Consider the following 56648-nt stretch of genomic DNA (forward strand, 5'->3'; position numbering starts at 1 on the left):
TGTACTCCTGCCAGAACATGCCTTTCAATTCGGCGGCGGTGACTTCGCGGCCCAGTTTGTCCACCAAATCGTTGGCGATGGGGCCGAAGTCGCGCTGCATGTCTTTGGGCAGTTCGATGCCGAATTCGCTTTCCAGCAGGTAGGCGACGCCGCCCTTGCCGCTCTGCGAATTCACGCGAATGACTTCGCGGTATTCGCGGCCGATGTCGTTGGGATCGATGGTGAGGTAAGGCACGTCCCACATGGTCTTGTGCTCTTCGTAGCCGGTGAGTCCCTTCTTGATCGCATCCTGATGGCTACCGCTGAAGGCGGTGAAGACGAGCTCGCCGCTGTAAGGATGGCGCGGCGCGACGGTCATACCGGTGGTGCGTTCATACATGTGGATGAGGCCGCTCATGTCGCTGAAGTCCAGGCCGGGCGCGATGCCGTGCATGTAGAGATTCATGGCGACTTGCACGACGTCCAGATTGCCAGTGCGCTCGCCATTGCCAAACAGGGTGCCTTCCACGCGGTCGGCTCCTGCAAGCAGGCCCATCTCGGTAGCGGCGGTGCCGGTGCCACGGTCGTTGTGGGTGTGCAGGCTGATGATCAGGCTGTCGCGGTTTTTGATGTTCGTGCAGATCCATTCGATCTGGTCGGCATACACGTTGGGCATGGCCACCTCGACGGTGTCGGGCAGGTTAAGGATCATCTTGTTCTCCGGCGTCGGCTGCCACACGTCCATGACGGCTTCGCTGATCTCCTTGGCGAATTCGACTTCGGTGGCGCTGAAGCTTTCGGGTGAGTACTGCAAGGTCACCTGCGTGCCACCTTCCGTGAGACGGTGGAGGCGGTCCTTGATCATCTGCGCGCCTTTGACGGCCACGGCGATGATCTCTTCCTTGGTCTTGCCAAACACGTATTTCCGCTGCGCAGGAGACGTGGAATTGTACATGTGGATGACGACCTTCTTGGCACCCAAAAGCGACTCGACGGTCTTCTCGATCAAATCCTCACGCGCCTGCACCAGGCACTGGATCGTCACATCGTCAGGGATGCGGTTCTCCTCGATGAGGCGGCGGTTGAAGCTGAACTCGGTGTTGGAGGCAGAGGGGAAGCCGACCTCGATTTCCTTGAAGCCGCATTTCACCAGAGCATCGAACATTTCGAGCTTCTGGGAGACATTCATCGGCACGGCGAGCGCCTGATTGCCGTCGCGCAGATCGACGCTGCACCACATGGGTGCGTGGGTCAGATGGCGTGAGGGCCATTGACGATTGGGGATGCTGATCAGCGGGAAGGGCTGATACTTGGAAGAAGGGTCTTTTAACATGACGAGACAAATGGGGACAGGATTAACAAGATTTCAGAATGGCACAGGATTTTCCTGATCTGAGAAACTGCCGTGACGTGACGGCAAGGGGCATGACGAGGAAACACGGGCCGCCTACCCTTGCGTAAGTCGCAGGGAGAGGAGAAGGAGAGCCGTGGCGGTGGTGGTCATGGACAGTTGGAAGAAAGCAGAGATGGGGTGACTAGTCAAGAGAGTCAAGGCTTCGCCGTCATGGTGGTCAAGATTGTGAAGAAGGTGGTCGCATGGCGATTTGACGACACTTGACCTCTTGACTGCGCAGCCCTTGACCTCTTGACTGCTCACCCTCCCTATGACCCAATTCCGCCCCTGCATTGATCTCCACGATGGCCGCGTAAAGCAGATTGTCGGCTCTTCGTTGCGTGATGATGGGACGGGACTGAAGACGAACTTTGTGAGCGATCGAGATGCAGCGTGGTATGGCGAGCTGTATCGGCGCGATGGGCTGACGGGCGGGCATGTGATCCTGCTGGGGAAGGGGAACGAGGACGCGGCGAAGGCGGCGACGGGGGCATTTCCGGGTGGCTTGCAGGTCGGGGGCGGGATTCGCTCGTGCAATGCGGCGGAGTATCTGGAGGCCGGAGCCAGCCATGTGATCGTGACAAGCTACCTGTTTGAAACGGATGGCACTTTCAATCAGACACGGCTCGATAAGATGGTGGCTGCGGCGGGCAAGGAGCGGCTGGTGATTGATCTGAGCTGCAAGGCGACGGCGACGGGCTGGACGGTGGCGATGAACCGCTGGCAAACGCTGACGACGCTGGATGTGACGCCGGAGTCGCTGCGCTTTCTTGCGGGACATTGTGCGGAGTTTTTGATCCATGCCGTGGATGTGGAGGGGAAGTGCGAGGGGATTGATGAGGCGCTGGTGAGTTTTCTCGGCGAGCACTCGCCGCTGCCGATGACCTATGCAGGTGGCATCCGGCACTTGGATGATTTGAAGCGTATTGATGAACTGAGCCATGGCCGTGTGGATGGCACGGTGGGTAGTGCGCTGGATTTGTTTGGCGGCACGGGGGCGAAGTATGCGGAGCTGGTGGCGTGGAACGGGCGCAGAAGTAGCGCCATCGATTCAGCCTAGTTCTACATTGTTAAGCGTCTTGGGCGAGGCGGAGCAGTCCTTGTTCCACAGGAACAAGGCTACTTTGCTGCGCTGAGACGTCAGCCGAAAGCAACCTGCCTGACGATCAAGTCTAACAATGTAGAACTAGTATCCCTTCATCATTTCTTTCCGCCCATCATTGAAAAGCTGGAGGCCTTGGGCACCGGCGGCGCGGATTTTCTTGGCGCGTTCTTCGTAGTGTTCGCGGGTGAGGAGGGTGTGGGGAATGGGCTTCAGCTTGCCTTCGGCGATGAGTTTGTCTTCCTCGGCCGTGGTGTCGTGGCCTTTGACGGTGGCTTCTTCGCTAAAGTACACGGCGCAACCGCTGCCCTGAGCCATCTTCACAAATGGGGCGATGTCGAAGTCGTAGCCGCCGAGGCCATACTGACCGACGACGAGGTAGTCGAGCATGCCTTCCTTTAGCCAGGTTTGGATGTCGCAGCCCCAGGTGGGATACTTCTGCCAGTCGATGCGGACGGAGAGGCCGAGGTGCCTGCCTTTGCGTTTGCCGGCTTCATCCAAAAGCTTGCGGACGTCGCGGACAAAGAGGTTCATCATTTCATAGCGCAGCGGAACCCAGCGCGGATCATCCTGGGAAACAGTGCTGGCTTCCACGCCGTATTTCGCTTTGAAGGCATCGCTCATTGGCTTCTCGAAACCGAAGAAGGTGGGGTGCCGCTGGAAGTCGAGATTGATGCCGTCGATGTCCTGCTCGACCACTTCGCGCAGGATGCCGAGCTTGAACTCGCGCACTTCGGGGAAGGCGTAGGATTGATGCGCGCCCTCTTTGCCCTTGGCATCCAAAGTGCGGAGCTCGGGGTGCTGCCACCAGAAGGTGCTGTTGGCAAATTTCGGGAAGGTGCCGCCCCAGGTGTTCGCTGCGTAGTCGCCATTCATGCGGAGTGCGGCGTAGCAGGAGATGCCGGCCTCGTGACAGGCGGCGGTGACGATGGCGAGGGTGTTCTCTCCGGCATCGGCCATGCGCTGCACGGTGTCGTGCGCGAGCTTGTCTCCACGGCGGGGGAACTCCTTCATGCCTGTGCCGTAAAAGTTCCGTGACCTTGGAGGGATAATTGGTGCGGCTGCCCGCGACGACACACCACTCCAGCACGGCGATCTGCGTGTCTTTGTAGAAGTGCATCGACTTCTTCAAATCTTCCGCGCCTTTGTATCGGCCGCTGTAGAAAGAGCTAAAGCCGTCGTCATACGCGACAAGAGTCAGGTCGCCCCCGCGTGGCTTGGGCGGCTCGGCGGCAAGGAGCGTGGCGCTGAACAGGCAGAGGGCGGGAAGGAGGAAGCGGGGCATGGGAAATGAACGCAGTTGATGACGCATTCGTTGCGAATTGTGCGCCTGACGACGCTTCAATTAAGACGGGGACTCCCGTCCGCCAAGAAAACGGTTGAAGCAGCGGGAGTGCCCGCTTCACTTCATGCACACATGAAAATCATCCGCTACACCGACTCGCTGGGAAACATTGCGCATGCGGCATTGCAGGCGGATGGCACGGCGCTGCTCATCGAGGGAGACATCTTGGGTGAGCACCGCGTGACTGACCGCAAGGCGGAGGAGACCAAGCTGCTCGCGCCGGTGCAGCCGTTTGCGATTGTGTGCATCGGGCTGAACTACAAGAAGCATGCGGAAGAGACGAAGGCAGAGATCCCAAAGCATCCCGTGGTGTTCATGAAACTGCCGAATGTGGTGCAGCATCCAGGAGAGCCGATCCTGCTGCCGACTCATCTCAAGAGCGACAAGGTCGATTACGAAGCCGAACTGGCGGTGGTCATTGGCAAGAAGGCGAAGAATGTGAGCAAGGCGGATGCGTTGAATTATGTGCTGGGCTACACCTGCGCGAATGATGTGAGCGCGCGTGACTGGCAGAAGCACGGCGGTGGAGGTCAATGGTGCCGTGGCAAGTCGTTTGATACTTTCTGCCCGCTTGGCCCGGTGCTGGTGACAGCGGACGAGATCCCGAATCCGAACAGCCTTGCGATCAAGACGATGCTCAATGGAGAGACGATGCAGGAGTGGAACACGGACGACATGATCTTTGATGTGCCGACGCTGATCGAGTTTCTGAGCGGCAGCACCACGCTGATGCCTGGCACTGTGATCCTCACCGGCACGCCCCATGGCGTGGGCGCGGCGCGCACGCCTCCGGTGTTTATGAAGGATGGAGATACGGTGAGCGTGGAGATCGCGCAGATCGGGACGCTGACGAATCCGGTGCGGAATGAGGCGTGAGCAAAGTAGTTCAGAGCTTTAGCTCGCTCCGGGTCTGGGGACGCGGGGCCACACGAACACCTTCATTTCAGGCCATGGAATTTTTCGGCTGAGCTTTAAAAGCCATCTGGATACAGCACGACAGCGGGACCGATCATTTCTGCTTGGCGGGCAACATCATCGCAACGACTACTCAAACAACTGTTTCCCGTGTTTCAATTTTCCCATGCCCGCTGAACCGAGCCTCGACGATCTGCGTCGCTACGCGTTGGCGCGCACCCTGTTCACGCCGACCACGCTGCTGGGTGCCATCCAGCGCTTGGGTTTTGTGCAGGCGGACCCGATCCGCGCTCCGGCACGGGCGCAGGACCTTACTCTGCGCCACCGCGTCAAGGACTACCGCGTGGGCGATCTGGAGCGCCGGTATGAGAGTCTTGCAATCGACGAGGACTGCCTGATCAACTATGGTTTCCTTCCACGCGAGCACCTGGCGCTGATGCATCCGCGCCAAGCTGCCCGGCATTGGGATGCCGAGAACGAGCGCAAGGCCGCCGACATTCTGGCCTTCGTGCATGAGCGCGGCGCAGTCCATCCCCGCGAGGTCGAAGCGCACTTTGCCCACGGGCGCGTCAAGAATTACTGGGGCGGTTCGAGCAACGCCAGCACGCACCTGCTCGACGGCATGCACTATCGCGGCCTGTTGAGGGTGAGGCGGCGCGACAGCGGCACCCGCGTCTATGAGGCCGTGGCGCATCCACCCTTGGATGACAGCCCTGAGGGAGGCGCACGGCGTGCGGCCGCATTGATCGACCTGGTGGTGCGCAAGTATGCGCCCCTGCCTGCCGCCAGCCTGACCTACTTGGTACGGCTGCTCGGCTATGGCGCGCCGCATCTGGCGGCCCAGAAGCAGGCAGCACTTCGGCTGGCACGTGAGCAACTGGCCAGTTGTCGCCTCGACGGAACGATCTGGTACTGGCCCGCCGACGAGAAGCCGCGCTCGCGCCGCCATACAGTGGACGAACGGCTGCGCTTGCTCGCCCCCTTCGATCCCGTGGTCTGGGACCGTCGCCGCTTCGAGCTGCTGTGGGGGTGGAGGTACAAGTTCGAGGCCTACACGCCGCCAGCAAAGCGTCAGTTCGGCTACTACGCGCTACCGATGCTCTGGCGCGGGCATGTCATCGGCTGGGCCAACGTATCCGCACGGGAGGGTCGGCTGGAGTCGGTCTTTGGCTATGCGGCGGGATCGGCACCGGGCGGCGCGGCGTTCCGAAGCGCGCTGGACGAAGAGCTGCAGCGCATGGAGCAGTTCTTTGCCGCACGCTGATCCAATCTAGGGCGGCGAGCGTGATTCTCACTCTTCCCGCCAAAGTACTCGCGAGCTTTGGCCCGCTCCGGGCGTGGGAAAGATGGGCCACATGGACACCCTCATTTTGGCCAAGGATTTTGTTGGCAGAGGATGCAGAATCCGGAAGTCCGGAATTCTGAGGTCTGGTTTCAGATTTTTGCCATTCCTTTGATCTCCATTCCCTTGCCATAAAACAACTGCTCCGCCTGCCCCTGGCAAAGCACGGATGAACTTGAGTTTGCGCTGGGAGAGGGGCGTTGCGTTTGCCAGAACGAGCTAAAGCTCATGAGTACTTTTTTCAGCAGTCCTGCGCTTTTTCCAGTTCGCTGATGAGCATTTCGTAGCGGCGCTGGGGGCAGCATTCTTCGAGGAGGGCGCGGAGGGCGGCTTTTTTCCGCACGAAGTGAAAGGCGATGATGTCGCAGACGGCTTCGGCTTCGTCCATTTCTTCAAGTTCCTGCCGCATTTGATGCATGCTGGCGCAACTGTCATCGGTGGGCGCTGGCAGCAACTCAAGCGCGCGTGATTTCAAAAGGCGCAAGGCTTTAGTGGGCGCATGCTGGGTGAGCACGGGCTCCACACGGGCGATGCGGAAGGGCTTCACCTGATCCCAACCGGTGATGCGTACGCGGCAGACGCCGTAGAGCATGACCTGTGAGGTGCCGTCGGGATTTTTGACCGAGGCACGGATGAGCCCCGCCGTGGTGACTGGCAGCACGTCATTACCGCCGTCGGAAACGCCGACGCAGAACATGCGGTCAGTTTGCAGCGCGTGGTCCAGCATGCGGCGGTAGCGGTCTTCAAAGATGAAGAGCGGCAGATGGCAGCCGGGGAAGTGGTAGCAGTCGTCCAGCACTATTACCGGCAGGCTTTGAGGGAGCATAAAGCCTTTGGCCGAGAATGTTTTTGAGGAGATGTCCATGAGTCAGGTGACACGGGGGATACGTGCCCATGCGTCCGATGGTTCCTTGTTTCCTGCGCAACGCCAATGAATCGTTCGGAAGGACAAAGTACTTACGAACTTTAGCGCGTTCTGGGAGGTGCGCTGCGCTCCAGAATCCGGAGCGAGCTAAAGCTCACGAGTACATTCCTAAATCATTCAAAGCGGAAGGAGAACACGTCGGCATCCTTGAGAACCCAGCGCAGACGCACGGGCTTGCCGGCCAGAGCGGAGACATCGCTGCCGGCCTTCCAGGCGATGACGCGGTCGATGTCGTCGTAGGAGATCGCCTTGCAGTCGTCCAAGGTGAAGCCGGGCAGGGGCTTGCCGTCGGCGTCTTGAATTTCGACTGCCACAGAGCCAGCGGCACCGGTGGACAGATTCAGGTGCAGCGCCTTCCCGGTGAAGGTGAAGGGCTGGGTGGTCATCTCACCGCCTGCGTAGTCGGCGTGCAGCGAGGCGAAGCCGTCGAGGCGCAGGGTGTAGCGCTGCAGCAGCGCGGTGGACTGGCCGTAGTGGCGCTCCACGTAGAGGGACATCTCCGACTTGCCGGTTTGTACCACACCGCAGGCAGGGTAGTTGCTGCGGCTGGTCCAGTTGCGGAAGTGCAGGCCGGGACGCACGAAGCCTTCCATGAAGGTGCGGTTGTAGGCGGTTGTGCCGGCGCGGCTGGTCATCAGCACGGCTTCGGAGGTATCCTGAATCAGGGCAGGGTAGGCCTTGGTGTCTTCGGCGAGGTATTTCTTCGCCTGCTCATCCAGCACGTCCGTCTTGGGCATGAAGCGGGCAGCGGTGGAGATGTAGAGGTGCGGGGCGTTGAAGTACGGATTCGTCTGGCTGATGTAAATGTGATCCACCAGCGGCTGATCGCTGGTCATTTGTATGGCGTCGGTCCAGGTGAGGAAATCTTTGCTGGTGGCGCGGCTGACCCAGCGCACGCCTTTGGGCTTCCAGGTCTTTTCATCAATGCCGCCGCCGGTGAAGACGCGGAAGTAGGCGACGTAGCACTGCTCCGCTTCGGACCAGAAAGAGACGTTCTGTGAGTCAAACGCGCCTTTGGTGATCACCGCCGCGTCCTGCATTTTTTGCCAATGCAGCCCATCCGCCGAGACGAAGGCGCTGAGACCACCGTACTTGCCGCCGAGACCTGCGAGGGCCTTGTAGCGCTGCTCTTTGGGCACACCGGGACGGCGGTCGATGAATGGGGCGAAGTTGTGCGTGTAGGGTGCCAGATTGGCCAGCATGACGTTGTTGTCCTTGCTGCCGTTGATCTCGTGCAGGCCCAGCTTGGGCTTTACCCAATTTTTGCCATCGGCAGATTCGGCGTAGCAGGTGACTTCGCCGCTGGTGCCGTCTTTAAAGCCCGCATTGCCACGGTAGTACATCTGGAATTTCTTCGCCTCGTCATTGTGGATAACGGTGATGTACGCGCTGAAGCGGCCCTCCCAAGGCTGGTCAAATTTCACCGCGATGCCCGCCTCTTCGGGAGGGTGCAGTCGCAGCGTGGTGCCCTGCATCTGGTCGATAAGCAGCTTGTCCACGAAAAGCTCACGACGAGAGCCGATGGCGGTGACTTCAGCGGACGCGATGCCGGTGAAGAGGGCAAGGAAGGGCAGGAGAGAGCGGAGCATGCTTTCTCATACAGGCGGCGGTGTGGGGATGTTGCAGGGTAACAAAGTACTTATGAGCTTTAGCTCATTCTGGGAGGTACGGAACTTTCCAGAACGAAGTAAAGTTCTAAACTACTTTCCTCAGAGGCTCTTCAAATACGCTACGATGTCGCTGATGGCCTGCGGGGTGAGGCCGAGTTGCTGGGGCTGGTACATGAGGGAGCGGGTCATCTTCGTGATGCTGACGATGCGCTCTTTCGGCACGGTCTGCACGAGGCCGCCCATGCACTTGATCATGACGGGATCGCCGCTGGAAAGGATCATGCCGCTGATGGTGAGGCCGTCCTTCGTTTTGATCTCGCTGCCTTCAAAGCCATGGGAGATGTCGGCGGAGGGATGGGCGATGGCTTGAGCAATGACCTCGGTGGGCTGCTGCTTGCCGAAGGTGCTGAGGTCGGGGCCATATTCGACGCCCATGTTGCCGACCTTGTGGCAGGTAAAGCACACGGCGATGGCGGCCTGACCGCGTTTGGCATCGCCGGGGAGCTGGGCGATCTCCGCACCTGTGGGGAGCTTCGGCGCGTCTTTGATTTCAGGGGGCATCTCAATGGCGATGAGTTTCACCTTGGCTGGATCATACAGGCCGAGCGCTTTCATGCCGCCTTCCACATCGTAGGACTGCCAGTCGTTGCCTTTGCGATTGAGCAGCCACCACTTGGCGAGTTCCTTCATGGGAAAGTCCTTGGTGTTGGCGAGTTCGATCATCGCGCCTGCAGCTTCGCGGCTTTTCACAAAGGCGAGTCCGGTGAGCATGAGCTTGCGCTGCTCTTCGGTGAGTGCGGTATCGAGGGCACGGGTCTTGAAGGCCTCCACCGCAGCGGCGGGGTGCAGACGCCAGGCAATCCATGCCTGGGCCTCGGTCCATGCGGCAGGCTTGTCCTTGATGACGGCGGCATAGAGTTCGGCTTCCTTGCCTTCAGCACCAAGGCCGAGGGCTTCGAGGTAGGCGCGGTCTTTGCCATCAAACTGCTCAGCGAGTTTCACCAGCAGCGGCAGGCTTTGAGCAGCGGGAACTTCACGCAAAGAAAGAGCGACTTCGCGGCGCACGGCAGCGGAGGAATCGGCGGCCATTTTTGCGACCAAGCTTGGCCTATCATTCATATAGAAACGAATCAGAATGAAACTACGCAGCGCGCGATAAGCCACCACTCGCTGCTCTTCGTCTTTGGAATCCAGCCAGGGCTTCACCTGCTCCACGCCTTCTAGACCCATCTGCGCGAGCAGCCATGCAGCACGCGCGGCGATGTAGGCGCTGTCGTCTTTGAGCAAGGCGGCGACGGCAGGCACGGCTTTTGCGCCCTGGGCTTTGAGTGCGGTGAATCCATTGTAGCGCACGTTTGGCGCAGGGCTTTTCAGCGCGGCGATCTGGCCTTCCGTGGTGTCGAGCTTGAGCGCAGGAACATTGGAAGCAAAACCCTTCGGTGCGATGCGGTAGATCGTGCCGGTGTAGCGATCATCCAGCGTGCCGTGGCCACCCACGCGGGCGTCGAACCAATCAGCCACGTAGATCGCGCCATCGGGACCGACGGTGACATCGCTGGGGCGGAAGCGGGTTTTGAGTTCACCCGTGGGCTTGCCGCCGAGGAAGTCGGAACCGGCGAATTCCTTCTCCTTGTTGGAGGTGAGGAAATCAAAGCGCTCCATTTTCCAGCCTGCGCCATCGAGCTTGGGCAGATAGCCGAAGACGACGTTCTTGCCAGCTTCACAAGCGAGGAGGAGGCCGTTCCATTTGGCATCCAGAGCGCCGTTTTCATAGAAGGCCACGCCGGTGGGAGAGCCGCCGCCATAGACATCGCCAGCGGGCATGGTGCCGGGATCTTCCTGCCGCCACTCGGCAGTGGGGGTATCCTGTCCGGGGCGTTTGTCGGCACCCCAGGAACGCAGGCCGTCAGCGGAGGCAAAGCCCGCATTGCCGCCTTCCATCACGGGGGAGACGCGGCAGGCGGGCGGGTCGTCGTTGTCGCTTTGGAAGATGTCACCGAATGAGGTGATGGTCTGCTCGTAGCTGTTGCGGTAGTTGTGGCCGATGATGGTGACGTTGCTGCCGTCCGGGTTCATGCGGGCGGTGAAGCCGCCGATCCACACATGGCCGTCGTCGCTCTTCTGTCCGGCGATGTCCTGCATCATGTAGGGACTGCCCATGCGGAAGGTCTTGCCAGAGTGGTCGGTGAATTTCGCGCCGGTGTTGCCTTGATTCCAATACCACTGGCCATCGGGTCCGGCGGTGACGCTGTGCAGGCTGTGGTCGTGCTGGCGGCCGCCGAAGCCGGTGAGCAGCACGTCGCGCTTGTCCACGGTGGGATCAAATTTGCCGTCGCCATTCACGTCGGTGTAAACGAGCAGATCGGGGGGCTGGGAGACGACGATCTTGTTGCCGAGAACGGCGACACCCAGAGGCGCCGCGAGGGCGGATTCCTGGACAAACACGGTACTTTTATCCGCGCGGCCTGAGCCGGTGGTGTCTTCGAGCACGACGACGCGGTCGCCCTCCGGCCTGCGGCTGCCTTTGCTGCGGTAGTTCACGCCTTCCGCCACCCAGAGACGGCCCTGGGCATCGAAGTCGATGTTGGTGGGATTGAACAAGGCGGGCGAGCTGGCCCAGACGGTCACTTCGAGACCTTCGGGGACGTTGAACATATCCGCAGGCACCGTGGTCTTGCCGTCGTCCACGATGGGAGGCGCAGGCTTGGGCGCATTGGGAGGTGTTTCGGTATAGACCTGAAATTTGACCGAGGCATTGCTGGCCTTGCCGCCGCGCTCCATGCCGCCGTCGTCAATGGCCGCCTGTGCGGTGAAGCCCACCACGTCCTTCGGTAGATCATAGACGATCACTGAGCGTGCATGCGTGCCGATACCCTTGGCATAGGTCTTGCCTCCCACCAGCAGGGAACCGCCCATGGCTGATTTCCCAACGCGTGTACCGCCCGTGCCTTGGCTGGCGGCTTTCCATGGCAGTTGGGTCAGATCCTTGGTAGAGCCGTCGGCCATGATGAGCTTGGGCTCCAGCCAGTCCGCCCAGTCACAGCTGATTCCATCCTCATCCGAGACGACGAGGTACAATTCCTTCGCGCCTTTGAGTGAGGCGTCCACCTTGACCAAGCGCGCGGTGCTTGCGGTGGTGAGCTTCGGGCTTTCGAAGACAGGGCTGGCAGCGACAGCGCATGAGGCGGAAGCGAGCAGCGCGAGGAGGATCAGGTGGCGGGGCGTCATGGGTGAGAAAGTAGTCGTGAGCTTTAGCTCGTTCTGTACGAAGTCGTCCAGAGCTTTCGCTCATCCTTCGCAGTCGAGTGCCACAAACCGGATCAGCTGGTTTTGGGAAGGAAGTGAGCTTCCAGAGAGAGCTAAAGCTCTCGAGTACTTTTCCAGAGCGAGTTGAAGCTCTGGACTACTTTGCCGAATCTCTCAACGACTTTGGCTTGTGGCGCGGAAAACATTCTCCACATTCAGAGCATGAAATCCCTCCTGCTTTTTCTGACCGCTGCAATGCTTTCATCCTGCCAGACCACCTCCGAGGAGTACCACGTGGGAAGCGTGGCCGAAGCGAAAGCGTTTGCGCGGAGAGCGGTGGAGGTGGGCTACATTCACGCGGGAGGAGAGACGGCGCTGGTCGCGGAGAAGTCCGTGGGCAGGCCGCTGGAGGGCAAGTGGAGCCCGCAAAAAGTCGATGCCTTTCTGAATCAGTATGCGGCGGAACATCCACGCCTGATGGAGATCAACAAGGCGGCCACCACAGGGAAGATCAATGAAAAGGAGCGCGTGATTCTGGTGAACGTGCTGCGCGGTCAGGAGGAACGGCTGGCCGAAGCCCAAAATGCCGAGGCGCAGGTTGCGGCGGACAATCTCAATCAATCGGCCGCCATGTTGAACCAGACCTCATCCTACCGTCAGAATTCGGCGCTCATGCAGTCCACGCCCCAGTCCGGGTACTCCGGCTATGGGACGGGATTTGGCGGCAGAAGTTTCTGAGGATTTCTAGCGCGAAGAGCTGTTGTGCTGCCCTTGGCCCAGGAGGGCACGAGGCCTAAACGCATGCGCTCCATGCCGACCTCATCGGCCTCCATGGTCAGCACGTCCGCGTCATCCGTGGAGCGGATGTTGTGGATCACCTGCGCCTCTGACTTCTTGCCGCCCCAAAGCGCTTCTGCCTCACGTTTTCGGCGGTCGATTTGAAGTTGTTGCAAGAAAACCCGCAGTCTCAGGTATATCCTGCGTGAAGCAGTCGGAACACGTTCCATATATGGCACAGCGCCATTCCAAAAAAATGCCTGAACCGGTTGTCGAAGCACCGGCGCTGGATCGTGGGCTGGCGGTCTTGGAGGCGCTGGATGCACAACCTGCGGGCATGACGCTGACTGAGATCAGCACGGCCATCGGCGGACCGAAGAACTCCACTTCGCGCCTGATTTCAACGCTCATCGCACGGGAGTATGTGGTGCGGGATGATTCGACGATGTGCTTTCGGCTGACGGGAAAGCTGCTGCGACTGGGACAGCCGCAGGTGGCGGATGTGAGCCTGGTGGAGTGCTCGCTGGACGCGATGCGGGCGCTGCGGGATGCCGTGGGCGAGACGGTGCAGATCGGCATTCCGATTGGGGACGAGGGTGTCATCATCGAGAAGATCGAGAGCACGCAGGCGTTGCGCATCGGCGTGAACATCGGCTTGCGCTTCCCACTGCACAGCAATGCCCCCGGGAAGGTGCTGCTGGCTTTTCGCCATCCGAAGGAGCGCGAACGCACGATCAACCGGATCAAGCTGGAGCGGTTCACGGATCGGACGATCACGGACAAGGCGACGCTGCGTGCGGATTGTGAACGCGTGATGAAACAAGGCTATGCGACCGACTGGGGCGAGGCGGATGAGGGCATCCATTGCGTAGCAGCACCCATTCGGGACCGGCTCAATGCGCTCATGGCGACGCTCTGGGTATCAGGCATCGCCGGGCGGATGCCGAAGAGCACCTTCACAGCCGTGGCGGCCGAGGTGATGAAAGCGGCAGGCGAGATCGAAAGGAGGCTTCGTGCATGAAACGGACTCTCCCCGTTGTGATCCTCTTCGCGGCATCGTTAGCGCACGCGGATGATTTATTTACTTCCAAAATCGAGCCCCTGCTGAAGCAGCGATGCTACGAGTGTCATTCGCACGAGAAGAAGATGAAGGCCGGTCTGACGCTCGATTCGAGATCAGGCTGGGAGGAAGGTGGTGACTCGGGGCCGGCCATCGTCGTGGGAAAGCCGGAGGAGAGTTTGCTCATCAAAATGGTGCGCTGGTCGGATGATGATCATCAGATGCCGCCGAAGGAAAAGCTGTCGTCGGCGGAGATCGCATTGCTGGAAGCTTGGGTGAAGCAAGGTGCGCCCGATCCGCGCGTGATCGTGAAGACGCGGCCGAATGCCACCGACTGGTGGTCGCTGAAACCCCTGGTGAAACCGAAGCTGCCGGACGTCGCTGATGTGGGGCACCCTGTGGATCGCTTCATCCGGGCGCGGCTCGCGGAGCGGAAGCTCACTCCTTCACCCGCAGCGGATCGCCGCACGCTCATTCGCCGGGTGTTCTACGATCTGCACGGATTGCCGCCGTCACTCGCCGAGGTGGAGGCGTTTGAAAAGGACAGCGATACGCAGGCTTACGAGCACCTGGTAGATCGGCTGCTCGCGTCACCGCGCCATGGCGAGCGCTGGGCGCGGCACTGGCTGGATACGATCCACTTCGCTGAGACGCACGGGTGTGGCCACGATCTGCCACGGGATCATGCGTGGCGGTATCGTGACTATGTCATCGAATCGTTGAACAACGACAAGCCGTGGTCGCGGTTCGTGCGCGAACAGCTTGCCGCCGACCGCCTGTTCCCCGAAGAGCCGCGTCTCATCGCCGCGCTCGGGTTTCTCGGCGCGGGCGTGTTTGACCACAGTGCCTTTCAGACGGCACCGATGAACTTCGACTACCTCGACCGTGATGATTTGGTGACGCAGACGATGGCGGCCTTCACCAGCACCACGGCGAACTGTGCCCGCTGCCACGCCCATAAGTTTGATCCAATCACGCAGGACGACTACTACGCACTGCAAGCGGTCTTCGCAGGCATCATCGAGGGCGATATTCCATTTGATGAAGACACGAACGTCGCGCAGCAGCGGAAGCGCTGGCAGTCGCTGCTCATGGCGGCCGAGGCACAGGACAAGGCCGTGCTGCTCACTGCGGAAAATGGGGCGCTCGTCGCCGATTGGGAGAAGCATCAGGGGCCTGCGGTGAAATGGACCACGCTCGGATACGAGAGCTTCATCAGCACCGAGGGCGCGACGCTTTCGCACAGCGGCGAGGTCATCATTTCCAGCGGCGCAAAGCCGGAGAAAGATACGTATGTCATCACGGCCTCAGCACCGCTTGCGAGCATCACCGCACTGCGACTTGACGTCATTGCGGACAAGTCATTGCCCAAAGACGGTCCAGGCAGGCAGGACAACGGCAATCTCACGGTGAGTGAGTTTGAGGCGCAGGTCTTCGATGCCGGAGCAGCCGCCCCGGTGAAGCTGAAATTCTCGCGAGCGACCGCAGACTTCAATCAAGCGAGCTACGCGGCCCCTGCGGCGATTGATGGCAATCCGACCACGGGCTGGGGCATCCATCCGGCGGTGGGACAGTCGCATCACGCGGTGTTCGAGCTGGCTGCGGCGCTCACCTTAAAGGCAGGCGCGAAGCTCACCATCTCGCTGAAGCAGCTCGCCCCGCAGGCGCATCTCGTGGGTCGCTTCAAGCTCTCGGCAACCGATGAGCCGGCAGCGCGTGCTTCCGCGATGCCTGCGCTCGCTTCCGCCGCACTCACCACTCCTGCCGACAAGCGCAGCGAGCCGCAACGGCTCGCACTCGCCGCCCATGCCCTGCGCCTTCGCGCCCTTGATGAAATGCAAAAGATGCCCGCGCCAGCGTTTGTCTATGCCGCAGGCAGGAAGGCGGATGTGCTGCTCGCCGTCAGCAAAGGAACGCCGACGACGGTGGCCAAACCCAAGGTCGTGCATAAGTTGAAGCGCGGCGAGTTCGACAAGCCAATAGGTGACGCCGAAAGCGGCGCGCTGAGTGCGGTGACGGCGTTGCCCGCGCAATTCACCAAGGCTCACGTCGGTGATGAATCCGAGCGTCGTGCCGCGCTCGCAGATTGGATCGCCGATGAAAAGAACCCGCTGACCTGGCGCAGCATCGCAAACCGCGTGTGGCAATATCATTTCGGTCGCGGCATCTGCGATACGCCGAGCGATTTCGGACGCATGGGCGGCGTGCCCTCGCATCCCGAACTGCTCGACTGGCTCGCGTGCGAACTACGCGACAGCGGCGGCTCCTTGAAGCATCTGCATCGCCTCATCGTCACCAGTGCCGCGTATCGCCAGAGCAGCGAGCACCGCGAGGATGCGGCGAAGCTCGACAGCGACAACCGTCTGCTCTGGCGCATGAACCGCCTGCGCCTCGACGCCGACAGCTACCGCGACTTCGTCCTCGCTGCAGCAGACAGGCTCGACCTCATCGTCGGTGGCCCCAGTGAGCGGCAGTTCATCACCGGCCCGGCTGTGCAGCTCACGCCCACGCTCGACTATGCCGCCTACGACTGGTCCGCGCTGCCAAAGCATCGCCGCAGCATCTACCGCTTCGTGTGGCGCGGCGTGCCTGACCCTTTCATGGACACGCTCGACTTTCCCGACCTCGGCCTGCTCGCCCCGAGCCGCAGCTTCTCCGCGTCCTCGCTGCAATCCCTCGCGCTCTACAACAACAGCTTCGTCCTGCACTTCAGCGGCGAGCTTGGGAAACAATTCACCACACCCGCAAATGCCGTGCGCCGCATCCTGCTGCGTGATGCGACGGCGGATGAACTCCGCGACTTCACTGCGTATGCTCAGAAGAACGGCCTCGCCGCGCTCTGCCGCGTGCTCATCAACAGCAACGAGTTCCTGTTTGTGAATTAAATCCACCCGATCCCATGAATCCAACCCCATCCCGCCTTCCCATCCTGCGTTTGGCTATGGCAGCCTGCGCCATGGCAGCCCTCAGTACCACCGCCGTTGCCGATGATTCGGTTCTTTGGGATTTGTCGCAAAATGACATTGTGCCCGCGCTGCGGTCGGGAGACGCCGAGAAGGTGGACGGCGTGGTCAAGTTGCGGGATGGCGCGAGCTTCGCCGTGCCTGCGGAGGCATTTCCCGATCAAGCCAATTTCACCGTCCAGGTCACACTTTCACTCGATGCACTGGTGCAGGATGCGGTCTTCACCGCGATGCGAAAGCAGAGCGAGCAGGACGACGGCTTTTCCTTTTTCTTCAACTACCGCGACAACCCGTATTACGCACGACAGGTCAACTCCGTGGTGAACGGCATCTTGATGACCGGAGGCTCCCTGAACGGACGGAAGGAGCCGCAGATGAACACGCCCTACACCCTCACCATGGCGGTCCGCAAGGGACTGGCGACGTTCTACATCGACGACATTCCCTGCAAGACCTGCTTCATGAACCTCATCCCGAACGCCGAACCGATGTGGATTGGCCGCAACGGGAACCCGAAGGCCAAGACCATGCCCGTGACGATTCGCGGCGTGAAAGTGTTCGGCTCATCCTTCAACTATGTCTCGAAGCGCGAGTCCAAGCCGGAGTTCCCACGCGGCGCGGTCGCGGGCAAAGGCTGGGCGCTCGACGTTCCCAAACTTGACCATCCCGAATGGCCGAAAGTTCTCATTTACGGAGACTCCATCTCGATGGGCTACAGCGGCTCCTTCATCCCGGAGATGTTGAAGCAAAAGATTTATGTATTCCACTGCGTCCACTTCGTCGGCGGTGACGTGCCCGTGGAGGCCCTCACTGAGATGGCCGGGCGTTACAAGTTTGACGTGGTCATCTTCAACAACGGCCTCCACTCGCTGAGCTGGACGCCCGACAAGGTCTCCGACGACGTCGTTTTGGAGCGGATGCGCAAGCTGACACGCTGCTTCAAGCTGGGCGCACCCCAGGCAAAGATCTATTACCTCTTCACCACTCCCCACACCGCCGCCCGGCCTGCGCCGGACCAACCGGTCGCCAGTCTGGGAGACAAGAACGATGTCGTCATCCGGCTCAACACACTCTCCAGTCAGGTGATGAAAGAGGAAGGCATCGATATGATCGACAGCTATTCCCTCCTGGGTTCCCACCTTGAACTGGCGGCCGGCGACAATTATCACTGGCAAGGAGCGGCCTACCAGCTGCTCAGCCAGGAACTCGGCAAGCGGGTGATGTCCGCGCTGGAAGTGCCTGCCAACGCAACCAAAGGCAAAGCGCTTCGCTAAAGCCTCCACCCCGGCACCCCATGAGCCCCCCTCCGCTTCACGCCCGGCGCGACTTTCTCACTGGCATCAGCAGCGGATTCGCGGGAGTCGCGTTGTCGCAACTGCTCGCGCGCGATGCCTCCGCCAGCGTCCCGGTGCCGAGACCGGAATTCAATGGCGGCATTCATCATCCGGCAAAAGTGAAGCGCGTCATCCAGCTCTTCATGAATGGCGGAGCGAGCCCGATGGACCTCTGGGATTACAAACCGATGCTGACGAAACAGCACGGGCAGAAGCTCGGCTCCAAAGTGAAGGTCGAAGGCGCGACCGGCATGCAGGGACCGCTGATGAAGAGCCCGTTCGAGTTCAAGCAGCACGGTCAATGCGGACGCTGGGCGAGCAGCCTGTTTCCTGAGCAGGCGAAGCTTGTGGACGAAATGGCATTTCTCATGGCGATGCAGGGCCGCTCGAATGTGCATGGCCAGAGCGCCTACCTCATGAACAACGGCTTCCTTCTGCCCGGCTTCCCCTGCATGGGCGCATGGATTTCGTATGCGCTGGGAAATCTCACCGACAACCTTCCCACCTTCATCGTGCTGCCCGATGCTCGCGGCCTGCCTTACAACGGGCGCGGTTGTTTCACCTCAGGATTCCTGCCTGCGGTGCATCAGGGCACCGTGATCAAAGCAGGCGCGTCGCAACCCATTCCTGACCTCTTTGCCAGCGACAAGTTCGCATTCGCCACTCACCAGGCGGATGGCGACGGCCTCGCCTTGCTGAACCAGATGAACCACGCGCACGCCACGCAGCATCCGGGCGATTCGCGACTCGATGCCCGCGTCGCGGGCTACCAACTCGCCGCGAAGCTTCAGCTCAGCGCGCCAGAAGCCTTCGACGTCATGCGCGAACCCGAATCCGCACGCCGGGCCTACTGTCTCGACAGCGCAGACAAAGCCACCGCTGACTTCGGCAAGCGCTGCCTGCTCGCCACGCGTCTCATCGAGCGCGGCGTGCGTTTTGTCCAAGTCTGGAGCGGTCCCGAGGGCGCAACGAATAACTGGGACAACCACGGCAACATCCCCACACAACTCCCGCCCATGGCCGCGAGCATCGACAAGCCCATCGCCGCCCTGCTGCGCGATCTCCGCCAACGTGGCCTCGCCGAAGAAACCCTCGTCGTTTGGACCACCGAGTTCGGCCGCACGCCGTTCTCGCAAGGCTCGCTCGGACGCGATCACAACTGCGGCAGCTTCGTGAGCTGGCTCTGGGGTGCAGGCATCCAGCCCGGCACAGCCCACGGCGAGAGCGACGATTGGGGCTACCAGGCGATGCGCGACGTCACCACCGGCTACGACATGCACGCCACCATCCTTCACCTGCTCGGCATCGATCACGAAAACCTCACCCTGCGCACGAATGGTGTCGATCGTCGCCTCACCGATGTGCATGGGCATGTTGTGAAGGAAATTCTCTCTTGAAGCACCCATGCCTGCTTGCGCTTGTCAGGGTGGCACCTGGCCACGCGCGAGGATCTATCCCATAGGGGGGATTCAAGGGGCGAGACCCGGCAGCATGGGTTGGGGAGCATCTGCAGATGAGACAGGTGCGATGGGCTGATATGTTCCATGCTGTGGAACAGGTGCCGCTATCGGACGTATCACTTCGTCAGTCTTGTTGCGGGCCTGACTGGCAGCGGTGGAGACGCGATAAGCCTCCAAATGCTCGCTTTCATAGGGTTTGAGAAGACCCCGGATGTCCGCTACCGGCATGCCCGGTTGCATCCAGGCGAAAGCAGCTTCACCCTCCAAAATCAGCGGGCTGCGATCGTGGAACTTCGCCATGTAGCGCCCCGGCGGCGTGGTGACGATGCTCATGGAGGTGATGACACCGCCGCTCTCGACATCCTCCGGGCTGTGGCTTTCCCAGACATCCCAGATACCTGCCAGCAAGACCGGCGCATCGTCCGTGCGGTGGATGAAGTAGGGGCAGTTGCGATCCGGCCACTCATGCCAGCCGCGCACGGGTATGAGGCAGCGCTGGCGCAGGATGGGCCCCCGGTAGGAGGCCAGCTCAAAGATGCTCTCACAACGGGCATTGAAGGTGAGGCCAAACTTCTTCGCGACATCCTTCTTGCTGCCTTTGGCCCAGGCGGGCACGAGGCCAAAGCGCATGCGCTCCATGCCGATCTCATCAGCCTGCATGGTCAATACGTCCGCATAATCAGTGGGGCAGATGTTATGAATCACCTGCGCGTCGGCCTTCATGTCCTCGGCCTTTTTCTTTGGGCGGCATTCGATGCGCAGCTTCTTCCCCGCGAGAGAAAGCGCGGAAATTTTCGCGAACTGGTTCAGGCGGCCACACATGGGTGCAGGAATGCATACGACTGACGAAATTACCGGAACCGGCCCCAACTGGTGCGCCCGCCAGGAATCGAACCTGGATATGCGGCTTCGGAGACCACCATTCTATCCGTTGAACTACGAGCGCGTTGTTTGGGGGCGATGCTTCGCATGCACACCGGATTGCGGCAAGTCGTTTTCAGGGCGATGTGCCCTCCTTTTTTCACAGCAGCTCGTGCTTGTGGGTGCCTTCTTTGGCGGAGTTCTGAAACTTGTGCCAGCGAAAGGGCTCCACCACCTGGCCCCAAAAGGTCCTCGGCATGGCGGTTTTGATGCCGATCTTCACCGGCGGGCGGCGGTTGGTGTCGTCGTAGTAAGTGCCGAAGATGAGGTCCCAAATCATGAGATTCTCGCCGTAGTTTTTGTTGCCTTCGCGCAGGTCCATCGAGTGGTGCCAGCGGTGCAGGGCAGGGGTGTTGAAGATGTAATTGAGCCAGCCGAAGCGCATCTGGATGTTGGCGTGCGTGAGAAAGCCGATGTAGGCGGTGATGGCACCGAACCACAGCACCACGCTCTGGGGTGCACCGGCCAGCGCGAGCAGCGGGGCGGAGAAGATGGCGCTCTTGAGCGTGTCGATGATGTGGAAGCGGCCGGTGTTGAAGAACCACAGCTTTTTGGAGCTGTGATGCACCGCGTGGAACCACCACAGCGGCCCCCATTCATGGGCGATGCGGTGCGCCCAATACAGACCGAACTCGGCGATGACGAGCCCCAGCAACACCTGGAGAAACATGGGCCAGTGATTGGGCCAGTAGCCCGTGCCCATATCTCCGCCCACCACGGCGGCGAGTCCGAGCCAGGTGGCGGAAATGATGAGCAACTGCACGAAGGATTTGGTGAAGGCGGTATGCGCGAAATCCTGTGCCTCCTGCCCGTCTGAGTGCAGCCAGGCCTGCTCATGCGGAAACTTCCGCTCCAGGAAGTACAGCAGCGCCGCGAGGCTGAAGTAGGTGATGTTAAACGCCAGCGGCCCATGCCCGCTGGCAATGCCGATCCCGGTGGGGATGATGGCGGCGGTGATGATCAGGGGCCAGAGGAGGTATTCGAAAATCGTGCGGAACATGGGCAGCGTTTTACAAAGCAAGAAACGAACGCATTTCCAGTGCGGATGTGGGAATGAGTTGATGGAAAGAAGGTGAGGTAGGACAGGGTGCATTTGTCGTGCAGCTCCCGTCTTGACCCCTTGCGCCATCTCCGCGAAAGGACCGTATGAGTCGATTGATCAACCTCCTGCGCGCACGCAGGGCTGTGAAGGAAGCCCATTTCATGAGCCGTGCGGACTTGCTGCAGCTGCAGGAGCGGCGCTGGCGGGCCATGGCGCGCTATGCGCTGGAGGTGAGCCCTTTTTACCGGCGGCACCTCGCGGGCATTGATGTGGAGCGCTGCCAGATCACGGACATCCCGCCGCTGACCAAGGAACTCCTGGTGGCGAACTGGGATGAAATCGTGCCAGACAAACGGCTGCACCGCGCTGCGCTGGAGGCCTTTCTCAACGAGCCGAAAAACTGGGGCACGCTGCTGCATGGTCGCTGGATGGTCAGCATGACCTCAGGCACCACCGGCGCGGCTTTGGCGATCCCGCAGGACATTGCGGCGGTGGACTGGGGCCACGCCTGCCAGAATCTGCGCAACTCCGCCTCTCCACACAGCGCCGCCCAGCCGCCACTGCCGGTGTTTCGGCGGCGTCTCAAGGTCCTCGTTTTTGTGACGGCGTCTTCACCTTCGGTCTCTGCGGCTTTGTATGCCACGCGCCCTTGGATTGGTGCGCTGTTCAGCAGCTACCATCGCATCAACATCACCGCGCCATGGAGCGAGATCCTGGCGGAGGTGCAGCGTATCCAGCCGGATGCGATGATGGGCTATGCCTCTCTGTTTGGGCGTCTGGCGCAGGCGCAGCTCAATGGCGAAGTGGACCTCCATCTGCCCAAAGACCGGGGCCACATCTGGGCTGGAGGAGATGCAGTGACGCCCGGCATCCGCGACCTGTGTCGCAGAGCCTTCGGCATTGAGCCCTTCAGCATGTATGGCTGCGGTGAAACCCTCGGCATCGCCCGGCAGTGGCGCGGCATGGAGCACCTGCACTGCCATGACGACATGGTGGTGTTTGAGGGGGTGGACGCCGCAGATCAGCCAGTGGAGGAGGACGTTCTGTCCGATCACGCGCTGGCCACGCCACTCATCAACAAGGCGGTGCCGCTGCTGCGCTACCGCCTCAATGACCGCGTGAAATTCGGGCCGGTGGATGCCGCATGGCCGTTCAAGCGCATCGAGCAGATCCATGGCCGCAGCAACATGGCCTACGTTTTCAAAACACCTGAGCGCCGTGTGTTCATCGGGGCGCATTTCATCTTCGCCATGGAGCATCAGCGGGAGGTGGCCACCTACCAGTTCCGGCAGACAGCGCCCGATGCCGTGGAGTGCGTCTTCATCCCGCAGCCCGGTGCCGATGAAGCCCGGCTGCTGTTTGAGCTGACGGCAGCCATGCGCCACTGCCTGGAGGAGGGCGGCTGCACCGGCGTGAAATGCACCGCCCGCATCGTCCCGCAGCTCAGCCCCGATGCACGCACCGGCAAGGTGGAGCAAAACGTGCCGCTGCCAGATGAGATGGCTTGAGAGGCATCTGGCGGGGTGGCCAGACCATCGTCAAAAGCGCAGCCCTTTCACTTCTTGATTGCGCACGCACGCGCCGCGTGGTCGGATGCACTTCTGAATGAAGTCCGTCATCGCCATCGCACCCGGAGAACTCGCCATCCTCGACACACCGCAGCCGAAACCGGGGCCCTACCAGGCGCTGGTGCGCACGGAATGCGCCTGCCTGTGCAACCGCACGGACTCCGAACTCCTCGGCGGCAGCTTTCCGGGCATGGAGGACAAGTTCCCCTTTGCCCTCGGGCATGAGAGCGTCGGTATCGTGATCGAAGTGGGAGACAAGGTGAAAAACTTCCAGGTGGGTGATCGCGCCGTCGGTGGGCTGGTGTTTGATCTGCAAAAGGAAGGCGTGGATTCCGGCTGGGGCGGCTTTGGTGAGTTCACCCTGGCGAATGACCATGAGGCCATGGTGGCGGACGGCGTGGCGGATGAGGCGCACGGCTGGGTGGAGGTCTTCGAGATCCAGACCCGCGTGGATGCGGACATCCCGCCTGAGGAAGCCGTGCTGCTCTGCACCTGGCGCGAGGTGCTGGGTGCGTTCCGTGATTTCCATCTGCAACCCGGTGACGATGTGCTCATCTACGGCGCAGGGCCGGTGGGCCTGAGTTTTGTGAAACTCGGCCGCCTCTTTGGCCTCGGCTGGATCGGCATCGTGGATCGCCATGTGGACAAGCAGGCCAAGGCGCTGGCCTTTGGCGCGGATGCAGCCTTTGCACCGGGAGACCTCGAGATTGGAGAACTCTCGAAGATTCGCGGCAAGAAGCTTGATGCCGTGATTGATGCTGTCGGCCACCCGGACATCGTTCAGCAGGGGCTGCCGCTGCTGCGCCGGGGCGGCTCACACTGCATCTACGGCGTGCTCACCCATGGCGTGCTGCACATCGACAAAGCGAAGGCGGACTTCAACTTCAACCTCTTCGTGCATCAGTGGCCCACACGCCGCTATGAAAAGGAATCACAGGCCGCCCTCTGCCAGTGGATCCGCGAAGGCAGGCTCACTTCCGCCGACTTCATCACGCATCGTTTTCAGCTGGATCAGATCACCGCCGCGTTCAAGGCCGTGGCAGAGCGCAAGGTCATCAAGGCGCTGCTGGAATACGCATGAGATCCTTCGCCCAATGAACCTGCAAAACTGGCTGCGGTGGTGGATGCGCATCATCCTGCCCTTGCTAGGCTGGCGCGTGCCGGTGGCGCTGCTGCGCGGTCCGGCGCGTGGCTCAGGCCGGGAGGTGGTGCTGCTGCACGCGGGCCCCGCTTCTGTATTCATCAAGGAGCGCTTTTTTGCGCAGGAGCCCGTGGTGGAGCGCTGCGTGCGGGTGCCTGTCTGGCGGCTGCAGCGGCTGCTGGATGAGTGGCGCAGCACCGCAGATCTGGTGGCGGTGGGGATCGACCGTGTTTCTGCACGCCTGTTCCTCAGGCCGCATGATTTCGAGGTGCCTATGTGGCTTTCAAGTCTGAGCCAGGTGCCGGAGGATTTGCAGGTTTTCACACGGAATCACAAAAGCGCCCAGGCAGACATCCGGCGCGTGCGCATTAAGAATTTCGAGTGCCACCTCAGCCGGGCAGCCGAGGATCTGGACTGCTTTTATGACCGCTTTTATGTGCCCTTCATTCCCGCACGACATGGTGAAAAAGTGGCTCTCGTCCCGCGCTGGCGCATGCGGCTGATGTTCCGGATGGGCATGCTGTACTGGATCACTCAGGCCGGTGAACGGCTCAGTGGCTGCCTCGTCATAGTGAAGGGGGGGCAGTTTCGCTTGGTGGTGAACGGGATGCTGGATGGACGGCTGGAGCTGCTGCAGCACGGCGCGCTCAGCGCCATCTATGTGCATTCTATCCTGGAAGCACGAAAGCTGGGCTGCAAGGAAATCGACATGGGCGGCAGCAAGCCCTGGCTGCAGGACGGAGTGTTTCGCTACAAGAACAAATGGGCCTCAGAGCTCCGCCTCCTTGATGGCGCAGTATCGTCAAACCGCTCCGTGCTGCTGAGCTGGAACCGCATGGCGGGGCCCGTGGCGGAGTTCTTCACCCACACCTCGCTCATTCACCATGATGGGGATGGCTTCTCAGCGCTGACCGCCTTTCCCCAAGAGCACCCGCTGACAGCAGAAACCCTGCAGCAGCACCATAACCAGATCAAGGCCAAGGGCCTGCGCTGTCTGACGATCCTGCTGCCCGGAGAGGTGCCGGCAGATTTTGTATGCCCCTCCGGAGTCCGCCTGATCTCCGGAGGCACAGTCAGCGACAGCGGACCTGAAAGGCTGAAACTTTGCGGCCACCCTGACACGCCAGCGGGGCCCATGCAGGATCCGACCCAGCCCAGGCAGTCATGATGGTGCTGCTGAAAAGTCTGCTGCGCTGGGGTGCGCGCCTGCTTTTGCCCTTCATCGGCTGGTGGGTGCCCGTGCAGAGGCTGCGCGGGGTGGCGCGTGCTTCAGGGCGGGAGGTAATCCTGCTCGCTGCGGGGCAGCCACGCTGGACGGACTTCATCATCCAGCAACTGTTTGCGGCAGAGCCTCGGGTGGAAAATTGTATACATGTACCAGTGTGGTCACTGCAAAAGCATCTGGACCGCGCACAGTCTGCCGCCGATCTGACGCTCGTGGGGATTGACCGTCTCTCCGCACAGCTATTTTTGGCGCAGGACTATCTCGCGGTGCCCCCCATGGTTTCCGCCTGGTTGACCGTGCCCGAGGAGGTACGGACCTACACCCGCGCACACAGCCGGACAGACTCGGAGTTCCGGCGGGTCAAACGCCAGGGCTACACCAGCGAGCTCTCCAAGTCCGCCGCTGACTATGAACTTTTTTACGACTCCTATTACAAGCCTTACATCCGCGACAGGCATAAGGCCAAGGCGCAGGTGGCGCCACGCTGGCTGCTGCGGTGGGTGTTTCGGCGCGGTGGCATCCAATGGGTGACGCAGAACGGCGAACATGTGGCGGGGGATCTGGTGATCAAGCAGAGCAGGGACTACATCCCTGTGGTGACCGGGCTGCGGGAGGGGCGGCAGGAGCTTCTGCGTGAGGGCGCTCTGGCCGCGCTCTACGTGCATTCGCTGGAAGAAGCCCGGCACCTCGGCTGCACTCGCATCCTCCTCGGTGGCAGCAAGCCCTCACTGCATGACGGCGTGCTGCGTTACAAGGCCAAATGGCTGGACGGCCTCACCGTGCATGATGGGCACCTTTCAGCCAATCATGTCCAGTTGCTGCGCTGGCCCCGGCTGGTCAGCCCCGTAGCGGAGTTCCTCAGCCAGACAGCGCTCATTCATCACGACCAAGACGGTTTTTCTGGGCTTTGGGCCTTTCCGAGCGATCTGCCTCTGACGGCTGAAAATCTGCAGCAGCAATACCATGCGCTGAAATTGAAGGGTCTGCACCGCTTTCGTATTTTGCTTCCCGGCGATGTGCCGCCGGGTTTCACCTGCCCGCCCGAAGTGCGCTTGATCAAGCTGGCAGCGGCGGAGCAGGTCGGGGCGGGAGAGATCAAGGACCTCGGCTGACCGCGTGGTTAAGACCGAAAGCCATTTCTCAAAGCTCCCAAATATTAATCTTTATTTAGGCCTGTTTAGCTAATATTTAGCCTACGGTAAATATAAGAAAACCAGTCTTCTAAGACATGATTCAAGAGATTTCATTCCACGAAAACCGCAACACCATCGCACAGATGCGGCGTGAGGTTTACACCACTGGTTTGATTCATGAGATCGATGAATTTGACGAAGCCGCGCATCATTTTGCGCTCTTCAATACTGCCCGTGAAATCACCGGCGTGATCCGCGTGCTGCGCAATGATGAGGTGCCTAAACTGGAGCTGCAAAGCGAATCCGACGCGCAGGATCTCGTGTATCCGAAGGACGGGCTCATCATCGAAGTGTCACGCGGCTGCGCCCGGAGAAGCCTCACAGGCATGCCGCTGATGAAGCTTGCCATGGCCATGCAGGACTACGCCAAACGGCAAAAGGCCGCTCATGTCGTCACCAAATCTGGCAAGCGCCTGCTGCCTCTGTACCAAACCATGGGCTTTCGCGTGTTTGGCAAACCTTTCTACTCAGATTGGTTCGACGACCGCAGGACCGGCATGATGAGCATCCCCATCATTTACGACTTCGTCAAACCCGCGCGCGCAGCCGCTGTCGTCGTGCCTCAGGAAGAGGAAGAAGTGCTGGTCTGGTGAAGCGTTGAACGCGTCTGCCCAGCGCTGGCTGTCCTCAGCCAGCCGCCGTCGACCTGTCCTTCGTAGCTCGACGCAGGAGAGCGAAGAAGGAAGCCCATGATCTGCGATCAAGAAACAGCCTGCTAAACGGAAATGAGTTTTGCGAACCGCCATACATGGCTCTGCGGCGGACTCTGCGGTCCGGAGACCACCCACAAAAAACCGCGTGGTGCCGGAGCGCCACGCGGTTGTGATTGAACTCTCTGTATCAGTCTCAGTCGAGATCAGCAATGCGCACCGGCTTGCCGCCTTGTTCGGCGCTTTTGTCGGAGGCGAAGATGACTTCAAAGCTGCGCAATGCTTCTGGGAAGCTGGTCAGCGGCATGTCCTTGCCTTCGTCCAGAGCATCGAAGAAGGCTTGGAACTGCGTCTCGTAGGGGTGGTCGCTCACGTCACCGGAGTCGAGCATCTTCATGGAGAGCTTGCTCCAGGCGTGCTTGTCGGTGTGCAGTTTCATGGAGTGAAATTTGTCATCCAGCAGGCTGCCCTGGCTGCCGCACAGGTGGGTGTGGAAGTAGTAGGGCTGCAGGCAGTCCACCACGGCGGCGGATTTGCCGACGGCACCGTTTTTGAAGTGAATCAGCGTGACGCTGGTGGTGTCGTACTCGTAGGGCTTGAAGATCTCGCTCTGCGTCTTGGTGGAGAAGCTGGTGACGCTTTCGATTTCGCCGCCCATGACCATGAGCAGGGCATCCAGTGCATGACAGCCGGCGGTGAGCAGGGCGCTGCCGCCGTCCTTCTTGCCGGTGTTCCAGCGGAACTGACCGTACCAAGGGCCGATGCCATGGTAGTAATCGACTTCGCCGTAATGGATGCTGCCCAGCAGACCTTCGTCGATGAGCGCCTTGGTCACCTGAAACTGGTTCGAGAAGCGGCACTCAAAGCACACGCAGCCCTTCACGCCATTGGCCTTGGCCGCAGCGACGATCTCGCGCACTTCCTGCAGCGAGTTGGCCATCGGCTTTTCGAGGATGATGTGCTTCTTCGCATTCGCCGCCTTGATGGCTTGGTCGCGGTGCTGGCTAGGGTAGCTGGAGATGTCCACCACATGGATGTCTGGATTCGCCAGCATCTCGTCGAGGTTTTGGTAGCTCTTGATGGGGGTGCTGTGCTTCGCGCTCAGTTCGGCGTCGTCCAATTTGCGGGAGGAGTAGATCGCGGTGACCTGCGCCTGCTTGCTTTTGTTGATGGCTTCGATGTGAGCGCTGGCGGCCCAGCCGTATCCGATGATTCCGACGTTGTATTTCTTCATGGTGATGAGGGCATGCTCCAAAAAGGAGGCATGATTGTCAATATCAATACCCGGTACGGAAGTGTCTCTTTCGAGTCTTTTTAGGCAAGGGAAAGTACTAGCGAGCTTCAGCTCGTTCTGGACAGCGCTCTCTTCGCTGTTCAGAACGCCCGAGTGCTCTCAGCGAAAAAACAACACGCCGGCGCAAATCTCTGCGTCATCGTGCCTATGCGGTTCGAAATGGCTTGGAGAGCCTGAGACATGAGAGAGACACTCACCCTGCATTACTTGGAGCAGCAGAGACATTCGCAAGGCTTTCCGGAATGAGCTGAAGCTCATGAGTACTTTCTTGAACACAACAACAAAGCCGCGTTGTTCACGCGGCTTTGCAGAATGGTTAAGCTAGGAGAGAGCGCTTATTCAGCGTCGTCTTCAGCAGGAGCGGCTTCGCCAGCGGCGGAGACGTTCAGCTTGACGGTGGCGGTGATTTCGTGGCCAAGCTTGACGACGATTTCGAAGTTGCCGGTGCTCTTGATCGGCTTTTCCAGCACGATCATGTGACGATCCACTTCGATCTTGGACTCTTCGGAAAGAGCCTTGGCGATGTCGATGGTGGTGATGGAGCCGAAGGCCTTGCCGCCCTGACCGGTGGAAAGGGTGAGCTTGAGCTTCACCTTCTTCAGCTTGGAGGCAATCTTTTCAGCTTCGCCGACTTCCTTGGCTTCACGCTCTGCACGCACGGCCTTGAGGCGTTCGGTGTAGCGCAGGTTGCCCTTGGTGGCTTCATAAGCCTTGCCCTGGGGAAGCAGGAAATTGCGCGCAAAACCGCGCTTCACGCTGACGACGTCAGCTTCGGCTCCGAGGCCTTTGATTTGTTCTTTGAGAATAACTTGTGTGTTTGGCATGGCGACATTCCCTCGGGGAAAAAGGGGCGCGAAACTACACGCCTCCTAAGTTCTGTCAAAGACGGATTCTGGGTTCTTTTGAAAGTGTGGGTTCCATTTCAGATTCCCATGTTCGCCAGCGTCGTCGCGAGCCGGTTCATAAATACCGTCGCTTCTGGGTGCGCCGCCTCGAGTTCTCCGACCGAAGACTGCCACAGTCCTTGCGCCTGCCCAGGCTCTGCCGTGGGGGCTTCAGCCTCGGTTTGTGCCAGCAGGTCAAGCAGCTTGGTTTTCGCGGCTTCTGGCAGATCGTCCGCGTCTGCCACCAGTGTCTTGAGTTGTTCCAGTTGCTCTGTGTTCATGGGTTCCCACTCTGTCACTGGCCGCTTGTCACGACAAGAGTTTTGATGCCACAACGTCAGGCGATTTATGCGGTCAATCCACCCCGTCCTGCCACTGCCAGCAGCGCCAAAACGCTGACGCTGTCGCGGATGCGCCCATCGCGGGCCATTTGAATGGCTTCGCTGAGGGGCAGGCGCAGGACTTCGAGTTCTTCGGTGTCCTCCGGCTGCGCCGCAGTGTGCGTGAGACCCGTGGCGATAAAGATGTCGCAGACTTCGTTGCTGGTGGAATTGGAAAGCTGAATGCCGGAGAGCAGGGACACGATGGTCGCGGCGACGATACCGGTCTCCTCCTTCAACTCGCGCCGGGCCGCTTCTACCGTGGATTCACCGGCAGGACAGCCGCCTTCGGGGATTTCCCACTCATAGCGCCCATGGCAGTAGCGCCATTGGCCCACCAGCCAGGTGTAGCCTTCGGCATCCACAGGGATCACGCCGACCGCGATGTTCTTGTACTCCACCACGCCGTAAATGCCGGCTCCGCCCGTGGGTTTGATCACCTGATCCTCCCGCACCCGGATCCATGGATTGGCATAGGTCTCGCGGGAGGAAACGGTCTGCCAGGGGTTGGGGTGCTGGGGGAGTGTGGGCATTGGGGAGGGGGGGGAGCAACGTCAAGAGGTCAAGAGGTCAAGCAATGGTCAAGGCGTTCCACCAAAGCAAAATCCTACTCGTCCTCGATCAAGCCGCCACGCACCCCTTGACCACCCCTTGACCACCCCTTGACCACCCCTTGACCACCCCTTGACCTCTGCCTTAACCTCCGTCCAAAAATCACTTCACCGTCGAAAGCACCACTCCATCCGCCTCCACCTGATACTTCACGATCGCCTTCAGCACCGGCCCCAGCTTTGCATCGTTTTGATAGGGACCTAGGTAGCCGTACATCGCCATGCCTTTGACCATTTCTTCCGGCACCGTCTTGCCCGGCACGCGCACGGCGCTGACTTTGGCATCGGGCCCCAGTTCAGTCGGCACCAAGGTGAAGTCCACTTCGCCGACGAGGTAGCGCTTGGTGTCCTCCCAGAACTTGGCCGTGTTCATGGGCAGGCTGGCCTTGGTGACGATTGTCTGATGGGTCGCATCGAGAGATGTCACCCGCAGCATGTCCTTGTAGCTGCCATTGCCGCCATCCGGGGCGAGGAGGAGCAGGGCATTGAGATCCGCCACACTGAGCTTCAGCGTAGCTGGTTTGCCCTCGGTCGCTGCGGCGGCAAAGTCGGTGAGCCTCTTCTCCAGCTCAGGCACAGCCGTTACGGGAGGGAGAGTGGCGGGGGCCGTCTGCGTGATGGCCGCGATGGCCGCATCCATCGTGGTCAGCGTGTAGTAGCTCCACCAGAGGATGAAGCTGAAGACTCCGATCACGGCGGCCATGATGATGCAGCCGTAGCCGGAGTGGAACTCGCCTGTGGGGACTTTTTCGATCTTTGACATCCCTCATCTGAATGCGGCGCTGGCAAAGATCAAGCCGGTGTTCGTCCGGTGACAATGAACATCGCATCCACAGAAGTCTTGCCAAAAGGCAGGCTTTTTGCTGACATAAGATCAAATCAATCCCGAAAATTCCTTCCGGGATGATCCATCGCATACTACCACACCCTACAAATATGTTCACCCATCTGCTTCCTATGCTTCAACAAGCCAGCGAGGTTTCGTTTCAAACCTCGACAGATGCCCAAATCGGAATCGTGCCAACGATCATCGGCCTCGCGGCTCTGGTCTTCCTCATCGTTTCAGTTTGGAAGGTTTATACGAAGGCTGGAGAACCCGGCTGGGCCTGCATAGTGCCAATCTACAATGTGATCGTTTACCTCAAAATATCGGGCAAACCACTCTGGTGGATCATCTTGTTTTTCATTCCTTTTGTTAACATCATCATCGCCCTGCTGGTTTCCATCGGTCTGGCGAAAAACTTCGGCAAAGGCGGTGGATTTGGCGTCGGCATCTTTCTGCTCGGCTTCATTTTCATGCCCATCCTCGCCTTCGGCGATGCCAGGTTTGTGGGTCAGAAGAGCTAATTAAGCCTGTTTGTTGCTAAGGTGCGCGTGCGAGAGATCGCCGCGCACCTTTTTCATGGCTGCACGGGCCTGCTCAAGCTACTGCACACCCGCTTTCAACCCTTCCAGAGCTGGTCGCATCACAGCCTCCGAATACCCCGCACGCGCCAGGCGCTCGCGGGCCGCTGTTAGAATCGCCGCGGACTCACCCGCAGTGCGCGGTTGCGCGAGCCTCGCGATCATCTGCCGCCCGATTTCATCCAGGGCCGGGCGCACCGTCTGAGTGAGATCAGGCACTGACTTGGAGGCGGGCGTCCCCGGCGGGTGCTGCTGCAGCCACTCCTCCTGCACCCCTTTGGCCGCTTGCATCTGGCCATTGAAAAAGCGCCGCACGTTCTCTGCTTTCAATCCGGCCGCGACTCCCCGCTGCGTCATGGTGCGCAGCAGTTCCGCCTCGCGCACCGGGTCGAAAATGGGCAGGGCTTTGGCCTGCTTCGCCTCCGCAACGTCATCCATCCATTTCAGCCGTAGCACCATCAGCACCGGCAGGGACTTGGGCGAGCTCTTGTTCAAGGCACAACTGGACAGCAGCGATGCCAGCACCCACGTCACGAGGGAAAGAGAGACAGATTTCATCCGCCCAGATTAAGCGCTTCGTCACAAAGCCGTCCACAGCTTTAGCTCGTTCTGGCTTCTGGTGCTTGAGGAGTTTTCCAGAACGAGTTAAAGCTCAGCAGTACTCTCCGATCTTGAATCCAACTCCCCCATTAAAAATCCTCATGGCCATGTCCGGTGGCGTGGACAGCAGCGTGGCTGCGGCCGAACTCGTGCGCGCAGGGCATGACGTGTCCGGCGTGTACATGAAGAACTGGATCAACGAGGAGAACATCATCGGCCACTGCCCGTGGGAGGAGGACATCACGGATGCCGAAGCCGTGGCCAAGCAGCTAGGCATCCCGTTCCGTGTGGTCAATCTTATGACCGAATACCGAGAGAAGGTCGTGAAGTACCTGATCGAAGGCTACCAGGCCGGCATCACGCCGAACCCGGATGTGATGTGCAATCGCGAGATGAAGTTCGGCGTCCTCTGGGACTGGGCGCAGGAGCACGGCTTTGAGGCCATCGCCACCGGTCACTACGCACGGAAGCTAGATGCTGGATCCAGCATCCAGAATCTAGAAACCAGCATCCAGCATCCAGCCTCTATCCTGCGCGGCGCGGACCCGAACAAGGACCAGACCTACTTCCTGGCCATGATGCAGCCGCATCAGGTGCGTATCGCTCAGTTTCCCATCGGCCACCTGCTCAAGCCGGAGTTGCGAGATCGCGCCCGCGAGTTCGGCCTTAAAACAGCGGAAAAAAAGGACAGCCAGGGCATCTGCTTCATCGGGCAGGTGAAGATGGAGGATTTTCTGCGCACCTTCGTGGCGGACAAGCCTGGCCCCATCGTGAACTTAGGAGGGAAGGTGCTCGGTGAGCATCGCGGCCTGCACCTTTACACCCTCGGCCAGCGCAAGGGCCACGGCGTGGCCAGCCCGATTCACAAGCAGGCGTACGTCGTTGTGGCCAAGCGCCCTGCGACCAACGAACTCGTCGTCGCCATCGAGAATTCTGACACCCCGCTGCTTTGGGCGCGCAAAGCCACGCTGCACTCCATTTCCAGCACCGGCACTCCTTTGCAGGATGAGCGCCTGCTGCAGGCCCAGCCCCGCTACCGCTGCCCGGCGGGCAATGCGATCTTCCGCCCGCTCGGAGACGGCCGGGCAGAACTCGAATACTCGGAGCCGCAGCGCGCCCTCACACCGGGACAAATCTGCGCCTTGTACGACGGCGACCGCCTCCTAGGTGGCGCGGTGTTTGAAACCATCCAGCACGAGTAGCCGCGTCAGTAAAGCAGCCATTCTCGCTCCGCCAGATGAGCCCAGCGCTTCGGCAACAACCAGGGCAGAGGAGGCACCCCTTAAGTAACTAATTAACAATGATTAGAAATCACTTATCACTTAATATTCATGCAAGCCTATTTGAGTCAGCTTGTCTCTCCTAGGCACTCACATCCACCTTTCCACGCCCGCCAAGGCGCGCGGAATTCATTCCGCAGCACGCCGCAAATACCCCTGCCTCCGCTTCCACCTTTTCACCCCTTGTTCCTCCTGCCGCGGCTCTTCAAGCACCGTGCACACCTGCTCCACACGGGCGTCCAATAAGGATCGGTATGAACTCTCAGTCTGTGTTCTGTCTAGAACGCATTGCTCCTTGAGCGGTGGATAAAGGAGGCTACTCTGCGCGCCCTCTTTCCCCCCAACCCACCCATGTCCAAGTTCAACATCCTCATCGCCGGCAACAACGACCCCATTTCGAGCAAAGGCATCGACCTGCTCAAAGCGGAGCCGTCTTTCTCTGTCGAGGTGAACATGAATCTCAAGGCCGAGGACGACATGATTGAGGCCTCCCGCAACGCCCACGCCATCATCGTCCGCAGCGGAGCCAAAGTCACCGCCAAGGTGCTCGATGCAGCCCCCCACCTCAAAGTCATCGGCCGTGCCGGTGTCGGCGTGGACAACATCGACGTCCCCGTCGCCTCCAAGCGCGGCGTCGTGGTCATGAACACCCCGGGCGGCAATACCATTTCCACCGCAGAGCAGGCCTTCACCCTCATGATGGCCCTCTCCCGCAAGACCCCCCAGGCCCACGCCACCATCGTGGGCGGCAAATGGGACCGCGCGAAGTTCAAAGGCACCGAAGTGTTTGAAAAGACCCTCGTCGTCCTCGGCATGGGCCGTATCGGCGCGGAGTTCGCCAAGCGCGCCAAGGCCTTCGGCATGAACGTCGTCGCCTACGACCCCTATCTCTCCAAGAACCGCGCCGAAAGCCTCGGCGTCACCCTGTGTGAAGACCTCGACGCCGCCATCGTGCAGGCTGACTACATCACCATGCACATGCCGCTGACGCCTGACACGAAGCACATGCTCAATGCCAAGCGCCTCGCCACGCTCAAGAAAACTTGCCGCATCATCAACTGCGCCCGTGGCGGCCTCATCGACGACGCCGCACTCGCCCAGGCCCTCATCGACGGCACCATCGCCGGAGCGGCACTCGACGTCTTCGAAGTCGAGCCCCCACCCGCCGACTACCCCCTCCTCAGCGCCCCGAACACCGTCTTCACCCCGCATCTTGGTGCCTCCACCGAAGAAGCCCAGGAAAACGTCGGCATCGAAATCGCCGAAGTCATCAAGGCCCACCTTCTCCAGGGCACCGTGGTCAATGCCGTGAACATGCCGAACGTCGATCCCAAGGTGCTCGCCGAAATCGGCCCCTTCCTCAAATTCGGCGAACTCCTCGGCCGTCTCGTCTCGCAGTTTGCTCCTGCTCGCGCCAACGTCGTCCGTATCAATTACAGCGGCAAAGTCGGCGGCAGCGACACCTCGCTCATCTCCCGTGCCGTGCTCAAAGGATTTCTTGAGCGCGCCGTCGGAGCCGAACAAGTCAACTACATCAACGCCAACGGCGTCGCTGAAAACCTCGGCCTGCGCTTCACCGAGAGCCGCCTGACCGAAGCCAGCGAATTCACCGACCTCATCGAAGTCATCGCCAAGAACGACGACGAAACCGCCAGCATCTCCGGCACCTTCTTTGGCAATGAGCCCCGCATCGTCAAGATCAACAGCCACCGCGTCGAAGCCCGCCCTGAAGGCACGCTGCTCCTCATCGAGAACATCGACCGCCCCGGCATGATCGCCTCATACAGCGCCATCCTGGGTGCCAATCAGGTCAACATCGCCGACATGAGCCTCAGCCGCGACAAGGAGTCCGGCAAAGCCCTCACCCTGCTTACCCTCGACTCAACACCCGGTGCTGAAGTCATCGCCGAGTTGGAGAAGATCCAGGGCATCAGCAAGGTCCACTGCGTCGCCGTCTAAGCGCGCCGGCGAATCCTACTCGTCCCTCGATGCAGCAGCGCCGCGCCGCATCGAGGTATGATGGGCCATGCCCCACCTCGGAACTGCTTTCCAAAAGACGCTCCGCATCGCCGCATCCCCTAGGGATTGCGGTCGCTCAGTGAGGGCAGGGGACGCAGCTTACCACTTCCGACAGCCTCGGATGCCCACGCATGCTAGGAAATACCAGAAGGCGGCAAGCCGCTCATCTCACGCCGCCCCAAGCAGGAAGCTCTAGCTCCCCGAGCAAATCAGCCTCACTTTTTGGCTCCCTGGCCCTGCTCCACCTGCGGCACCCCAGACTGACCTGGCAGAACCTGCGGCCCCGAAAGTTGGGGAGGAGTCGGCAGCACCTTTCCATCCGGCCCACGATCCAGCACAAAACCACTGAAGTCCGCAGGTAACGGCAGCAATTGCCCATCCGTTGTCAGCACACGCCCTTCGGGCACCAGTTGGGCATTCACCCGCGTCATACGGCCGTTGCGAATCAAATACGCTTGATCGCGAATGGTAAAGAGTCCCTCTTTCACCGTCGGGCTGACATCCTCCACGAAGTCGGTCGGCAGTTGCAACAGCCGCCCCTCAGGTGTCAGCACCTGGCCCTCAGGTACCAGAATGGCATTCACCAAAGCGGCCCGCTTATGACGAATGAGATAGGTTTGGTCGCGATAGAACACAATGCCGTCAGGCACAATGTTCGTGTCCATGATAGTCGGAGTGACCTCCTTGGCAGGAGGGCTGGCAGTCTGCGCTGAGACAGCGCAGCACCCGGCCAAAGTTGCCGCAAGAAGGAGGAAGGGGAGGGGTTTCATCACCATCAATTCTAAAAAGAGCCCGCGACCTCCGCCATGGGGTTTCCACCCCATGGAGCCTCCTCTTCAAGAAAAGGGAGACCGCGCACCGCCTCCACCGCTGCCATTCACTTCTTCCGACTCTCATCCACATGCCCGTCGCTATAGGCCTGCGCCGCCAACGCAGCCACACTCTCGGCCAGCACTGCCTGGTTCTGCCGGCCTGTGGCGTAGGATTCGAACACCGCACGGATCTCATCGCGCACACGGCGGAAGACCTGCATCTGCTCCTCCTCCGTGCCCGTGGCGTGCGCAGGATCATCAAAGCCCCAGTGGTGCCGGTTCACTTGGCCGGGAAACATCGGGCAGGCCTGGTCCGCATTGCCACACACCGTGATCACCGTTTCGATGTCCTGATTGAGGAACTCGCTGAGGTGCTTCGAATGATGCGCCGAGATGTCGATGCCGATCTCCGCCATGGCTTTGATGCCGAGCGGATGGACGTAACCGGCGGGTTTGGAGCCGGCGCTGGCGACGATGTAGTCAGCGCCCAGAGCGCGGCGGAGAATGCCTTCGGCAAGATGGGAGCGGCAGGAGTTGCCGGTGCAGAGAATGAGGATGGTAGGTTTGTTCATGGGAGGGAGTTGTGGGGGAAAGAGGGTCATGTGTTTGCTGTCTTCACGATGGGCAGTCCGGCGAACTGCCAGGAGTGAAAGCCGCGATGCAGGTGATAGATGGACTGGAATCCGAGCGCTCGAAGCACTTCCACCGCCTTGCGCCGCCTGAATGCTCCTGCGCAATGGACCCGCACGGGCCTGGCCCTGCCCACCTCACCGAGACGTTCGCGAAAGGCATCATGGCCAAATGAGATGTTGGTCGCACGTCAAGCACGTGCAGGTCGATTTTCGTTTGAAGCAGTTCCATGACTGCACGAGGCCGCACATTGGCACGGAGCTTCGCCGGCTCTGACGTCAACAGCCGCCGGTTCCAGAGTCCTTCAAACCAGAACCACGCGAGGCTGATGGCGGCGGTTGTGAGCAGAACTGGCAGAATCATGTTCATCGCGCTGAAGTGACAGTGGCGGGATTTTCGCGGACCTGGATCGCGCCATCTTCCACGTCGAGGATGCGGTCGAAGATGTCGAGTGTGCGGAGGTCGTGGGTGACGACAAGGACACCGGCGTGGCGTTCGTGGGCGACTTTGGCGAAGAGTTCCATGACCTGGCGTCCGAGCTTGCTGTCGAGCGCCGCAGTGGGTTCGTCGGCGAGGATGAGGCTGGGATTGTTGGCGAGCGCGCGGGCGATGGCGACGCGCTGCTGCTCGCCGCCGGAAAGGGCGTCCGGGAGGTTGTTCGCGCGTGGACTGACGCCGAGATAGTCGAGAAGTTCGAGCGCGCGCTTGCGGGCCTCGCGCGGCGCGATGTCGTTGACCTCCAACGCGATCTGGACGTTTTCCAGCGCGGTGAGAAACGGGATGAGATTTGGCTTTTGAAAGACGAAGCCGAGATGCCGGCGGCGGAAGGCGCGGGCATCCACGAGGGCGCGCGGGCCGTCCATTACGGGCTTGCCGCTGATGGTGATCTGCCCGGCTGTGGGTGGATTGATCAGCGCCATGGCGGTGAGGATGGTGGACTTGCCGGAGCCGCTGGGGCCGAGCATGCCGACGATCTCACCGCGGGCGATTTGCAGCGTCGCATCGCGGATGGCAACCACCTCGGTGTGTCCACGGCCATAGACTTTGCGCAAGTGGCTGACCTCAATGGCAGGAGGCGTTTCGGAGTTGGCACTCATACGGCAAGCACGGTATTGGGTTCCACGTGCAACGCTTTCCAGATACCCAGCAGACTGGCGAGCGTGGAGATGACGACGACGATGACGCCTAGCGAAACGAGGTCTTCATTTGCGATGAGCACGAGGCGGGGGAAGTGCGGAAAGAGATACTGGCCAATCCACCAAGCGATGCCGAAGCCGCACGCACCCATGAGCAGCGCCTGCTGGAGGATGAGCCCGCCGATGACGGTGTTGCGTGCGCCGATGAGTTTGAGCAGGGCGATGTCGCGGATTTTGTCGAGCGTGAGGGTGTAGATGATGAGCGCGATGATGATGGTAGAGATGATGATGAGCAGGGTGCGAAAGAGACCGAGCTGGCGGCGTGCCTTATCCACCATGCCGGCGAGCAGCAGATCCTTTTGCTCCTGCGTGGAATAGACGGTGATGTCAGGCCAGGTGCTGAGGACCCTGCGCACGGCGGCTGCATCTGCACCGGGCTGGAGACTGACGAGCACGGCGCTGACCTGCGGCGTGGCGAGCGCGGGAATGCCCCGGTTCAAACCAGCGGCGCGGTCTAGCAGCAGAGGTTGCAGACGACCGAGATCGATGGCTTCTACACGAGCGCGGCGTGCGGCGCGTTCCAGACGCATCGCTTCACCGGGCACGTCGAACTGGATCGCCATGGCGTCGCTGATGGTAAAGAAGGCGAGGCCATCACCGCTGGAACCGACGAGGCCGCGCGTCTGGCCGACGATTTCATACACATCTTTGCCAAGTCTTATTTTCTCGCCTAGCGGCAGGTGCAGCGATTGGTCGGCGATCATTTCATAATGCGCCTGCCGCAGTGGCCGGCCAGCTACCAGCGGCACCCACTCGCCTTTGTCATCAGGCCAGGCGAGCCCTTGCACGACCATGCGCAGGAGCTTCCCCTGATGCTCGCGCTGAATGGTATGGGAGACGAAGCGGCGCGCACGTGCGACGCCCGGCACGGCCAGCACGCGATCCTCAAGATTTGCCGGAAGGCGTGAGATTTCCGCGAACGGTCCGCGCGTGCTGCCCTGCACCACCCAAAGGTCCGCGCCGACGCTATCAACGAGCAGCGTGGCCTCGTAAATGAGGCCGCGATAGATGCCGCCCATGCCCATGACGATCATGAGCAACAGCCCAACACCGAGCGTGGTGAAGGCGAAGCGGCCCGCATTGTGGCGGACATCTCTGACGGCGAGGTTCATGGCAGGGCAATGCGCTGTCCTTCCGCCAGCGGAGTTTTTTGCCGCTCAGGCGCATGGATCACGGTGACTCCGGCGTCGAGGCCTTGTGTCACGGCGACCTGTCCGCTGCCGGTCAACCCGAGCGTGATCTCCTGCCAGTGCGCGCAGTCGTTTTGGTTCACGAAAACACCCGCGCGGTCTTGTTTGCGCGCGAGGAATGCGGACGGCAGCAGCACGACATCGCCCTGGCGTCCCGTTTCAATGAAGACTTCGGCGCGCTGGCCGATGGTCCAGTTCTTCGGCATCTCGGTGACGCGCACATCGACGAGGAACTCGCGCGTCTCGCGGTCGGTCTCCCGCCCGAGTCGTGACACGGTGCCGGGATAGCTCCGGCCCGGTTCAGAGCGGAAAACGATGCGCGCCGGCTGGCCGGTGGCGAGCGCAGGCATTGCCGTCTCATCCACCCACGCGCTGACCCAGATTTCCCCGAGTGAGATGATCTGCATGAGCGATGCGCCCGGCACGAGCACTTCACCAGGATCACGATCACGGCGGATGATGAGTCCATCGTAGGGGCTGTGCACCTCGGTGAAGGCGAGCTGCTCCTGGCGGAAAAGAAGGTTCTTCTCCGCCATCAGCACCTGCGCCTGTGCTTCGGCGATGGTGGCGTTGGAGCGCTTCAAATCGGCCTCGGCCACATGCAAGGCTTCACCGGCCTTGTCTGCGTCCGATTGAGAGACCGCGCTGGTGGCAAGCAATGCGGCCAGTCGTTTCTCATCCCGCCGCGCCTGCGTCAGCACTGCCTCCGAACGGGCCAGATCCGCGCCTACACGTTCGGCGGTTTGCTTGGCAGCAGCCAGCGTTGCCTCGGCGATGGCGCACTGCTGTTTCGACTCCGCGTCGTCGAGGCGGGCGAGCAGCTGATCTTTCTTGACCATGTCGCCCTGATCCGCGAGCACCTCCAGCAAACGCTCTTGAATGCGCGCGCTTATCGTCGTCTTCACCCGCGCCTCCAACGTGCCCGTGCCCATGACCTCGGCGATGATCTCACCTTTGGCCACTTGATGCGCTATCACATTTACAGCGGCCAGTTTGATTTTATAAAAAGCCAGTCCGGCAGCAGCGGCCAGCACGAGCCAGGTGAGAATTTGACGATTCGACGGACGTTTCATGGCTGCGATGAGATGGGGTTGATTTCGGCTGCTTTCTCGTGGGCTGGTCGGTTAGCCAACGCACATGAGAGAGCGGTCTCGAGCGCCAGATGATGCATGGCCGAAGGTGCGCTCAGTGTGATTTTGAATGAGATCAAACGCAATGGGCCACCAGCTTCTGCCGGCCAGGAATGGTGTCACGGGCGATGCCATGCCAGAGGGCGAACTGGGTGGAGGCGGTGGTCATACTCGTGAGAGTATAGGTTTGGAGGAGGGCGTGAGATTTGAGGCGGCGAGTCGTGCCAAGGCCACGGGGCCCACGGGTTCCTCCGGCTGCCATGGCAGCCAGACGGTGCGGTGGGCCTGCTGAGCGACGACTTCCGTGAGGTAGCGGTGCTCGGCCTGTTCACGGCGCTGCAGCAGGGGATCGCAGGAGCCGCTGTGCAGCAGGCTTTGATTGATGACCCAGGCAAAGGGCTCGATCCGCGCGCGGCGCAGGTCCGCCTGCAAAGCGGCGGCTTCATGAACGGGGGTGGCCTCGGGCAGGGTGACGAGGAGGATGCGGGTGAAGGCGGGATCACGCAGGTGTTCGAGCAGGCGCAGGACTTCCTCCGGCTGGGTGCTGCGCGCCTGGCGCTCGAGCTCGCGCTGATAGGCCTCGCTTGCGTCCAGCAGGAGCAGCGTGTGCCCGGTGGGGGCGGTGTCCAGCACGACGAAGCGTCGGGTCCCTTGCCCCACTTCACGGGCAAAGGCGCGGAAGACGGCGATCTCTTCCGTGCAGGGAGAGAGCAGGTCTTCTTCCAGCAGCGAGCGCCCTGCTTCATCCATGTGTGCGCCTTGAGCCGCCAGCACCTCCTGCGTGTAGGCGGCGGTTTCAGCGGCGGGGTCGATCTTGCTGAGGGTCAGCCCTGGCACCTGTCCCGCCAAGGTCTGGGCCACATGGGCAGCGGGATCTGTGGTGCTGAGATGCACCGCATGCCCGCGCTGCGCGAGCATGACGGCGATGGCGGCGGCGACGGTGGTCTTGCCCACGCCGCCTTTGCCCATGGTCATGATGACGCCGTGGCCCTGCTGCTCGATGTCTGTGACGAGATCGGCGAGGCTCTGCATGGGCGGAGGTGTCCAGTCGGATTCGGGTGCAACGACGGTGCTGGATGCGGCAGCAGGGGCGGAGGCGTCGCCACTGAGCAGTACACGCAATCCGCCGACGCCAAGAATATTGATGGGGCGCAGCGGGACGATGAAGCTGGGCATGCTGGCGATGAATGCGGCCGAGGCGGTCAAGGCCGCGATGCCGCGCTGCTGCAGCGCCTGGGCGGTGACGTCCGCCGCGCAGGCGGTGGCAAAGCTGCCATTGATCACGAGGCATTGATTCCCCACGCCGATGGCGCGCAGTTCATTGGAGGTGCGCTCGGCTTCGCGCAGCGCTGCATGCTGCGGGCGGCTGACGAGCACGAGCGTCGTCGCGGATGCATCTGCCAGAGTACTGACAGTGGCGGCATAAATTTCGCGCTGCTTTTCGAGACCCGCGAGCGGGCCGAGGCAGGAGGTGCCGCTGGTGCTGGAGTCGAGGAACTGGTCCCAGGCCTTCGCCAGACTCATGAGCCGCAGGGTGTGGCCGGTGGGCGCGGTGTCAAAGATGACGTGGTCGTACTCCCGTGCCGCGTCAGGATTACCGATGAAGGCGGAGAATTCGTCAAATGCGGCGATCTCCACGGTGCAGGAGCCGGAGAGCTGCTCCTCCATGCTGCGCAGCGCCGCCGCAGGAAGCAGGCCGCGCATGGGGCCGATGAGGCGCTCGCGGTAGGCGGCGGCGGCATCGACGGGATTGATGTTGAGCGCCGAGAGGCGCGGCACGCCGGGAATGGGCGTGGGGTGATTGGTGAGCCGGGTGTCGAGCACCTCATCGAGATTGGAGGCGGGATCCGTGCTCACGAGGAGGACGCGCTTGCCTGCCTCTGCGAGGAGGAGCGCGGTGGCGCAGGAGAGCGAGGTCTTGCCCACGCCGCCTTTGCCGGTGAAAAAGAGGAAGCGGGTGGATGTGGCGGCAGAGGGCTGGTAGAGCGGCAGGTTCATACAGCGGCCCCCTCTTCGCCGAGTGCGGCGATGAACCATGCGGGGCGCTCCGCCTTCGTGGGGTAGCGGCCCTGGAGATGCAGCTCGCCATCCCAGAAGATGAGCGGCAGGGCCTCGGTGCCGTCTTTTTCCAGGCTCGCTTTCACGGCTGGATTTTCGGCGAAGGCCATGGGCTGCTGCCCGAGATTGAAGCGTTCGATTTTCACCTGATGCTGACTCAACTGCGAGAGCATGGCGGCGAAGTTCACGAGATCGGGATCAATGTCGGTGCCGCAGATGCCGGTGGAGCAGCACATGGGCGGATCATAAACTTGGATGCTTTTCATGGTGTGGTGTATTGTGGTGATACGTTGGTGATACGCTGGTTCAATGATCAAACTGAGCCCGGGGCGCACCGGCCGCCGCAGCAGCCGGCATCTCGCACGCCCATGCAGAGCGGCACGGCTATGAGCGCACCGAGCACCGTTGCGACGAGATACACCCACAGATGCTCCAGATGCCCGGAGACGAGCGCTGGGGCGAGGGAGCGCGCAGGATTCATCGATGCGCCGCTGGCGGGTCCGGCAAACATCGCCTCCAGGGCCACGACGCCACCGATGGTGAGGCCTGCGGTGATGCCTTTTTCCTTGGCACCGGTGGACACGCTCAAAATCGTCAGCATCAGAATGGCGGTCAGCACCACTTCCAGTACAAAGCTCTGCATCTCCGACCCTGCCGGCAGCGTGGCGCCGAGTGTCGCATCCTCTGGATAAAGCACGCGCAGCAGCAGGCTGGCCGCCAGAGCACCCGCGATCTGCGCCCCGAGATAGCCCGGCACATCACGCCACGCAAAGCGCCGTGCCACCGCAAAGGCCAGCGTGACAGCGGGATTGAGATGCGCCCCGCTCACATCACCAAAGGTATAAATCATCGCCAGCACCACGAGCCCGAAGGTCAGGGCGATGCCCGCATGGCCGATGGCCCCGTGGCTCGCTGCATTGATGACGATGGCACCCGTGCCTGCAAAGACGAGGGTGAAGGTTCCGAGGGATTCAGCGAGCAGCTTTTTCATGGAAGGATCAGCAGCATTTGGAACCCGGGGTGCAGCAGGAGGAAGCGACGGCTGCAGCCTGTGCCGCAGGGGCACATTCACCGGGCAGGCAGATGCCGCGTGCGAGGCAGTCCGTGTGCTTCAGGCCAAGGTGAAACGCGAGCGCGCCATCGATGATCTCTGCGTTTTCCACGGGAAACTGCGCCACCACGCCGTCTTCATACTCGATCTCAACGGGCAGATCGTGATGAGGCAGCACATCGCCGGCCATGCTGAAGATGGTGGCCAGTTTGCCGGCGACCAGGCGGTGATCCACATCATCATGCACCCACGTTTGCAGCAGGCAGGTTTCCAGCGTGCGCCGCGTGCCGCCGCAGTCGATGAAGCGCTTCATCACATGGCCCACTTCGGTGATGTGGTAGTGGGCAGGGATGAGGCCGCCATCTGGCAGGACAAAGAGCAGGGGCTTGTCCGCATTCGCGTTGAGGTGGGAGAGGAGTTCGGTGATGTTCATGTGGTGGGGAAGGGGTTAGCAGCAGGGTTTGGTAGCGGCTTTTTTCGGTGCCAGTTGGTCGAGGCAGCGGAGGAAGTCCCCGAGGCAGTCGCAGGCGAGGCGGTAGTAGATGTTGAGGCCGCGCTTGTCCGAGACGAGCACGCCGGCCTGACGCATGAGGCTGAGGTGCTTGGAGACGGTGGACATGTCTGCGCCGACGAGGTCTTTGAGATCGCACACGCACATTTCGCCCTCCATCAGGGCCTCGGCGATGAGGAGGCGTGACGGGTGCGCGAGCGCCTTGATGACGGTGGCGCGTTTGCTGGATACTGTCTTGCTTGCGGGCATCGGTCTATTTAGTTATTTGGCAAAATAGCCAAATAGATGCGGCTCCGCAAGTTCTTTTTCAAGGACCTGGCCGCAGGACCGGCGCATGCAATGCATGGAGCTCGAAGCAACCCCTCTCAAAGAGCGGAAGCCCGCGAATCACGGGACCGCCGAAAGCCACAGCTCCCGCCGCCGCACTTTACCGCCTCGGAAACACGCGCTATGAGCAGACAAAGCGAGGAATTTTCACCGCACGGCTGGCGCAGGTGGTGTAAAGCACCCATTCGCAATGGCATGATTAACAAACTGGAGAGATGGGCATGGGTAGGCGGGTCGCTGCTGGCGGCAAACGCCGGCATGGTCAATGCCGTGGGGTTGAAAAGCTACGCCCATCAGGCCGTCACCCACGTCACAGGCAGCACCTCCCTGTTCAGCCTGGCCCTCGCGCACCATGACCTCGCGGCCCTGTCAGATCTCGGCATGGTGTTGCTCTCCTTTGTGGCCGGTGCTGCGCTCAGCGGCTTCATCGTGCAGAAAGATGCCCTCAAACTGGGCCGCCGTTATGGCGTGGCACTCTTGATTGAAAGCCTGCTGCTCATGGTTGCCGCGTTCCTGATGCATTCAAACAACGGCCTCGCCAGCTACTTTGCTTCCGCCGCCTGCGGCCTGCAAAACGCGATGGCCAGCACCTACAGCGGTGCCGTGCTGCGCACCACGCACGTCTCCGGCATGTTCACTGATCTGGGGGCCGCCCTCGGCCACTGGCTGCGCGGGCTGAGCATCGATGGGAAACGCGTCAGTCTCTACCTCGCGCTCGTGGGCTCCTTCATGTTCGGCGGCGTGCTGGGCACGCTGCTGTTCGACGTTTTTTCCTACAACACCCTCTACATCCCCGCCGCACTGACAGGCGGCGCTGCCGCTGGCTACGCGCTCTACGCTCACCTGCGCCGCAAGTGAACTCAGTGCATCGTCTGCGTGACCGCCTGCGCCGGGACGATCCAAAACACCTGCTCAGACTCTTCACCTCCCGCCTGCGCCATCACGAGTTTGATCAGCGTCGGCTTCCCATTGGGTTGCTCCTCTTTCCAAAACGGGGCCCACTGCTGGGTGCGGGCTGATGTACCGTCCATTCACACTGCGTCAGCTCTTCAAACAGCACCACACTGGCATGCTGGCAGCTCAGCATCAATCGCAGCCCACCACCGGGCTGTCCCTGGGTAAACAAAGCCACATGACAGTCGAGCGTCTCATCAAACGGGATCCAGCAGGGTGATAGCAGCTGCTCTTGATGCATGACGGTGCAAGGCTTTCATCAGCGCAAGTGCGGCGGATACACCCAGGTTTCAGCGCTCGCGTGCTGTGTATGCGGCCTTCTTGTGGCAGGCGAGTTTGAGGGTGCGTTTGGGTGGTGGTGGTGGTGGATCTACAACGGGCTGGCCGAAAAGGGGAAAAAAGGAAAAAAGGACGGATTCCGGAGGGTGGGGGAGGGCGGGCGCCCGCAGGGATTGGAGCGGATTTTTGTGAAGATTTCGTTGTTGGGAGGGGGAGGTTGGAACCACAGATTTCACGAGCAACACGGATGGAAGGAATGAGTCCAGGCTCTGTGAAACCTCCACGATTCGGCGATGTCTGGTGCTCTCAAACAGCTGATTGCGATGTTCCTCTACTCTGTCAGTAGCGGTGGGAAGTGTACGATAGTGACGCTGGCGGTGAGGAATTGATGTGAGCAGGAGACTTGCAAAAAGTCAGCTCATAATGTATTTCGAACCAATCGCATCTTAGGTAAACAAGTATTAAAAATTAGGTTATATAATATAGAAACAGGACCCAATTATGGACTTTGAACTTAAACACCTTGGTCAGACGCTCGCCATAGGCGGGTTTGCTATTTACGCGATTTTGTACTTACTTCGCATTTGCAGAGAAAGATGGGTACCACAATTTTTTTGCACTCAAGACGACGAGAACTCCAGGCCCAAGGGGCTAAACAAACGTTCCAACAACAAATTTGAAACCACGGCCATCTATCTATCCATGGTGCTGGCAGCGGGGATTGTGGTGGAGGATATTTCCAAGAACATCGTCTCTTGGCGAGACGACCCCCTGACCTCAGTCTTAAAGGATAAAATAGGTAAAAATATAAAAGAGTGGCTCAATGACTGGGTTTTGGACAAGGACAGCGAATTGAGATTTCGAAGTCTATTTTCAGTTTCCAATGATCCAGTTGACCCTTTGCAGCGCGCCGACATCATCAAAAGAGATTTCCTTCGCTTCAGACCCCGGGGAATTTTTTGGGAAATGACGGAATTGATACACGAATCTCCTCACTCAATAGGTGCACGAAGGGCAAAGGCCGTGCTCAGTTTGATGCAGGATATAAATGGTGGTCCTATTTATGTTCCCGGTATGGATGAGTATTCGGAACTTCCGTTATATATAGAATCTGCGGCTGAGCGCAAAAAAGAGGCGAGCCGTGAAGAACGAGATTACTTTGTGAGAAATGAACCGACTGATGAAAAAAAAGTTGAGCAGAGAGTGGCCGACAACACACGTTTGGAAGAGAAGCCTGTTTCTGAAATTCAAAAATTCAGATCGGCGGTAAATGAGATGTACTACAATGCCAAGAATAGTGTGTACACTCAAAACAACTACTACAACGAGCTTTCTGAGATCAAAGACAGAACGGACTTTTCGAGATCACTCACGCTTCTCTGCTTTGTTTTTTTCGTCCTTTATGGTCTGTTTGTTGTGATGTCGTTCAACAAAAAATTGAGGCGGTTGCTCGACGTTGATCCCAAGGAAAAAAAGTCCTTGGTAGCCCTGACCACAATTTACTTTCTTGGGATTTGGGTGGTGGGAACTGCTTACACAAGTGAGTCTGGCCATCATGACAGGCGAGTCTTTGGCTACTATATTGCGATGGTGCTCGACCAGGAACGGACGAAAACGAATTCGGAAGCGGGTTCTTTGAAGAAGTCGCCAGAAGTTCCAGCCGACGGAAATAAGACTGAGACATCTCCAGACAAGTCTAGGGCAACAGCTGGCAAGCCAGAGACGTCACCGCCTTCCTCTGGTCGGTAGTGCCGGAGTGAAGATGTTGTAAGCCCTCCTCCCATCCCATGAGGAGTGGGCGCTCTTTGGGCCAGGTGCCGGGCATGTTTTCAGGCCGAGAATAGCCTTGGTGGCGGCGGTTTTCCGGCCAGATAGAAAGCGTTGTTTTATGCGGGGGAAGATTGCGCTGCGGAACCAAACGATTCTGATTGACCGTAGCTGGAAAGACGGCCACCCAAGGCAGGTGGTCCCAAATAGAGACCGCTCAATGATACCAAGGTCACCAAGCTCCACACTCCCATGCTCAACTTTCTGAGTCATTTCAAACCGATCGTCCCATGCCTTTTTCCAGCGCTCCTAGGTCTTGTGGGTTGCCTGGCTCACCGGTCCCCCGCCAAGACGCAAACGCAAGAGGCGGCATCGACGGTCAGTCGTGCGCACGCACACTCGACCTCACGGCTCTCTGCAAATGCCCAGAACATCGCCGAGGAGAGGGATGCCCTTTATACCCTTCTGGCCTACGCCCTGGTGTACAAGGACTGGCAAACTCTTGACACCAAGCAAGGTGCGCGAGGTCATAACATTGGCTGTGTTCTGGTCAATCCTAAAGGGCAGATCGTGCACGTAGCGCTTAACAGCAATGGCAAATACAAGAACGGCACTCAGCACGGCGAGACCCGCGTCATGTGGCAGTACCAAGAGCGTGAAAAGCTATACGATTTGAAGGGCTACACCATTTACACCACCCTCGAACCCTGCGCCATGTGCTCCGGAATGATGGTGATGCAAAAGGTGAGCCGGACGGTCTATGGGCAGACGGATCTCGATTTCGGCAAGGCCGTGGAACGTCTCCAACTGAAGTCAGCGCAATTCCCTCCCTACCCACGCGCAAAAGAACTCTCTTCCACTCCGGCTGACCATCCTGTCAGAATCAGCATCGATCAAGCCTACAAACTCAAGTATGACAGCAGCAAAATCGCCATCACCGAGTGGCTCCGCAGCGAAGAAGCCAAGGCTCTATACGCCGAAGCCCAGACCCAGCTTCTGAGTAATGCCGTCCTTTATGAAGAGAACCGAGCAGTGCTGGCGGATTGTCTGAAGTCTTTGAAGCGCTTTGAACCTTGAGAATCACGTTAATGAAGACTGCCTATTGGGTTCATAACTTAGGGCGAGGAGGGTTTTGGCGATGCGGTCGCGTACTCATGCGGTGGGCAGAGTAGCTGGGTTGGAAGGAAGGGGAGCAGAAATGGGCGGTGAAGGGGAGGCGTTGACCGGTGTGTTGCGGAGTGGGTGGATCGAGGCCGCGTTCTTCGCTAAAGCTACGAAGGGCAAGCCGAGTTCGAGCAGGAGGACCCATTCTCCGCGCTGCTCGCTAAGAAGGGCAGGCTGAGGACGAATGTTCAACCGAGAGCGGCGAGGGGTTTTCGAGGTGTTCGTCGGCGGGCGGGAAGTGTGAGGCGTGCGGAATTGTCATTTGCACGACGGGCGGCTCCCGATAGGATGGGGGTCCCCATTCCTCATGAAAACCGCCTCGTTCTTCCTCTGCGCCGTCGCCCTTGTTCTCGCCTCTACTTCCTGTGGGAAGCACTCCTGGCAGGAAACTCAGGTGCTGCATGAAGGCATGCATAAGGGGCATGCTGGGGAAGTGCATGGCGACGCTCACTCGGCACCTGCCGAGCATAGCGAAAAGAAGGGCCACTAAAAGTCTCCCTCCAATGCGCCGCTATGCCTTCATCGGGCTGCTTGTGCTGGTGCTGGTGGCGACCAGTTGTGTGATGCTGCGGACGTGCTGGGCGCGGCTGTCTCCGGCGATTGCGTCCACGGGCGGCAAGAGCCTGCGCATCCGGCTGGCTGATGATGGGAGGACGCATTTGCAAAAGGACAAACGGTGGGCGGCGGATCAGCTGGGGGCCTCCACCGGCACGCTGGGGAGTCATGGCTGCCTGGTTTCGAGCGTGGCGATGGCTTGCTCGGATCTCGGGGTGAAACTGACGCCGAAGGTGCTGAATGAGCGGCTGAAGAAGGCGGATGGCTTTCTGCCGCAGGGCTGGGTGGTGTGGAATGCAATCCCGCGTGTGACTGAGGGCAAACTGGCGGCGGATTACCACCCCTCAGCGAGCCACAAGGTGATGGATGCGGCGCTGGAAAACGGTGCGTACCCGGTGGTGAAGTATTTTCTCGTGGGCGGTATTCAGCACTGGTGCGTGATCGTGGGCAAGGAGGGGCTGGAGTATCTGGCGCGTGATCCGCTGCGGGATGACTCGGAGCCGGTGAAGCTTTCGGCGCTGACAGCGAAGGTGTATGCGGTGCGGGTGATCCGGCGGGTGGAGTGAGGGGGGGACTGTCGGACTTTGAGTACGCTTTATAGCGATTCGCAAAACTCATTTCCAGAATGGAGAGTCTGAGGATGTTCGGTTTGACGCGGAGCACCTGAACTCAAGGCGGCTAGAGGGTGGAACGGTGGGTAACGGCGAGGGCTATTCGGGAATGGGGGCACTGGTTTTTGGCAAAGCTGAGGAGACCGGAGATTTGAACCACGGAATACGCAGAATACACGGAAGGGGGACCTGATTTGAGGATGGTGCGAAAAGGGAGCGCTGTTTTTTAGCAAAGGAATGGTGGGCAATGGAATGGCCGGAGATTTGAACCGCAGAGAATGAACGGTCGCAGAGATTTTCCAGAGTGGGTTCAGAGCCCATCTGCGATTTTGTTATTCCGGAGGGGCAAAGGTGCAGAGATTCAATCGCGTGTTTCCTCAGGCGCTTTCCGGAAATCAGTTCTGGAAAACGCTTTAGTGGGGTTCTGATTCGGGGTGCCAGGAGCGGATGTTGTCGGTCCAGGTCTTGGGATCGCGATCCGGGCCGGAGGAGTAGATGAGAACTTTCTGGGGCAGCGTTTCGGGAAGCGGATGCTTGGGGGCCTGCTGCGCGTCCTTGGGGGCAGGTGGGTCGGGTCGGAATTCGGGGTTGGTGATTTTGCCGTCTCCGTTGGTGTCGAGGATGATGTAATAGGATTCGCCCCAGAGATCGCTGAGCACCCATTCGGTGCCGTCTTGCCAGAGGCCGTCTTTGCGGTTTGGGGCGGCAGGGAAGTCGATGAATTTGATGTCTTTGGGATTGAGCGTGGGGTCCTGGCCCAGAAGGGCGGGCAGGATGGGGCCGCGTGTGCGGAGGGAAACATCGGGGCCGTGCCAGTCGGGCTCGGGGATGGGGAAGTGTGCGGAGTCCACCTCAAAGGCGGTGATCCCGATCTTCAGGTGTGTGATGGCGGCTGCGGTGGGCGATACCGTGGTTTCGTGGAAGAATTTCAGGCACGAAACCAGGCCCGGCAAAGTCACGAGCATGAGGCCGAGGATGACCGCGAGGCTGCGGCGGTCGTTCTTTTTTACGCCCTGCGTTTCATGGCTGGGCGGGGTGGATTTGACCATGGCCGTGTTTTACCTGAACGAGGCTTGCTTTGTCGAGTGCCGAATGAAGGGGCGGTCTCGACATTCAGGGCTATCGCTTGGACAGGTCACCGGATGCGCGGCTGTTGCGGCAGAGCGTAGCTGATCGAGCGAGAGTGGGCGCGGCGATGCTCTGGGGGATGTGGTCCGCTTGGACGGTGGCGGGTTGGTCCCGACTTACCGTTATTTGTAGGAGACGGGCATCAAGAGCTGCCGCTGGCTGGGGATGTCCATGGTCAACTGGGAGCCGTAGCGGGGATCAACCCAGGTGCCGAGCTCGCGGGAGACGACGAGGGCGCGTGCCTCGGCCATTTGGCTGCGGCCGCGGTGGATGCCGCGTTCTTGGGTGTCATCCCACTCACGAATGGTGGAGCCGGGCTGCACCACGGGCAGGGTGGTGGAGGTGGAGGCGAGGGCCTGAGGGCTGGCCTGCTGTGGGAGGTAGCTCATCACGGCGATGGCGGCGGCGGCGCCCATGGCGGCCCAACTTGCTGAGGTGAGCCAGCGGGTCTGGCGCTGGGGTTTGCTGCGGCGGGTGCTGAGCCAGCTCATGTCGAGCTGCAGCTCTTCATCGACCCGTTGCACGAGGCTATGGGAGGCTGCTGCGGGCGGGAGTCCACGGAGGAGGTTTTCGAGTTGGGTGTCGTTCAGGTCGTTGTTCATGAAAGTGCCTCTCTGGGTGATGTGAAGGGAAGGATGTTGATGGCGGGAGACGCGGATTCGCCGAGGAGATCGGCACGGAGGTGGCCGAGCTTCTTGTGCAGGGCCTGCAGGGCGTAGCGGTAACGACCGGCGATGGTGTTGATGGAGCCGCCGGTCATGGCGGCGATTTCGTTGAAGGTGAGGTCGCCCCAGAGCTTGAGGGTGACGACTTCGCGCTGATCTTGGGGCAGGGATTGCAGGGCTTTTTCGACGATGGCAGCGGTCTCTTTTTGCTCGGGCTTGGGATCAAAGGCGGGGGTATTTTCTCCTGCTACGGCGATGTCTGACTTTGCCTCACGGTTCACGCGGCGGTGGTCGGAGCGGCGCTGGTCCAGGGCAATGGTGCGTACGGCGGCGTAGAGGAGGGGGATGTGGCTGGCGTCCCCTTCGGGAAAGCGCCGCCACCAACGTACGAAGGCCTGCTGCACGACGTCTTCGGCGTCGGCCTTGGCATCCACGAGCTGACGCGCATACAGGACCAGCTGTGGAGAGAGCTGGTCAAAAGTTTGTTTCCAATCGAAGGCGGAGTCCATGCGAGTCAGTTTACGACCAGCCTAACGCCGCCGGTCTCGGGTTTTGTGTGAGAATGGTGAGAAATGAGCCTTTGGCCCCCGGGCATCAGGCCTTGGCAGGCGCTGGAGCCACGGCAGCCTTTCCGGGCGGGCTTTTGCCCCAAATGATGCCGTAGGCGATGAACACGCCGCCGACGAGGAACATGAAGGTGGAGAAAAACTGGCCCTTGGTGAGGCCCATGATCATTTCTGAACCGCTGTCCGGCTGGCGCACATACTCCAGCGCGATGCGGGCGATGGCGTAGAGGATGAAGAAGAGCCCGGCGATGATGCCCTGGCGCAGGCGCGGGAAGCGCAGGCGAAGGAAAATCAGGATGGCGCTGAGGAGCAGACCTTCGCCGAGGGCTTCATAAAGCTGCGAGGGATGGCGCGGATGCAGGATGGTTTCCAATTCGGCAAGGCCGCCCCGGTGCTTCTCAAAGTATTCAATGATCTGCGGGCTGTGCTGCAGGCCGCGCTGCTGGACCTCATAGGCCAAGGCAGGATCCCCGCCCTGACGGACGAAGTCTTCATGCAGCATCTCCGTGGGAAACTTCACCGCCCAAGACACCTTGGTCACATGGCCAAACAGCTCGCCATTGATGAAGTTGGCGAGTCGTCCCAGAAAGATGCCTAGAGGTGCTCCGCAGACGATGGAGTCGCCGATGCCTGCCCAGGAGATTTTGTGCTTCCAGGCGTACCAACCGCAGAAAAGCGTGACACCTGCGATGCCGCCATGACTTGCCATGCCGCCCTGATTCAGCAGGAAGAACGTCCACGGCGCATGGATGAACTCGTCAAAATTGTACAGCAGCATGTAGCCAAGCCGCCCGCCCAGCACGAGGCCGAAGAGGGATACGAGAGTGATGAAATCCGCCACGGCCTCCGGCTTGATCTCAGAGAGACCGCGCTTCGCCAGGAAGTACATCACCTGATAGGTCAGGTAAAATCCCAGCACGTAGGCGAGGCCATACCAATGAATGGCGATCTTGTCCGTGAACTTGATGACGAACGGGCTGAGGTCGTGCAGGTAGTAGGCGAAAATCATGGGGGCGTAGGCATTGAACGGGAGAGGCGTCCGCACAAGGGGCAAATGGGGGAGTAACCGTTAAGATACTCTGCATGGTCACGCGCCCCCCAGGCGCGCGGAATTTATTCCGCAGCACGCCGCAAGCACTTGTGGCACCGCTTCTGGTTTGCCCTTCGGCAGCGCAGTTCTGGCGAGTTCGAAACCAACGCTGTGTGTCGCAGACTGGGTAGAAGGCGCTCGGCTTGGAGGGGAATGGTGAGTGGGTAAGAGCCAGGCGCTTCGGCGGAGTGCTGCGGACCGAAGTGCCGCGCTCCGAAGAGGCTTTGTCCTTCGGGAGCGCAGTTCTGGCGAGTTCGACCTGCGCTGCGTGTCGCAGACTAGGGAGAAGGCGCTCGACTTGGAGGGGAATGATGAGTGGGTAAGAGCCGGGCACTTCGGCGGAGAGCTGCGGACTGAAGTGCCGCGCTCCAAAGAGGCTTTGCGTGTTCACGCGCACTGTAAACGCTCGAAAGCGGCAGCAAACCGCTGCCGCGCGTCAAGGCGTGGTCAAGGCGTGGAGCGCGGGGCAGGCACCCAACCCACGCCCGCCTCTTGACCGGCGCAGCCTTGACCTCTTGACCCCTTGACCGTGCCTGCCACGCCGCCTCTCACAGCGGCACCGCATCCTAGTGCAGGAAGTGACGCACGCCGGTGAAGCACATGGCCATTTTGTGCTCATCTGCTGCGGCAATGACTTCGGAATCCTTGACGGAACCGCCGGGCTGGATGGCTGCGGTGGCTCCGGCTTCGGCGGCGGCGATGAGGCCGTCGGGGAAGGGGAACATGGCGTCGGAGGCGACGATGCAGCCTTTGAGGGAGAGTCCGGCTTCCTTGGCCTTCCAAATGGCGATGCGGCAGGAGTCCACGCGGCTCATCTGGCCGGCGCCGATGGCGAGGGTGCGGTCCCTGGTGGCGAAGACGATGGCGTTGGACTTCACGTGCTTGACCACGCGCCAGCCGAAGCGCATGGCTTCGAGTTCGTCGCGGGTCGGTGGGCGGATCGTTTTGACCTTCGTTTCGAGATCTTCCAGGCCGAGGGCGCGGGAGTCGCTGTCCATGACCATCACGCCGCCAGGAGCGGAGCGGATGGTCGGCTCAGTGAGGGCTTCGGCCACGCCGGGCAGCATCTGGATGAGGCGCAGGTTCTTTTTCTTCTGCAGCAGCGCACGCGCATCGGCATCGAAATCCGGGGCGATGATGACGTCGGTGAAAATCTCCGAGATGATGCGGGCGAGGCCCAGGGTCATGCTGCGATTCACCACGATGACACCGCCAAAGGGGGCCTGCTTGTCCGTCTCAAAGGCCTTCTGCCAGGCTTCGCGCAGGTCTTCGTCCGCACAGCCGACGCCGCAGGGATTGGTGTGCTTGAGGATGGCCACGGTGGGGCGGCGGAACTCCAAGGCGATCTCTGCCGCCGCGTGGATGTCCAGCACGTTGGTGTAGCTGAGGTCCTTGCCATGCAGCTTGACGAAGTAGTCGCCGAAATTGCCGTAGAGGGAGGTCTTCTGGTGCGGGTTGTCGCCGTAGCGCAGCTCGGAGTAAAGGGGCAGGCTGAGATTAAAGGTCTTCTGCGTGGTCTGCTCCTTGTTGAGGTAGGCGGCGATGGCGGAGTCATACGCGCCGGTGCGCTGGAAGACCTTGCAGGCCAGGCGCTCGCGCGTGCCCAGGGTGGTGTCTCCGGCGTGCTCTTTCATCTCTTCCAGCACAACACTGTAATCTGCGGGGTCGGAGATCACGGTGACCCAGCGGTGATTCTTCGCTGCGCTGCGCAGCATGGAGGGGCCGCCGATGTCGATGTTCTCGATGGCTTCTTCCAGCGTCACGTCCTTCTTGGCGATGGTTTCTTCAAAGGGGTAGAGATTGACGACGACGAGGTCGATGCAGGGGATGTCGTGCTTCTGCGCGTTCTTTTTGTCATCGTCATTGTCACGGCGCTGGAGCAAGCCGCCGTGGACTTTCGGGTGCAGGGTCTTCACGCGGCCGTCGAACATCTCCGGAAACCCGGTGTGGTCTGACACGTCCGTGACCGTCAGGCCGCCTTCCTTGAGGTGCTTCGAGGTACCCCCGGTGGAAAGCAGCTCCACCCCGAGCGCCGCCAGTCCTTTGGCGAATTCGAGGAGGCCGGATTTATCGGATACAGAGAGCAGGGCGCGGGCGATGGGCATGTGTGTCTTGGGAAGAAGTTCGGGGGTGGGGAGTAAAGGGAGAAATATGGGGGTGCCAAGCGCATTTCACAGGCCATGTCGTGACGGATGGGGGGAGTGTTTTTTCGACGCGCTATTTGCTTGTCATTCCAGGCGGCTGCTGGAATGATTTAAGCCATTGCCGTAAATATGAGCCTGCCGCCACCGCTGCCACCTTCATCTGTCCCAGAACCCGACACCGCGCCCAATGCCTGCGTGAACTGCGGCTCCATCCGCTTCAGCACCCAAACCAAGCTGCCCGTGTGCGAGCCCTGCCGCGCGTCCTTGATCAAGCATCCGTTTCCATTTTGGGTCAAACTGACCTCCGCGACGGTGGTCGTTTTGTTGTTGAGCTCGCTGTCTCTTTCACGCGAGCGCTTTCATGCCGCCCTCCACCTTGCCACCACGAAAAAAATGGCGAAGCAGGAACGCTGGGATGAGGCCTATGAAAACTTCCGCGGCCTTATGGCGGTCCATTCCGACACTGAAACCCTGCTGGACTACGCCGAAGCCGGCTTCAATAGCGGTCATAAACGCGAGGCCGCGCAGGCGCTGACCACCCTGTCGGGAAGGCGCGTGAGCAAAGACGAAGAGCGCCGCTACAACACCCTGATTTACCAATTCCAGTTGGAGCAGCAGCAGCAGCGCCAGCCGGTCATGCCGCTGGCTCCTGTCAATGTCTCGCCGATCCGGCTTAACCCTTGAGTCGCCTCCACCGACATGTTTTTCATCCCAGCTCCCGTCATTTCATTTCTCACATTCCCCGGCGTCATCGTGCATGAGGCCGCGCATCAGCTCATGTGTCGGGTGACGAAAACCCCGGTGCTCAAGGTCTGCTACTTTCAGCTGGGGAATCCCGCAGGCTACGTCATCCACGATGCACCTTCCTCCGGTTGGAAGCACTTTTTCATCTCCGTGGCCCCGTTTTTGATCAACTCCATCCTCGGGGTCCTGATCTGCCTTCCGGTGGCATTGGCGACGGCAGCCAAGACCTCCGTGGGACCGGTGGACGTTTTGCTCGGCTGGGTGGGGATTTCCGTGGCCATGCATGCCTTTCCCAGCACCGGAGATGCCTCCAGCTTGTGGGGAACCTTGAAGGCAGACACCACCCCATGGCTGCTGCGCATCATCGGTTTTCCCGTCGTCGGAGTGATCTACCTCGGGGCAGCCCTCTCCAT

Annotated in this window: 52 protein-coding genes and 1 tRNA gene (1 of these 53 running past the window's edge); 23 read left to right on the forward strand and 30 right to left on the reverse strand. The window is 60.4% G+C overall.

Features of this window, described 5'->3' with window-relative positions; translation table 11 throughout:
* The coding region (locus PSV43_RS06270; protein ID WP_300194685.1) for a 2-isopropylmalate synthase at positions 1 to 1312 on the reverse strand (1312 nt) is incomplete at its 3' end.
* 331 nt (positions 1313 to 1643) lie between these two features.
* Between PSV43_RS06270 and hisA the strand changes: the two genes are divergently transcribed.
* Positions 1644 to 2432: a phosphoribosylformimino-5-aminoimidazole carboxamide ribotide isomerase gene (hisA, locus tag PSV43_RS06275; RefSeq protein WP_300194686.1), complete on the forward strand. Its 789-nt coding sequence runs from the start codon at positions 1644 to 1646 to the stop codon at positions 2430 to 2432.
* 126 nt (positions 2433 to 2558) lie between these two features.
* Here hisA and PSV43_RS06280 read toward each other — a convergent pair whose 3' ends face one another.
* On the reverse strand, positions 2559 to 3488 hold the full coding sequence (locus PSV43_RS06280) for a family 10 glycosylhydrolase (protein WP_300194687.1): 930 nt from the start codon (positions 3486 to 3488) through the stop codon (positions 2559 to 2561).
* Between the two features lie 403 nt (positions 3489 to 3891).
* Here PSV43_RS06280 and PSV43_RS06285 point away from each other — a divergent pair, with 403 nt between their 5' ends.
* Both PSV43_RS06285 and PSV43_RS06290 read left to right on the forward strand, forming a co-directional pair.
* On the forward strand, positions 3892 to 4695 hold the full coding sequence (locus tag PSV43_RS06285) for a fumarylacetoacetate hydrolase family protein (RefSeq protein ID WP_300194688.1): 804 nt from the start codon (positions 3892 to 3894) through the stop codon (positions 4693 to 4695).
* Between the two features lie 205 nt (positions 4696 to 4900).
* Entirely contained in the window at positions 4901 to 5998 is a 1098-nt protein-coding gene (locus PSV43_RS06290; RefSeq protein ID WP_300194689.1) for a crosslink repair DNA glycosylase YcaQ family protein, read from the forward strand.
* A gap of 319 nt (positions 5999 to 6317) precedes the next feature.
* Here PSV43_RS06290 and PSV43_RS06295 read toward each other — a convergent pair whose 3' ends face one another.
* From PSV43_RS06295 to PSV43_RS06305, 3 genes are all read right to left on the reverse strand, one after another.
* The gene (locus PSV43_RS06295) at positions 6318 to 6941 is read right to left on the reverse strand and encodes an LON peptidase substrate-binding domain-containing protein (RefSeq protein WP_300194690.1); all 624 of its coding nucleotides are present in this window, start codon (positions 6939 to 6941) and stop codon (positions 6318 to 6320) included.
* A 173-nt stretch (positions 6942 to 7114) separates the two neighbouring features.
* Positions 7115 to 8590, reverse strand: a complete 1476-nt coding sequence (locus PSV43_RS06300; protein ID WP_300194691.1) for a hypothetical protein — start codon at positions 8588 to 8590, stop codon at positions 7115 to 7117.
* A gap of 120 nt (positions 8591 to 8710) precedes the next feature.
* Entirely contained in the window at positions 8711 to 11839 is a 3129-nt protein-coding gene (locus PSV43_RS06305; RefSeq protein WP_300194692.1) for a PVC-type heme-binding CxxCH protein, read from the reverse strand.
* 240 nt (positions 11840 to 12079) lie between these two features.
* Between PSV43_RS06305 and PSV43_RS06310 the strand changes: the two genes are divergently transcribed.
* The 5 genes from PSV43_RS06310 to PSV43_RS06330 all read left to right on the forward strand — a co-directional run bounded on the left by PSV43_RS06310 (position 12080) and on the right by PSV43_RS06330 (position 19388).
* Positions 12080 to 12595 (forward strand): hypothetical protein, encoded by a 516-nt coding sequence (locus tag PSV43_RS06310; protein WP_300194693.1) that lies wholly within the window; start codon positions 12080 to 12082, stop codon positions 12593 to 12595.
* A 295-nt stretch (positions 12596 to 12890) separates the two neighbouring features.
* Positions 12891 to 13655, forward strand: coding sequence for an IclR family transcriptional regulator (locus tag PSV43_RS06315; RefSeq protein WP_300194694.1), 765 nt, complete (start codon positions 12891 to 12893; stop codon positions 13653 to 13655).
* The gene (locus PSV43_RS06320; RefSeq protein ID WP_300194695.1) at positions 13652 to 16579 is read left to right on the forward strand and encodes a PSD1 and planctomycete cytochrome C domain-containing protein; all 2928 of its coding nucleotides are present in this window, start codon (positions 13652 to 13654) and stop codon (positions 16577 to 16579) included. The genes PSV43_RS06315 and PSV43_RS06320 overlap by 4 nt, the downstream gene beginning before the upstream one ends.
* A gap of 14 nt (positions 16580 to 16593) precedes the next feature.
* Positions 16594 to 17931 (forward strand): SGNH/GDSL hydrolase family protein, encoded by a 1338-nt coding sequence (locus PSV43_RS06325; protein ID WP_300194696.1) that lies wholly within the window; start codon positions 16594 to 16596, stop codon positions 17929 to 17931.
* Positions 17932 to 17951: 20 nt separating this feature from the next.
* Positions 17952 to 19388: a DUF1501 domain-containing protein gene (locus tag PSV43_RS06330; RefSeq protein ID WP_300194697.1), complete on the forward strand. Its 1437-nt coding sequence runs from the start codon at positions 17952 to 17954 to the stop codon at positions 19386 to 19388.
* A gap of 72 nt (positions 19389 to 19460) precedes the next feature.
* Here the strand turns inward: PSV43_RS06330 and PSV43_RS06335 are convergent, their stop codons facing one another.
* The 3 genes from PSV43_RS06335 to PSV43_RS06345 form a co-directional block, all read right to left on the reverse strand.
* Positions 19461 to 20273 carry an SOS response-associated peptidase gene (locus PSV43_RS06335; RefSeq protein WP_300194698.1) on the reverse strand — a complete coding sequence of 271 codons (813 nt, stop codon included), beginning with the start codon at positions 20271 to 20273 and terminating at the stop codon, positions 19461 to 19463.
* Between the two features lie 49 nt (positions 20274 to 20322).
* A tRNA-Arg gene (locus PSV43_RS06340) sits at positions 20323 to 20397 on the reverse strand.
* Positions 20398 to 20472: 75 nt separating this feature from the next.
* Positions 20473 to 21372 (reverse strand): sterol desaturase family protein, encoded by a 900-nt coding sequence (locus tag PSV43_RS06345; RefSeq protein WP_300194699.1) that lies wholly within the window; start codon positions 21370 to 21372, stop codon positions 20473 to 20475.
* Positions 21373 to 21518: 146 nt separating this feature from the next.
* Here PSV43_RS06345 and PSV43_RS06350 point away from each other — a divergent pair, with 146 nt between their 5' ends.
* The 5 genes from PSV43_RS06350 (at position 21519) to PSV43_RS06370 (ending at position 27134) form a co-directional block, all read left to right on the forward strand.
* Complete coding sequence (locus tag PSV43_RS06350) at positions 21519 to 22922, forward strand: hypothetical protein (RefSeq protein WP_300194700.1); 1404 nt, start codon at positions 21519 to 21521, stop codon at positions 22920 to 22922.
* A 97-nt stretch (positions 22923 to 23019) separates the two neighbouring features.
* Positions 23020 to 24063, forward strand: a complete 1044-nt coding sequence (locus PSV43_RS06355; RefSeq protein ID WP_300194701.1) for a zinc-binding dehydrogenase — start codon at positions 23020 to 23022, stop codon at positions 24061 to 24063.
* A gap of 13 nt (positions 24064 to 24076) precedes the next feature.
* Positions 24077 to 25291, forward strand: coding sequence for a hypothetical protein (locus PSV43_RS06360; RefSeq protein ID WP_300194702.1), 1215 nt, complete (start codon positions 24077 to 24079; stop codon positions 25289 to 25291).
* The gene (locus tag PSV43_RS06365) at positions 25288 to 26460 is read left to right on the forward strand and encodes a hypothetical protein (protein ID WP_300194703.1); all 1173 of its coding nucleotides are present in this window, start codon (positions 25288 to 25290) and stop codon (positions 26458 to 26460) included. The genes PSV43_RS06360 and PSV43_RS06365 overlap by 4 nt, the downstream gene beginning before the upstream one ends.
* A gap of 116 nt (positions 26461 to 26576) precedes the next feature.
* Complete coding sequence (locus PSV43_RS06370; RefSeq protein ID WP_300194704.1) at positions 26577 to 27134, forward strand: GNAT family N-acyltransferase; 558 nt, start codon at positions 26577 to 26579, stop codon at positions 27132 to 27134.
* Positions 27135 to 27387: 253 nt separating this feature from the next.
* Here the strand turns inward: PSV43_RS06370 and PSV43_RS06375 are convergent, their stop codons facing one another.
* The 5 genes from PSV43_RS06375 to PSV43_RS06395 all read right to left on the reverse strand — a co-directional run bounded on the left by PSV43_RS06375 (position 27388) and on the right by PSV43_RS06395 (position 31123).
* On the reverse strand, positions 27388 to 28425 hold the full coding sequence (locus PSV43_RS06375) for a Gfo/Idh/MocA family oxidoreductase (protein ID WP_300194705.1): 1038 nt from the start codon (positions 28423 to 28425) through the stop codon (positions 27388 to 27390).
* A 395-nt stretch (positions 28426 to 28820) separates the two neighbouring features.
* Positions 28821 to 29309 carry a 50S ribosomal protein L9 gene (gene rplI / locus PSV43_RS06380; protein ID WP_300194706.1) on the reverse strand — a complete coding sequence of 163 codons (489 nt, stop codon included), beginning with the start codon at positions 29307 to 29309 and terminating at the stop codon, positions 28821 to 28823.
* Positions 29310 to 29407: 98 nt separating this feature from the next.
* On the reverse strand, positions 29408 to 29650 hold the full coding sequence (locus PSV43_RS06385; RefSeq protein WP_300194707.1) for a DUF4404 family protein: 243 nt from the start codon (positions 29648 to 29650) through the stop codon (positions 29408 to 29410).
* A gap of 65 nt (positions 29651 to 29715) precedes the next feature.
* A complete protein-coding gene (locus PSV43_RS06390) occupies positions 29716 to 30282 on the reverse strand; it encodes an NUDIX hydrolase (RefSeq protein ID WP_300194708.1) in 567 nt (188 codons plus the stop codon).
* Positions 30283 to 30463: 181 nt separating this feature from the next.
* Positions 30464 to 31123 (reverse strand): hypothetical protein, encoded by a 660-nt coding sequence (locus PSV43_RS06395; protein ID WP_300194709.1) that lies wholly within the window; start codon positions 31121 to 31123, stop codon positions 30464 to 30466.
* Positions 31124 to 31377: 254 nt separating this feature from the next.
* Between PSV43_RS06395 and PSV43_RS06400 the strand changes: the two genes are divergently transcribed.
* On the forward strand, positions 31378 to 31707 hold the full coding sequence (locus PSV43_RS06400; protein ID WP_300194710.1) for a DUF5684 domain-containing protein: 330 nt from the start codon (positions 31378 to 31380) through the stop codon (positions 31705 to 31707).
* A 78-nt stretch (positions 31708 to 31785) separates the two neighbouring features.
* Here the strand turns inward: PSV43_RS06400 and PSV43_RS06405 are convergent, their stop codons facing one another.
* The gene (locus PSV43_RS06405; protein WP_300194711.1) at positions 31786 to 32322 is read right to left on the reverse strand and encodes a chorismate mutase; all 537 of its coding nucleotides are present in this window, start codon (positions 32320 to 32322) and stop codon (positions 31786 to 31788) included.
* A gap of 143 nt (positions 32323 to 32465) precedes the next feature.
* Between PSV43_RS06405 and mnmA the strand changes: the two genes are divergently transcribed.
* Positions 32466 to 33566, forward strand: coding sequence for a tRNA 2-thiouridine(34) synthase MnmA (gene mnmA, locus PSV43_RS06410; protein WP_345784652.1), 1101 nt, complete (start codon positions 32466 to 32468; stop codon positions 33564 to 33566).
* 429 nt (positions 33567 to 33995) lie between these two features.
* Complete coding sequence (serA, locus tag PSV43_RS06415; protein WP_300194713.1) at positions 33996 to 35603, forward strand: phosphoglycerate dehydrogenase; 1608 nt, start codon at positions 33996 to 33998, stop codon at positions 35601 to 35603.
* A 275-nt stretch (positions 35604 to 35878) separates the two neighbouring features.
* On the opposite strand, the gene PSV43_RS06420 is transcribed toward serA, so the two are convergent.
* The 10 genes from PSV43_RS06420 to PSV43_RS06465 all read right to left on the reverse strand — a co-directional run bounded on the left by PSV43_RS06420 (position 35879) and on the right by PSV43_RS06465 (position 44490).
* A complete protein-coding gene (locus PSV43_RS06420) occupies positions 35879 to 36328 on the reverse strand; it encodes a hypothetical protein (protein WP_300194714.1) in 450 nt (149 codons plus the stop codon).
* A gap of 212 nt (positions 36329 to 36540) precedes the next feature.
* Positions 36541 to 37047, reverse strand: a complete 507-nt coding sequence (locus PSV43_RS06425; protein ID WP_300194715.1) for an arsenate reductase ArsC — start codon at positions 37045 to 37047, stop codon at positions 36541 to 36543.
* A 423-nt stretch (positions 37048 to 37470) separates the two neighbouring features.
* A complete protein-coding gene (locus tag PSV43_RS06430) occupies positions 37471 to 38202 on the reverse strand; it encodes an ABC transporter ATP-binding protein (RefSeq protein WP_300194716.1) in 732 nt (243 codons plus the stop codon).
* Positions 38199 to 39413, reverse strand: coding sequence for an ABC transporter permease (locus tag PSV43_RS06435; protein ID WP_300194717.1), 1215 nt, complete (start codon positions 39411 to 39413; stop codon positions 38199 to 38201). The genes PSV43_RS06430 and PSV43_RS06435 overlap by 4 nt, the downstream gene beginning before the upstream one ends.
* Positions 39410 to 40564 carry an efflux RND transporter periplasmic adaptor subunit gene (locus PSV43_RS06440; RefSeq protein ID WP_300194718.1) on the reverse strand — a complete coding sequence of 385 codons (1155 nt, stop codon included), beginning with the start codon at positions 40562 to 40564 and terminating at the stop codon, positions 39410 to 39412. Before PSV43_RS06440 ends, PSV43_RS06435 begins: the two co-directional genes overlap by 4 nt.
* 222 nt (positions 40565 to 40786) lie before the next feature.
* On the reverse strand, positions 40787 to 42619 hold the full coding sequence (gene arsA / locus PSV43_RS06445; protein WP_300194719.1) for an arsenical pump-driving ATPase: 1833 nt from the start codon (positions 42617 to 42619) through the stop codon (positions 40787 to 40789).
* On the reverse strand, positions 42616 to 42945 hold the full coding sequence (gene arsD / locus PSV43_RS06450; protein ID WP_300194720.1) for an arsenite efflux transporter metallochaperone ArsD: 330 nt from the start codon (positions 42943 to 42945) through the stop codon (positions 42616 to 42618). The genes arsA and arsD overlap by 4 nt, the downstream gene beginning before the upstream one ends.
* Before the next feature lie 47 nt (positions 42946 to 42992).
* Entirely contained in the window at positions 42993 to 43670 is a 678-nt protein-coding gene (locus PSV43_RS06455; RefSeq protein WP_300194721.1) for an MIP family channel protein, read from the reverse strand.
* Positions 43671 to 43677: 7 nt separating this feature from the next.
* Complete coding sequence (locus PSV43_RS06460; RefSeq protein WP_300194722.1) at positions 43678 to 44163, reverse strand: DUF6428 family protein; 486 nt, start codon at positions 44161 to 44163, stop codon at positions 43678 to 43680.
* 15 nt (positions 44164 to 44178) lie between these two features.
* On the reverse strand, positions 44179 to 44490 hold the full coding sequence (locus PSV43_RS06465; RefSeq protein WP_300194723.1) for a metalloregulator ArsR/SmtB family transcription factor: 312 nt from the start codon (positions 44488 to 44490) through the stop codon (positions 44179 to 44181).
* 273 nt (positions 44491 to 44763) lie between these two features.
* Here PSV43_RS06465 and PSV43_RS06470 point away from each other — a divergent pair, with 273 nt between their 5' ends.
* The gene (locus PSV43_RS06470; RefSeq protein WP_300194724.1) at positions 44764 to 45426 is read left to right on the forward strand and encodes a YoaK family protein; all 663 of its coding nucleotides are present in this window, start codon (positions 44764 to 44766) and stop codon (positions 45424 to 45426) included.
* A 2-nt stretch (positions 45427 to 45428) separates the two neighbouring features.
* On the opposite strand, the gene PSV43_RS06475 is transcribed toward PSV43_RS06470, so the two are convergent.
* Entirely contained in the window at positions 45429 to 45599 is a 171-nt protein-coding gene (locus PSV43_RS06475) for a hypothetical protein (RefSeq protein WP_300194725.1), read from the reverse strand.
* A 703-nt stretch (positions 45600 to 46302) separates the two neighbouring features.
* Between PSV43_RS06475 and PSV43_RS06480 the strand changes: the two genes are divergently transcribed.
* The 4 genes from PSV43_RS06480 to PSV43_RS06495 all read left to right on the forward strand — a co-directional run bounded on the left by PSV43_RS06480 (position 46303) and on the right by PSV43_RS06495 (position 49853).
* Complete coding sequence (locus PSV43_RS06480; RefSeq protein ID WP_300194726.1) at positions 46303 to 47550, forward strand: hypothetical protein; 1248 nt, start codon at positions 46303 to 46305, stop codon at positions 47548 to 47550.
* A gap of 270 nt (positions 47551 to 47820) precedes the next feature.
* Positions 47821 to 48645: a deaminase gene (locus PSV43_RS06485; protein ID WP_300194727.1), complete on the forward strand. Its 825-nt coding sequence runs from the start codon at positions 47821 to 47823 to the stop codon at positions 48643 to 48645.
* A 394-nt stretch (positions 48646 to 49039) separates the two neighbouring features.
* The gene (locus tag PSV43_RS06490; RefSeq protein ID WP_300194728.1) at positions 49040 to 49222 is read left to right on the forward strand and encodes a hypothetical protein; all 183 of its coding nucleotides are present in this window, start codon (positions 49040 to 49042) and stop codon (positions 49220 to 49222) included.
* Between the two features lie 13 nt (positions 49223 to 49235).
* The gene (locus PSV43_RS06495) at positions 49236 to 49853 is read left to right on the forward strand and encodes a hypothetical protein (RefSeq protein ID WP_300194729.1); all 618 of its coding nucleotides are present in this window, start codon (positions 49236 to 49238) and stop codon (positions 49851 to 49853) included.
* A 458-nt stretch (positions 49854 to 50311) separates the two neighbouring features.
* Here PSV43_RS06495 and PSV43_RS06500 read toward each other — a convergent pair whose 3' ends face one another.
* The 5 genes from PSV43_RS06500 to purH all read right to left on the reverse strand — a co-directional run bounded on the left by PSV43_RS06500 (position 50312) and on the right by purH (position 55452).
* Complete coding sequence (locus PSV43_RS06500) at positions 50312 to 50947, reverse strand: hypothetical protein (protein WP_300194730.1); 636 nt, start codon at positions 50945 to 50947, stop codon at positions 50312 to 50314.
* A 201-nt stretch (positions 50948 to 51148) separates the two neighbouring features.
* On the reverse strand, positions 51149 to 51628 hold the full coding sequence (locus PSV43_RS06505; protein ID WP_300194731.1) for a hypothetical protein: 480 nt from the start codon (positions 51626 to 51628) through the stop codon (positions 51149 to 51151).
* The gene (locus PSV43_RS06510) at positions 51625 to 52200 is read right to left on the reverse strand and encodes an RNA polymerase sigma factor (RefSeq protein ID WP_300194732.1); all 576 of its coding nucleotides are present in this window, start codon (positions 52198 to 52200) and stop codon (positions 51625 to 51627) included. Before PSV43_RS06510 ends, PSV43_RS06505 begins: the two co-directional genes overlap by 4 nt.
* Before the next feature lie 85 nt (positions 52201 to 52285).
* Entirely contained in the window at positions 52286 to 53266 is a 981-nt protein-coding gene (gene lgt / locus PSV43_RS06515) for a prolipoprotein diacylglyceryl transferase (RefSeq protein ID WP_300194733.1), read from the reverse strand.
* A gap of 647 nt (positions 53267 to 53913) precedes the next feature.
* The gene (gene purH / locus PSV43_RS06520; RefSeq protein ID WP_300194734.1) at positions 53914 to 55452 is read right to left on the reverse strand and encodes a bifunctional phosphoribosylaminoimidazolecarboxamide formyltransferase/IMP cyclohydrolase; all 1539 of its coding nucleotides are present in this window, start codon (positions 55450 to 55452) and stop codon (positions 53914 to 53916) included.
* Positions 55453 to 55620: 168 nt separating this feature from the next.
* Between purH and PSV43_RS06525 the strand changes: the two genes are divergently transcribed.
* Both PSV43_RS06525 and PSV43_RS06530 read left to right on the forward strand, forming a co-directional pair.
* Positions 55621 to 56175 (forward strand): hypothetical protein, encoded by a 555-nt coding sequence (locus PSV43_RS06525; RefSeq protein WP_300194735.1) that lies wholly within the window; start codon positions 55621 to 55623, stop codon positions 56173 to 56175.
* A gap of 15 nt (positions 56176 to 56190) precedes the next feature.
* On the forward strand, positions 56191 to 56648 hold the 5' portion of the coding sequence (locus PSV43_RS06530) for a metalloprotease family protein (RefSeq protein WP_300194736.1). The gene runs 76 nt beyond the window's last position; 458 of the gene's 534 nt are visible here — the first part of the coding sequence; its start codon is at positions 56191 to 56193; its stop codon lies beyond the right edge, outside the window.

This window comes from Prosthecobacter sp., from assembly GCF_029946185.1.
Taxonomy (GTDB): domain Bacteria; phylum Verrucomicrobiota; class Verrucomicrobiia; order Verrucomicrobiales; family Verrucomicrobiaceae; genus Prosthecobacter.

Coding starts and splice junctions, on each gene's coding strand:
- PSV43_RS06300 (WP_300194691.1), bottom strand. CDS start 8,590: ATGCTCCGCTCTCTCCTGCCCTTCCTTGCCCTCTTCACCGGCATCGCG.
- serA (WP_300194713.1), top strand. CDS start 33,996: ATGTCCAAGTTCAACATCCTCATCGCCGGCAACAACGACCCCATTTCG.
- PSV43_RS06505 (WP_300194731.1), bottom strand. CDS start 51,628: ATGAACAACGACCTGAACGACACCCAACTCGAAAACCTCCTCCGTGGA.
- PSV43_RS06460 (WP_300194722.1), bottom strand. CDS start 44,163: ATGAACATCACCGAACTCCTCTCCCACCTCAACGCGAATGCGGACAAG.
- PSV43_RS06370 (WP_300194704.1), top strand. CDS start 26,577: ATGATTCAAGAGATTTCATTCCACGAAAACCGCAACACCATCGCACAG.
- PSV43_RS06355 (WP_300194701.1), top strand. CDS start 23,020: ATGAAGTCCGTCATCGCCATCGCACCCGGAGAACTCGCCATCCTCGAC.
- PSV43_RS06310 (WP_300194693.1), top strand. CDS start 12,080: ATGAAATCCCTCCTGCTTTTTCTGACCGCTGCAATGCTTTCATCCTGC.
- rplI (WP_300194706.1), bottom strand. CDS start 29,309: ATGCCAAACACACAAGTTATTCTCAAAGAACAAATCAAAGGCCTCGGA.
- PSV43_RS06490 (WP_300194728.1), top strand. CDS start 49,040: ATGAAAACCGCCTCGTTCTTCCTCTGCGCCGTCGCCCTTGTTCTCGCC.
- PSV43_RS06455 (WP_300194721.1), bottom strand. CDS start 43,670: ATGAAAAAGCTGCTCGCTGAATCCCTCGGAACCTTCACCCTCGTCTTT.
- PSV43_RS06485 (WP_300194727.1), top strand. CDS start 47,821: ATGCTCAACTTTCTGAGTCATTTCAAACCGATCGTCCCATGCCTTTTT.
- PSV43_RS06435 (WP_300194717.1), bottom strand. CDS start 39,413: ATGAACCTCGCCGTCAGAGATGTCCGCCACAATGCGGGCCGCTTCGCC.
- PSV43_RS06440 (WP_300194718.1), bottom strand. CDS start 40,564: ATGAAACGTCCGTCGAATCGTCAAATTCTCACCTGGCTCGTGCTGGCC.
- PSV43_RS06345 (WP_300194699.1), bottom strand. CDS start 21,372: ATGTTCCGCACGATTTTCGAATACCTCCTCTGGCCCCTGATCATCACC.
- PSV43_RS06365 (WP_300194703.1), top strand. CDS start 25,288: ATGATGGTGCTGCTGAAAAGTCTGCTGCGCTGGGGTGCGCGCCTGCTT.
- PSV43_RS06320 (WP_300194695.1), top strand. CDS start 13,652: ATGAAACGGACTCTCCCCGTTGTGATCCTCTTCGCGGCATCGTTAGCG.
- PSV43_RS06480 (WP_300194726.1), top strand. CDS start 46,303: ATGGACTTTGAACTTAAACACCTTGGTCAGACGCTCGCCATAGGCGGG.
- PSV43_RS06395 (WP_300194709.1), bottom strand. CDS start 31,123: ATGTCAAAGATCGAAAAAGTCCCCACAGGCGAGTTCCACTCCGGCTAC.
- PSV43_RS06305 (WP_300194692.1), bottom strand. CDS start 11,839: ATGACGCCCCGCCACCTGATCCTCCTCGCGCTGCTCGCTTCCGCCTCA.
- arsD (WP_300194720.1), bottom strand. CDS start 42,945: ATGAAAAGCATCCAAGTTTATGATCCGCCCATGTGCTGCTCCACCGGC.
- PSV43_RS06405 (WP_300194711.1), bottom strand. CDS start 32,322: ATGAAATCTGTCTCTCTTTCCCTCGTGACGTGGGTGCTGGCATCGCTG.
- purH (WP_300194734.1), bottom strand. CDS start 55,452: ATGCCCATCGCCCGCGCCCTGCTCTCTGTATCCGATAAATCCGGCCTC.
- PSV43_RS06350 (WP_300194700.1), top strand. CDS start 21,519: ATGAGTCGATTGATCAACCTCCTGCGCGCACGCAGGGCTGTGAAGGAA.
- PSV43_RS06325 (WP_300194696.1), top strand. CDS start 16,594: ATGAATCCAACCCCATCCCGCCTTCCCATCCTGCGTTTGGCTATGGCA.
- PSV43_RS06465 (WP_300194723.1), bottom strand. CDS start 44,490: ATGCCCGCAAGCAAGACAGTATCCAGCAAACGCGCCACCGTCATCAAG.
- PSV43_RS06390 (WP_300194708.1), bottom strand. CDS start 30,282: ATGCCCACACTCCCCCAGCACCCCAACCCCTGGCAGACCGTTTCCTCC.
- PSV43_RS06420 (WP_300194714.1), bottom strand. CDS start 36,328: ATGGACACGAACATTGTGCCTGACGGCATTGTGTTCTATCGCGACCAA.
- PSV43_RS06430 (WP_300194716.1), bottom strand. CDS start 38,202: ATGAGTGCCAACTCCGAAACGCCTCCTGCCATTGAGGTCAGCCACTTG.
- PSV43_RS06375 (WP_300194705.1), bottom strand. CDS start 28,425: ATGAAGAAATACAACGTCGGAATCATCGGATACGGCTGGGCCGCCAGC.
- PSV43_RS06525 (WP_300194735.1), top strand. CDS start 55,621: ATGAGCCTGCCGCCACCGCTGCCACCTTCATCTGTCCCAGAACCCGAC.
- PSV43_RS06295 (WP_300194690.1), bottom strand. CDS start 6,941: ATGGACATCTCCTCAAAAACATTCTCGGCCAAAGGCTTTATGCTCCCT.
- PSV43_RS06500 (WP_300194730.1), bottom strand. CDS start 50,947: ATGGTCAAATCCACCCCGCCCAGCCATGAAACGCAGGGCGTAAAAAAG.
- PSV43_RS06315 (WP_300194694.1), top strand. CDS start 12,891: ATGCCTGAACCGGTTGTCGAAGCACCGGCGCTGGATCGTGGGCTGGCG.
- PSV43_RS06385 (WP_300194707.1), bottom strand. CDS start 29,650: ATGAACACAGAGCAACTGGAACAACTCAAGACACTGGTGGCAGACGCG.
- PSV43_RS06330 (WP_300194697.1), top strand. CDS start 17,952: ATGAGCCCCCCTCCGCTTCACGCCCGGCGCGACTTTCTCACTGGCATC.
- hisA (WP_300194686.1), top strand. CDS start 1,644: ATGACCCAATTCCGCCCCTGCATTGATCTCCACGATGGCCGCGTAAAG.
- PSV43_RS06495 (WP_300194729.1), top strand. CDS start 49,236: ATGCGCCGCTATGCCTTCATCGGGCTGCTTGTGCTGGTGCTGGTGGCG.
- arsA (WP_300194719.1), bottom strand. CDS start 42,619: ATGAACCTGCCGCTCTACCAGCCCTCTGCCGCCACATCCACCCGCTTC.
- PSV43_RS06510 (WP_300194732.1), bottom strand. CDS start 52,200: ATGGACTCCGCCTTCGATTGGAAACAAACTTTTGACCAGCTCTCTCCA.
- PSV43_RS06280 (WP_300194687.1), bottom strand. CDS start 3,488: ATGAAGGAGTTCCCCCGCCGTGGAGACAAGCTCGCGCACGACACCGTG.
- PSV43_RS06425 (WP_300194715.1), bottom strand. CDS start 37,047: ATGAACAAACCTACCATCCTCATTCTCTGCACCGGCAACTCCTGCCGC.
- PSV43_RS06290 (WP_300194689.1), top strand. CDS start 4,901: ATGCCCGCTGAACCGAGCCTCGACGATCTGCGTCGCTACGCGTTGGCG.
- PSV43_RS06470 (WP_300194724.1), top strand. CDS start 44,764: ATGATTAACAAACTGGAGAGATGGGCATGGGTAGGCGGGTCGCTGCTG.
- PSV43_RS06475 (WP_300194725.1), bottom strand. CDS start 45,599: ATGGACGGTACATCAGCCCGCACCCAGCAGTGGGCCCCGTTTTGGAAA.
- PSV43_RS06335 (WP_300194698.1), bottom strand. CDS start 20,273: ATGTGTGGCCGCCTGAACCAGTTCGCGAAAATTTCCGCGCTTTCTCTC.
- PSV43_RS06360 (WP_300194702.1), top strand. CDS start 24,077: ATGAACCTGCAAAACTGGCTGCGGTGGTGGATGCGCATCATCCTGCCC.
- lgt (WP_300194733.1), bottom strand. CDS start 53,266: ATGATTTTCGCCTACTACCTGCACGACCTCAGCCCGTTCGTCATCAAG.
- mnmA (WP_345784652.1), top strand. CDS start 32,466: ATGGCCATGTCCGGTGGCGTGGACAGCAGCGTGGCTGCGGCCGAACTC.
- PSV43_RS06285 (WP_300194688.1), top strand. CDS start 3,892: ATGAAAATCATCCGCTACACCGACTCGCTGGGAAACATTGCGCATGCG.